The following is a 57,671-nucleotide window of genomic DNA, read 5'->3' as shown; positions in this document are numbered from 1 at the left end:
TATTTTTTATCGTTAATCCAACAACATTAACATCTGGAAGTTCTCACCTGCCCTTATTTAGCGTCATGATTGCATTAATCGGTGCTTTCGTTAGTGCTATTTCATATATTATTGTGAAAAAACTCAGTAGCACGGAAGATAGCTCCGTCATTATCTTTTACTTCCCGCTGATCACCTTACCATTAGCCCTACTTTTGATCGCTGATAACTTCGTTGTCCCTGATTTACCTACCACTATCTGCCTAATATTAGTCGGCATTTTTACACAAGTAGGACAAGTCGGCTTAACAAAAGCGATGCAAACTCAAACAGCAGGAAAAGCAACAGCTTACTCTTATGTTCAAATTGTCTTATCAATCATCCTTGGATTTATAATCTTCAAAGAAGTCCCATCTATTTGGACCTACCTCGGTGGTGTACTGATTATTTCGGGAGCTGTAGTGAATCTGTTTGGCCACAACATGATGAAAAAGATTAAACGCACCACGGTATAAGTATTGAAGAAACATAAAGAGTGATGGATTTTAACAATATCTTAATGATAATCTAATGAAAGAATTTTCATGATGATTTACGGTCAAGGAATGACCGTTTACAACATAATCTATCAATGTAGTACGCAGGAAGCGGTATGATCGAATGTTATAAAAATAGACTTTGGTATCAAGATTTTGCCATGAAAACCAACGGTATTGCGGTTGGTTGTAAAATGACAGTGATAAAATTAGACGATGATCGTTTGTTTATTCACTCCCCTGTTGAACTCGACAATGCATTGAAATCAACCATAGAGCAACTGGGTGAAATTGTCGCCGTTGTCACTCCCAATCAAAGCTATCATCACTATTTATCAGAGTGGTGGCTCGCTTATCCAGATGCCTATTTCTTTGCCGCTCCTGGTTTACAACAAAAACGTGGAGATCTAACGTTTGACGACGTATTACGCCAGTACACTCCCGCTTTATGGCAAGGACAACTATTACAAACCTTAATTAAGGGTAGTGACAACTTTGAAGAAATCGCCTTTTGTGATCCTTTATCAAAAACATTAATTTTGGGTGATTTACTTGCATGGATGGTTGATAAGAAGCACCCACTGAGTATAGGTTATGGGCTTCTAAACGGTTGCTATATTCACCCAGCCATGCCTTTCTATTTACGACTCAGTTTTACCGACCGCGTAAGATTACGCCAATCAATTCAAGAGATCTTAACATGGCCTTTTGACCGTATCATTTTTGCAAAAGGTAAAGTTATTGAGACAAACGGCAAACAGTTATTCTCAACCGCTTTTCACTGGTTATTCCACGCTTAGCAAAATAATGCTTATTTATTCATCTGTCTCACAGTGATTGTGAGACAGATCAATAAATACATTCAACCTAAAGCGCATAGTATTCTGATTATTATCGCCATGCTTATCACTTTTTCAGATAAGTTTGATTCGGAACCATACTATGAATCTAATAAGAATTTATATTCGCGACATTTTAGGCCTTGGTGTTGTCGGTATGTTTATCTTAGCAATGCTTGGGATTATTTTTGCGGCTGTTGGAGCCATTCACTATATGACAGGGGCAACAGATTTAGTTGCTAAAGATCTTCATCTTGCGATGACCCACATTGTTTTTTTAGTCCCAGCATTGTTACTCGGCTATGCTATCAACCGACCAAAATGGATAGCGGAAACAACACAGTTTCGCTTAGTAAAAGCCAAGAAAGAGTCTGCATAAGCTTTAATAGAAAAAGAGCCTGACATCTAATTGTCAACATACACTGATATTGTTTCTTTTTTATCTTTGTGTGTGAGGCTCTTTTGCTAAACGCTAAAACTTCCCCTATTTCAACGTTATTACCAGAACTCTTACAACTTGAAACGTTAATTGAAAGGTTAAGCCAGTACAAATCCCCTGTTCCATTTCACTGTAATGTATTTGCCCACATCCCTTGCAATGATCATTTTCCTCAGCACAATAAAAATAGCTTACCACTCTATGCGATTCATCTTGGTACGCCTGATCCAAATGCACCATTAATGCTATTTGTAGGCGGTGTTCATGGTTTGGAACGGATTGGCACTCAAGTACTGCTGTCATATCTGCATACAATCATCGAACGCATAACATGGGATACCACGCTACATCATCTTTTACAGCAGATTCAAATCGTTTTTATTCCTTTAGTAAACCCTGTAGGGATGGCGAAAAATTACCGTTCAAATGGTAATCATGTTGATTTAATGCGAAATGCACCTTTAAACAGTCAAGAAAATACAGCTTTTTTAATTGGTGGACATCGCTTATCTCCTCGCATCCCTTGTTTTAGAGGAAACAACAGTCAACAAATGGAATTAGAAGCAGAAGCATTAACCCGTTACGTTACCGACTTAACAACATCTCGACCTGTAACACTGTCGTTAGATTGTCACTCCGGCTTTGGTTTAAAAGATAGAATTTGGTTTCCTTATGCCCATAGTGCAAAACGAGCCTTCCCTTATATTGGTGATGTTTACCATCTCCGACATAGATTTATGACGACTTACCCTAATCAAAATTATATTTTTGAGCCTCAGGCTTTGCACTATCTCTGTCATGGGGATTTATGGGATCACATCACCCTACAATGTTTAAGGCAACAACAGGCTATACTACCACTAACATTAGAAATGGGATCTTGGCGTTGGATAAAGAAAAATCCACTTCAAATTCGGCAAGCATTGGGTATTTTTAACCCCATGAAACCTCAACGCATACAACGCGTATTACAAAAACACATTGTGCTGATGGATTTCATGATCAATGCGACTGCAAACTACCCATCATGGTTCAATCACGCAGATAACCCTTACTACAAACAACAAGCATTATCTCGCTGGTATAAAAAACAACAATAAACTACTGTGGCTTTTAAATATGACCAAACAACACACTATTATATTATTGCGAGGATTATTCCGAGACCAATTTCATTGGGGGGACTTTCGGCAAACGCTGAAATCAAACTTTCCCCGCTCAAATATTGTTTGTCTTGATATTGCAGGCAATGGCACTCGTAATAACGAAAAAACACCATCGAGCCTTGAAGGCATTGCTCGAGATCTGCACCAACATTTCCATGCTTTACAGCCAGATCATCAAGCCGATATTATTGCAATTTCTATGGGAGGAATGATTGCTTTAAAGTGGATGACATTATTTCCAAATGATATTCGTAAAGCGATATTGATTAATACCAGTACCCAAAGCCTTTCTCCCTTTCATCAACGTTTACGTTGGCAGCGCTATATCGATATTTTCCAAATTTTATGGTTACCAAACTTAAAACAAGAAGAAAAAATCATTCATTTAACATCAAATAAACAATGGGATAGCGTTGAACTTATTGCTTTATCTCATCGCTGGGCTAACTGGAAAGAACAACATCCCATTTCATGCTCCAACATGTTTAATCAACTCAATGCTAGTCGTGAGTTTATATTACCGAATAAGCTATCTCAGCCAATTAGTTTACTTACAAGCGAGCAAGACAAGCTCGTAAATTACCAGTGCAGTATTGATTTAGCTAACTATTGGAATTTGCCTGTTCATATTCACCCCACAGCAGGTCACGATATACCGCTTGATGACCCACTGTGGGTTTGTGAGCACGCTAAACGTTTCTTATAATCTCACGTATTCTTTCATTATCAGTTTAATTACTTTGAAAATTGCTCACGTAGTAATTCAATCATTGCTCGTGTTTTTTTCGGAATAAAACGACGGGATGGATACACTAACGTCATAACAATATCTATTTCAAAGGTATCTGGAAGTACTGGAATTAAATCGCCGCTGGCAACTTTATCTTCAAATAAGACAACTGGCAGTATAGCGATTCCTCTACCTGATTCAGTTAAGTGATTAATTAAACCAAAATCTTCTGAAACCAAACGAACATTCATTCTTTCTGGCAATAACGTTGAGTTATATCGGCTCGTTAAAATCGGGTGTTGATAAAGCGCTTCCATCGTTGTTGGTAAACGGTATGATTCAAGATATTTAGGAGAACAATACAAACGGTTCGCTGAACTCAGAAACGTTTGTTGAACATAGTTTTCGTTAATCACATCAACAATGTTTGGCAATAGCTGTAAATCGATATTCTCTCTTTTTAAATCGATGCTTTCATACCGATGAATAATATCTAATGTTACATCTGGAAATTGTTCTGTGTATCGATCCAATATTTCAAGAAAAACAGAGGATGAAATAAAGGCTGCAGGAATCGCCATTTTAAGCACACCACTGAATGCTTGTTGCTGGCTTTTCACTAAATTCACCGCTTGGTCAACTTCACTTAATGGCTGGTTGATATATTGATAAAACAACCGTCCATTTTCAGTTAATTCAATTTGTCGTGTTGTTCTTATCAATAACTGACAACCAAGATCTTTTTCAAGTTGTTGTATTCTTCTGCTAATTTTAGAACGTTGTAATGAATGTGCTTTTGCCGCAACACTGATCCCACCATGTCTGACCGTTAACATAAATAAATAAATATCATCTAACGATGCTTTCATAACACATACAACCATTGTCCTAAAAATAGAACGCAAGTGTAATACTTATTAGTCTATTTAATCAAATACACACTCTTTATAATAATGTGATAAAGATCACTATAAAAAGAGACGCTCATGGCAAATGCTGACACAACATTCCGTCACTGGATGAAAGGATTAATCATCCTGTTTTTACTCTTCATGGGGTATATCATTGTTGCAGATAGGCATATTCCACTTACAACAGAAAGCCGTGTTCGTGGCTATGTCGTTCAAATTGCTCCAGAAGTCTCTGGCAATATCACCTCAGTTTCGATCACTAACAATCAGAAAGTAAAAAAAGGTGAGGTGTTATTAACTATAGATCCATCTAAGTATGAGCTTGCCGTTGACCGCGCAAAATTGGCATTACAACAATCTTTGGAACAAGAAAAATCTTTGTTAGCACAAGTTGAGGCAGCAAAAGCGAATGTTGCCACCAGCCAAGCCAATTATGACAACGCAAGAAATGAATATGGTCGTATAAATAAACTGGCGCAGAAGAAATTAGTCTCTGCGTCTATGCGTGATTCAGCATTCGCGAAAGATCGTAGTGCATTATCGACATTACATGCAGCACAACAGCAACTGTTAGCCGTTAAAGCTAAATTAGGAAATACAGTCGGTGAAACAACACCAGTCATGTCCGCGAAAAATGCTCTACAACAGGCAGAACTTGATTTAAAACATACTAAAATTATTGCACCAAGTAACGGCGTCATTACTAATCTACAAGTTGATGTAGGTACAATGGCTACAGCAAACAAACCTATGCTTACATTTATTCCAACAAGTTCTATGTGGGTTTCAGCTGATTATCGTGAAAAGTCTACAGCATTAATTAATAAAGACTCTGTTGCCTATGTCACCTACGATGCATTACCCGGTCAAGTTTTCAATTTCCATATCGCTAATCGAGACTTTGGTGTCGCCGCAGCACAAGAAACACCAAACGGTCAATTAAGTGCTGTTGAGGTTAATAACCGCTGGGTACGTGACGCACAGCGTGTGCGCGTTAATTTAACCAGTGATACGCCGTTACCACATCAATTGTTTATTGGCTCACGTGCTACTGTTGTTATTTATTCAGATAACAGCTTGTTATGGCAAGCCTTAGCGAGTATTCAAATTCACCTAGCGAGTTGGTTGCACTACATCTACTAACCGCAGTGCGATCAATCTTATGGTTGATCGCCCTTTCTTATCGCTTAAAAAAGGAGCTAATAATGAAAACAATGCGGATCTGGTTTGGATGTGTTTTAGGGCTCGCTATTAGTATGATTTTTGGTTGGTCTTATGGTTTTTTCGCTGCTTTACTGCCAATAATGGTATTAATGAAGGCAGAACGCTGGAATTTATCATTGCTTGTGCAACTGATTTTAGGAATTATCTGGGTTACAGTACAAGTGACTTTTATTTCAGGTTTCTTGCAACCCTACCCTGTTTTAATGACTATCGCTGTTGGTATTATGCTAATGGCAAAATGCAAAGCGATGATAAACCCTAAAACCTATTTATTTGGGTTCACTGGTTTGTTAGTTGGTTCAATCGCGCTTAACTTTGCGAGTTATACCGGATTTGATCTTGAAGAATTCAATATCACCTTGTGGATGAGTGGATTAATAACTGCACCTATTTGCGCCCTTGCGTATTTTCTTTTCCCTGAATCTGATAAAGAACAAACAGCACCTAGTATAAATAATGACACGCAGCGCGTTGATCGTATCGGGATGATCCGCCAAGCCGCACTGGGTTGGATAGTTGCAATGGTTGCTTTTCTTTTGTTTCAATTTGGGGATTTACGCGATTCATTATCCGCGCAAGCTTCTATTTTCATTGTGCTCGCGCCAATGACACTAATAGGCTCCATCGCTGTCGCTAAAATACGTATTACAGGGACATTTTTGGGGTGTTTAGCGGGTATGATTATCCAGTTAGGGCTTTATTCATGGGTTAATAACGGCATATTATTTCTGATGGCTTATGCGATAGCTGCAGGCTTTTTCTGTCACTGGATTGCACAAGGTACCATAAAATCAAGTATTGCTTTTTCTGCGATGTCGGCCTTAACCGTACCGCTTACAACATCATTAATACCCGAGCAAAAAGATGCCTTTTTCTCTATTTTATATCGCTTCAGCTCTATTTTCGTTGCAGTGATAGCAACTTCAATCGTAATTTGGATCACCCACCACTTTTTAATTCGGGTAATCAAAGCCCCTAATGAGCAATTTTAAAAACGATAAATAAACCAGCTAGTATCAATACTACGTTGGTTTTTCTCTATCATCTTGCGATTATCACTATGCTAAATCATCTTTAGTCACACTTACGCCTTTAATTTGCGCATAGACTTTATCGCCAATCTTTAACGCTAATTCATCAGCAGCCCATGTAGTAATATTTGCCCATAAATGCGTTTCACCAACACGCAATTTTACTTCGACACGTTCACCTTCAGCATAATGAATTTTGTCAATGCTTGCGGCTAAGATATTACGAATACTGGTTTGAGTGGGTTGTTCACGAGCAATAGATACATCATTTGAAAAAATACGTACCCTCACCCATTCACCTCGCTGCTGCTCTAATCGGCTGACCCATAAGAATGAATCATGACTTAACATTACCTGCGTTAATGCATATTTAGGATGATTATAATTAATCCGTGCACTGAGTAATGAACTTTGCTCTTTAACAGGTAACCAAGGGCGCATTTCAGGTGAACTCCACACTGAATTCACATGACCCGAAATTAATACCTTACCTTGGTTAAGCATCACCATAGAATCGGCAAGGCGTAAGATTTCATCAAGGCTATGGGTTACATAAATAATCGGTGTGTTCACACTCTTAGCTAAACGCTCAAGGTAAGGCATTAGCTCTTGTTTCCGCGGCATATCTAATGATGCTAATGGCTCATCCATCAGCAACATATCAGGTCTAGTTAATAACGCACGTCCAATCGCGACCCGCTGCTTTTCGCCACCGGAGAGTGACGAGGGATAACGGTGTAATAACGCTTCGATACCAAGCAGTTTTACGACATCATTAAAATGCGTTTCATCAGGCACTTTCACACCGTAGTTTAAGTTACCTTTGACGCTGTAATGAGGGAATAAACGCGCATCTTGAAATACATAACCAATTTTGCGTTTATCTGGCGAAAGAAATATCCGCTCTTCACTACTATAAAGGGTTCTATCACCAAGCTTAATAACCCCGTTATCTGGCTTTGTTAAGCCCGAAAGAACATTCACTAACGACGTTTTACCTGCTCCTGAACGACCAAAGATCGCAGTGATCCCTTTCATGGGCACATCGAGATCAACATCTAGCGACAAATCACCCAACTGTTGTTTAAATTTAATTTTTAATCGTTTATTAGTTGTCATTACATCACTTCCAACCGTTTTCTAGCAAGCCGTGTTAGCCACTCAGAAGCAAATAATGAAGACAAGGCAATCACGATCGCGACCACGCATAAACGGGCCGCTTCACTTTCAGCCCCTGGAGTTTCAATAAAGGAATACATTGCCAATGGAATCGTTTGAGTTTGACCAGGAATATTAGAAACAAAGGTAATCGTTGCACCAAATTCACCTAGAGCACGAGCAAAGGCTAAAATTGTGCCTGTTAAAATACCAGGGATCGTTAATGGTAACGTAATGGTTACAAATACACGTAGGGGGGATGCGCCTAGTGTACGAGCAGCTTGTTCGAGCTTTTTATCGACCCCTTCTAAGGCAAGGCGAATAGAACGCACCATTAATGGAAAAGAGACCACGGCAACCGCTAAAGCTGCCCCTCGCCAACTAAAGCTAAAACTAAAGCCAAACCACTCATAAAGCCATTTGCCTATAGCGCCTTGTCTTCCCATTGAAATTAACAATAAATAACCAATCACAACAGGAGGTAAAACAAGGGGTAAATGAATGAAACCATCTAATAATGATTTACCCCAAAAATCTCGACGAGCCAATAACCAAGCACAAGCAATACCCAAAGGAAGGCTAAATAGCACAGCAACACTTGAAATTTTAAGGCTTAATAATAACGCTTGTAATTCATAATCAGTGAGCAAAGCGAACAATCCTGTGTTTCAATCTAAACCCATGCTCTTTTCTGCATGAGATTCGTAATAATAGCGATAGCATAAGTAATCATTGCATCATAGTCAGTAACGATGTGTATAAAACTTCGTAGTTGCTCTATAAATAAACAAAAAAGCACGGAGCGAAGTGCTCAGTGCCTCGTTTTATCTATAACGTCGTTTAACCATAATATGATTGATTTATTATCTAACTTTTTGTCTTAATTAACAAAACCAAAACCATATTGTTTAAAAATAGCTTTGGCTTCGTCATGCTGTAAGTATTCATAAAACGCTTTTGCCGCAGGCGTCGCATTACCTTTGACTAATGCCATTGGATACGTAATTGGCTTATGTGAATCAGCAGGGAAAGTCGCAACGATTTTTACTTTTTTAGAAATCTCTGCATCGGTTTTATATACAATTCCAAGTTTCGCTTCGCCGCGTTCAACTAACACTAATGCCGAGCGTACGTTATTCGCCATTGCCAATAAGGGCTCTGCTTGCTGCCATAATTTTAGATACTCTAACGATTGCTTAGCGTAACGTCCTGCTGGAACATTTGCCGGATTACCCACCGCTAAACGTGTACCGTCTAAGGCTTTAGATAAATCCCAGCTTGCTGTCAGCTTGATATTATTTTGTGGATAATCAGTAGGCGAAACCATCACTAAACTGTTTTTTAGAACATCGACACGGCTATTATCAATGACCGCGCCCTGCTGCTCTACATAATCCATCCACTTTTCGTTAGCTGATAAATAAATATTTGCAGGTGCACCAAGTGCAACTTGCCGCGCTAGCGCTGAAGATGAAGCGAATGAAAGCGTGGTTTTAACCCCAGTCTCCTTTTGATATTTAGCTGCAATGTCATTTAACGCATTGGTTAATGACGAAGCCGCAAATACCGTAATGTTGCTATCAGCAGCAAAAGATGAAAAAGAGAGTGTTGAGAGTAACGCTGCTGTTGCGAAAGCTAATTTACGTGTCATGACGATGCTCCTAATATTTCGATGTATAGTAAACTACATATCGGTTATTTCAAGTATTATCTGTGTCATAGAAATTTAGTGTTTAAACTACAATATATCTGTCTTCAACATCACTTTTTATTGTCATCTGAAAAGTAATTAATTCTCTCACCTTCCAATAGCAAACGATTACATGCCTTTTATTATCGCTGACAAGCATAAAATACCCCGGACATAGCGATTTTGATCACAATTAAAAGTAATAACTGAAATTATTATTTTCAATAAAAAATTACTCAGTATTATCTGCGAAAAATACCTTCCTTCGGTGATACTCGATGTTAAAGAAAACATTACTTGCTGCATCATTAGCAACTTTATCTCTTCCAAGCGCTTCTGCTTTTGCGATCGAAAATGTTGATCTATTAATCAAGAATGGTCAAATACTGACCATGGATCGTGAAAAAACGATTTTTGATAACGGTTTAATTGCAATTAAAGATAATAAAATTGTCGCTGTTACTGATGGCTCAGACATTAATGAGTATAAATCAGTAAAAACAATCGATGCTGATGGCGATATTGTGATGCCAGGTCTTATTAATACCCACACTCATGCATCTATGACTGTTTTCCGTTCATTAGCAGATGATGTACCAGATCGTCTTCACCGTTACATTTTCCCATTAGAAAAAAAGCTGGTATCACGTGAAATGGTACGTATCGGTGCTCAATTAGGTAACGTTGAAATGGTGAAAGGTGGCGTAACAACTTACGCTGACATGTATTACTTTGAAGACGAAGTAGCTAAAACCGTAGATCAAATTGGTATGCGTGCGATTTTAGGTGAAACCATTATTCAATTCCCTGTAGCAAGTGCTAAAACACCGGAAGATGGCATTAAATACGCAGAAAAACTGATTAATGAATATAAAGATCACCCACGTATCACAATGGCATTTGCGCCACATGGCCCATACACCAACTCAACAGAAACTCTGCAAACTATTGCCAAACTTTCGATGAAATACGATGTTCCAGTGATGATGCACTTAGCTGAATCAGATCGTGAGCGCGAGGTTATTGCAAAACGTTCTGGTGGCCTATCTCCTGTAAAATACATGGAGTCTATTGGCGCACTAAACGAGAACTTAGTCGCAGCACACGTTATTGATGCAAACGCAGAAGATATCGCTATCTTGAAAAAGTACGATGTGGGTATTGCACATAATATGAGTGCAAACATTAAATCAGCAAAAGGTGTATCACCAGCATTACAAATGTTTAATGACGGCTTACGTATCGGCTTAGGCACTGATGGTCCAATGTCAGGCAATACGCTAAGTACTATCGATGAGTTTAACCAAGTTGCAAAAGTACATAAGTTAGTTAATAAAGATCGTGCAGCCATGCCACCTAAAAATGTAATTGAAATGGCAACGATCGGTGCTGCTCGTGCACTCCATATGGAAGATAAAGTTGGCTCTTTAGAAGTCGGTAAGTTGGCAGATGTGATCGTTATTGATACCAAAGCGCCAAATATGGTACCTGTCTATAATCCATATTCAGCACTGGTTTACTCTGCTTACGCAACGAACGTAAAGCATACGATTGTTGACGGTAAAGTGATTATGGAAAACAGAAACGTACTGACTGTTAATGAAGATAACATTCGTAAAGAGGCGCTGCAGTTTGCAGATAAAGTACGTCAAACCGTTATTGAAAGCGGTGAAATCGTACAGTAATTAACATCTTTTATCTCATCTTATAGGGCAGTATCAGCTGCCCTATTGCAATTCTTAGTATAAAAGTGGCTAACGCTTAATGTTTTCAAGATAGTATCCATAAAGCTGCTCGACATCACCGCTACACATAACTTGCATCGCTTGTTTCAGTTGCTGCTCTGACCAATTCCACCACTGCATTTCAGTCAACATCTCAATTTGCTTTGCCGTGAATCGCTGTTTCACCACATGATTATTCGCTACAACCACGCTATAAGGCTCAACATCTTTGGTGATCACCGCCCTTGATCCAATTACAGCACCATTACCAATTTTTACTCCAGGCATGATCATCGCTTCAGAGCCAATCCATACATCATTGCCAATCACGGTATCGCCTGCTCGCTTAAAACCACTGGGCACATCTTCACCAAAATCATTACCAAAGGGAAAGGTTGAAATCCAATCGATACGATGTCCTTGATTACCCGCCATCATAAAAGTCGCGCCAGAAGCAATAGAGCAAAATTTACCAATGATCAGCTTATCCACTTCGCCAAACATACCGCTTTGCCAAACCTCTTTGGTTGGCTTATCGCCAAGCAAATAGCGTACTGCTTGATCTTCAAAAGATTTATCGTGGTAATAACCAGAATAATAACTGTAATCACCAACTTCTATGTTGGGGTTAGTAATCGTGTCTTTTAATTTTTGGCTTTCAAGCCATGTTTCAAACTGCATATTAAACGTCCTGTTGATTGATTGCAGTTAGTCTAATTGTTCTTTATTCTTACCAGAAGTGACCATTAAGAGATTAATAATTACCATATGGAAATAAAGTGGCTAAGTTACGTACCCATCTATTTGGCGTTATGTGAAGAAAAAAGCATTGCAAAAGCAGCGCTAAGATTGAATTGCTCAAGCGCGCATATCAGTCGACAGTTGCGCCAACTCGAAGCACTACTCGATACTCAGCTTATACAGCGAACAACTCGCCAATTTAACCTCACCTATGATGGGCTTGAATTTTATAAGCAAGTAAAAGCACTGTTTGCTCATGCAGAAGCCATAAACGAAGGATTAGATGTCACTAATTCGGTTTATGGCAAACTTCGTATCGCAGCGTCTGCTTCTTTTGGCTCGATGCTATTAAGTGAACATCTTGCCGATTTCAATTTAAGTCATCCAAACATTGAATTAGAAGTCGCTTTTACTGAAACCCCATTAGATCTAATAGAGCAAGGTTTTGATGTCGCCATTTATTTCACCGAGACGCCACCAGAAGGCTATGTCGGTCATTATATCCGCCACCTTCAGTGCCAACCCTTCGCTCATGAAAGCTACTTAGCAGATCATCCAGCGATTACTCATCCATTGGATTTGCGCGATCATCACCACATTATTTATAGAAATAGCGAATTCACGCTCGATAAATGGTGCTTTATTAATCAAACAACACAAGAAAAGACAAATATTATCCTTAAACCTGCCATGAGTTTTAGCCTAGTCACCGTAATGACCGAGGCTATGATCAAAGGCTGTGGTATTGCTATGCTTGATGAAATGGCGCTCAGTCACTTAGATAGTGATAAACGAACACATATTATTAATATCTTACCTGATTGGTTTACACCTAATCGTTTGCCTTTATATATCCTTTATCCTAAACGTAAACATCTTGCCCAACGTACAAGTCTATTTGTTAATTTTATTCGTCAAAAATTTGATAAAACAAATGAGAATTAAAAATAGATTGAAAGAAATAAAAAGAAGAATACGGCCTTTAAAATACTAATATTGGCCTGACAACGCTTAATCACTCATATTCTATTCGTAAAAAGCATAGGATATAATTAAGAAGATTTGTATAGTGATTATAAAAAGTGAATACAATAGCTGCTCAATGCTGTTGCTTCGCAATACACCTGAGTGATAAATAACTTTTACCCTACTTATTTATCTTTTCAAAAATATATTCAATTTTCTCACATAATCATTAACTGCAAATAACCAAGCAATCTTGCTGCCCAGTAAATAAATAACAATAGAGGCAATTAATGGTTACTATTAATATTGATGGCAATAGCTATCAAGTCGACAAAGATCAAAACTTATTAGAAGCAGCAAAACAATGCGGTATTGAGATCCCATCACTCTGCGACATAGACTCATTCACAGATGAATGCGCACTTTGTGATGTTGAAATCGCAGGTAAAGGGATTGTGAAAGCATGCAAAGTTAAACCTACTGATGGAATGGTCGTCACTACCTCATCGCAATTACTGTCAAATATTCGAAAGTGCAACTTAGAGCGAATTTTACAACGCGCAAATACCAACTGCAGCGTACCGCCTTGTCAGATTGCCTGTCCTGCAAGCGTTGATATCCAATCCTATTTATACTTTATCGCTCACAATGAACACTTAAAAGCCATTGAAGTGATAAAGAAAACATTGCCTATGCCGCTTTCTATTGGTCGGGTTTGCCCTGCTTTCTGTGAAGCAAAATGCCAGCGTAACTTAGTCGATGAACCACTCGCGATCCGTCAATTGAAACGTTACGCCGCTGACATTGACCTTGAAAAACTAAATAGCTACACCCCAATCAAAAAAGACGATAAAGGTAAACGTATTGCCATTGTGGGTGCAGGACCTGGCGGTTTAAGTTGTGGTTATTTCCTTAGCAATGAAGGTTACAACGTCACTGTGTATGAGGCGATGCCACAAGCCGGTGGATGGCTACGTTACGGTATTCCTGAGTATCGTTTACCTAAAGATATTCTAGATAAAGAAATCGATATTATGTGTCGTAACGGCATGAGTATCGAAACCAATAAAAAGTTAGGTGAAGACTTTACCCTCTCTTCGCTCAGTGAAGAATTTGATGCTGTTTGTTTAGCGATTGGTGCATCACAAGCCAGTGAGATGAAGTATACCGGTAGTGATTTAGCAGGCTGTTATCTTGGTGTTGATTTCTTAAAAGATCAGACACTCGATAAACAATATACTATTGGTAAAAAAGTCGCGGTCATTGGCGGTGGTAACACTGCAATTGACTGCGCCCGCTCTGCATTACGTTTAGGCGCAGATACCACACTTATTTATCGCCGTACGCGTGATGAAATGCCAGCTGAAACCTATGAAATTGAAGAAGCAGAGCACGAAGGTGTTAAATTTCACTTTCTAACCAATCCTGCTGAAAATATTGCAGATGACAATGGTCATGTTTGTCAGATAAAACTTGAAAAAATGGCATTGGGCGAACCTGATGCCTCTGGTCGTTGCTCACCAAAAGCAACCGGCGAATATTTTGTTGAAGACTTTGATACCGTTATCGCTGCTGTCTCGCAAAAAACCGATACCAGCTTTATTGCTAACGAAGATATCGAACTTTCATTTAGTCGCTGGAACACCATCAATGTTGATGAAACAACGATGCACTCTGGGGTTAAAAATATCTTCGGTATTGGTGATTTTCGTCGAGGGCCAGCAACAGCGATTGAAGCGATTGCTGATGGGCGAAAAGCGGCAAAAGGGATTGATGAGTTCTTTGGTGGCACCATGGAAAAACTCTATACCGAGTCATTCCGATCTCGCAATGTTGAAAGAAGTCATCTTATTCAGCCTGAACATATTGAAAAGTTAAAACGTGTTATGGCAAGTATTGCCACTGGAGATAACGCTAAGCAAACCGAACAGATGTTAAATCACGCCCTAGCTAAAGTGTTACGCGCTAAAATGCCAGAGCTAACACTGGCACAGCGTCATTTGAGCTTCAATGAAGTTGAAACGGGGCTATCACAGCAAGCCGCTATTGATGAAGCTAACCGTTGTTTAAGTTGTGGTTGTGATGAAGGCAACGACTGTAAACTTCGTCACTATGCAACAGATTATAAAGTTGATCGTAAATTGTTTATCAACCGTGCCGTACCTTTAGCGAACTAAAAAATCACGGTCAACAATGACGTTTTATATCGTCTTTGTTGACCGATTTTCATTAAGACGCTAGCTGAAAATCACCTAGCAGCGCGTTATAAACATCTTTGTTATGTAACACCCCAACCAATTGATTATTTTCAACCATAAGTAATGGTTTATTATTCAGTCGCTTCAGCTCAATGGCATCTCGCATACTAATATCAGGGCTGACCATCACTATAGTGGTGTCAGTTATATGGCTTGGAATAGCATCTGTAATTTGCCATGAAAGGCAATCAAGATTACCTTCATTCACGATAGACAACGTATCCTCATTTTGGGCGATCCAAAGCTCATCAGTATCACACACTTTATAAGTATTTCCCCGTTGCTCTAACGCGGTTAATGGCGTCATTAATGAGCGTCCTTTCAAGACATTTAACGGATTAGTATGTGCGACAAAATCACGCACATACTCTGTTTTCGGATTGAGCACGATTTCTTCCGGTTTTCCGTGTTGAATCAGCTCTCCTGATTCCATAATCGCGATATTATTACCGATTTTAAGTGCTTCATCTAAATCATGACTGACAAACAAAATCGTTTTATTTAGTTTGCTTTGTAGTGCTAATAATTCATCTTGTAACTGCGCACGGATTAACGGATCAAGTGCTGAAAAAGGCTCATCCATCAGTAAAATATCGGTATCCATAACAAATGCACGTGCAAGACCCACCCGTTGCTGCATCCCGCCCGATAACTCTGATGGGTATTTATCTTCCCATTCAGCCAGCCCCACCATTTCTAACTGCTCTCTAGCGCGCTGATGGCGTTCTTTCTTTGGGACATTTTGCATTTCAAGTCCAAAAGCAACGTTATCTAACACGGTTAGCCATGGCATTAAGGCAAATTTTTGAAATACCATCGAGACGCGATGAGTACGAAGATGCTGTAACTGGGCTTTTGAGCAGTTCGCTAAATCTACGGTTTGTTCACCATCTTTAATCAATAGTTCGCCACGACTTATATCATTCAATCCATTAACTGCGCGTAATAGACTTGATTTCCCCGAACCAGACAACCCCATTAGTACACAAATCTCGCCTTCTTTGATTTGCAGGCTAACGTTATTTACTCCAACCACTTGGTTTGTTTCATCAATAATTTGTTGACGGCTTTTTCCTTGATCTAATAACGCTAAGGCTTGTTGCTGTTTATCGCCAAACACCACATCCAGATTGTTAATCGTTATTGCATTCATGATCACAGCTCCTTCTGTGCTGGGGTTTTACATAATCGGTCTAAAATGATCGCGACCAATACAATCGCAAGTCCCGCTTCGAATCCTTGTGAAATATTCACGGTATTTAGCGCACGTACAACAGGCTTTCCTAATCCATCCGCGCCGACTAACGCGGCGATAACCACCATGGATAAAGACAACATAATACATTGGGTGATACCCGCCATAATACTTGGCATCGCCGCCGGTAACTCGACTTTTAACAGTAACTTCATCCGACTTGCACCAAACGCTTTACCTGCTTCAATTAAATCTTCAGGCACTTTCGTGATACCTAAATACGTGAGTCGTATTGGCGCTGCAATAGCAAAAATAATGGTAGAGATAAGCCCGGGCACAATACCTAGTCCAAACAAAACCAGCGTTGGAATTAAATAGACAAACGTCGGCACCGTTTGCATTAAATCTAAAATAGGACGCATCAAGGTATACAACCACGGACGATGCGCAGACATGATCCCGATTGGGACACCAATAAGCACTGAAATACTTGTGGCAGCAAAGACCAACACAAAGGTTTCTAGCATTTCCTGCCAGTAGCCTAAATTTAAAATAACTAATAATGCTGCAACAACGAAAACCACTAATGAAATTTTACGGTGTAAATACCATGCTAACGCCGCGGTGATTAAAATAGGCAGTGCTGGCGGCATCCACTTAAATACATCAACTAAAAATAGAATTACGGTTTCTAAGAAAAATGAAATGGCGTCAAATAACCCTGCTGCATTGATAGTTAACCAATCAACACCTGCTTCCATCCATTGACCCAAAGGGATTTTATTATCCGTAATGAAATTCACACTTTTGCCTTTTATTTGATAAGACGATGCTTACCACCTTATTTTTATGAAGTTTTACAATAACTAATAGCAAAGAAGTATCTGCGCTAATAAATAAGAAGCGATTATTAACGCAGTATTTTAAGAAAGGATTAAGATTGCTTTAAGTAATCCAACACCGCAGTGGTGGCCACTTTACCTTCGCGAGTTTTGACGTCTTTTAGCCATGCTTCCACTTGCTGTGGATTTTCACTCAGCCATTGACGTGCTGCTTTTTCAGGTTGAACCTTTTGATTAAGGATCGCTTCCATTAAGCTATTTTCCATTTCTAAGCTAAATGATAGATTTTTCAGAAGTTGTCCAACGTTTGGACACTCGGTTAAATAGTTACTGCGAACATTGGTGTAGACATTGGCACCACCATAGTTAGGTCCAAAAAAGTCATCACCACCAGCAAGGTATTCCATTTCAACGTTGCTATTCATTGGGTGTGGTGCCCAACCTAAATAAACAATCCACTGATCACGGCGTACAGAGCGAGAAACTTGCGAAACCATCCCAGCTTCACTTGATTCCACTAAACTAAAGTCTTTTAAACCAAACGCATTCGTATCAATCATTGATTGAATCAAACGGTTACCATCATTACCAGGTTCAATACCGTAAATACGGCCTTTAAATTTATCCGCATGTTTTGCCAAATCTGCAAAGCTCTTAACACCTGCGTCATAAACATATTTAGGTACAGCTAACGTATATTTTGCACCTTCTAAATTCGCTTTTACTGTTTCAACCGTTTTGGCTTCACGATATTTCGCAATATCGCCTTCCATGGTCGGCATCCAATTACCTAAAAAGACATCAATATCACCATTCGCCATTGATGAGTACGTCACGGGCACTGACAATAAATCAGTTTTAGTGTTGTAACCCATTCCTTTTAAAAGCTCAGAAGTTACCGCTGTGGTTGCCGTAATATCCGTCCAGCCTACATCAGCAAAACGTACCGTATCACATTGGTTAGCATAGCTATTAAAAGCGACTGAGCTTAACGCTAAGGCAAGAAGTGTTTTTTTAGTAACAGACATAATTATTCCTTTGTCTTTTTATTTATCATTATTAAGTACGTATCTCCCACGTACTTATTGTGAATTGTTTCGTTGGGTCGTTTCCCAATTAGGGGCAATCCATACAGGTACATTGCCTGCAGGAAGCGGGGTTCTCTGTAAAATAAAATCAGCGGCTCGCTCAGCAACCATGATTGTTGGCGCATTAAGGTTACCGTTCGGAATCGTCGGGAATATGGAAGAATCAACAACACGTAAGTTTTCAATACCGCGAACACGACACTGTGAATCTAAAACCGCCATCACATCGTTATCATCGCCCATTTTACAGGTACAAGATGGATGATAAGCGCTCTCTACATTTTCTTTTACCCACTGATCAATAGCCTGATCAGATGTGACATCTGCTCCCGGTTGAATTTCATCACCACGGTATTGATCCAATGCTGATTGCGCCATAATTTCACGGGTTAAACGAATACAATCGCGCCAATCCTGCTTATCTTGCTCGGTAGAGATGTAATTAAATTCAATTTTAGGTTTCGCGTGTGGATCATTAGAAATAACTTCTACCGACCCTCTGCTTTGTGGCTTATTAGGCCCCACATGCACTTGGAAGCCATGACCATCAAATGCAGCACGGCCATCGTAACGCATCGCTGCAGGTAGGAAGTGATATTGAATATTTGGCCACTTTAACCCTTTACGTGAGCGAATAAAGGCACAAGATTCAAAGTGGTTAGTCGCACCTAAACCTGTACGAGTTAGTAGCCATTGCGCGCCAATTTTACCTTTGCTGACTAAATCTAATTTACTGTTTAAGGTAATGGCTTCATTACAGTGGTATTGGAAGTAAACTTCTAAGTGATCTTGTAAATTAGCCCCCACCCCTGGAAGATCGTGCACAAGGTTAATCTTCGCGTTCTCTAATACTGCAGCAGGTCCAATGCCAGACAATTGTAATAACTGGACTGAACCAATGGATCCAGCACTAGATATCACTTCTTTTGTTGCAAATACTTGAGATAGCTTACCTGACTGTTCAAATTCAACGCCTACCGCTTTTTTGCCATCGAGTAAAACTTTGCGTGCCACAATGCCTTTTTTCAACGTCAGGTTTGAGCGTTTTAATGCTCGACGTAAATAAGCGTTAGATGTCGATGCACGCACACCTTTATCAACTGTCATATGCATGGCACCAAACCCTTCTTGTTGGTAACCATTGTAATCATCCGTTTCGGGATAACCGGCTTCTTTACCTGCATCAATAAAGGCTTGGTAAAGTGGATTGAGTGCCATGTCATTACCATTACAAGTCCCAACTGGACCTTTGCTACCGCGGTAAGCGTTACCACCTTTTATCCATGTTTCAGCACGACGAAAATACGGTAAACAAGCTTGGTAATTCCAGCCTGTTGCGCCTTCTTGTTCCCATTCGTCATAATCACATGCGTGCCCACGTACATACACCATGCCGTTGATAGATGAACTACCGCCTAATACTTTGCCTCGTGGACAATGTAATTTACGCCCGTCTAAGCCTTGTTCTGCTTGAGTTTCAAACTGCCATGCATATTTGTCACTGTTCATTGGGTAAGACAATGCCGTTGGCATTTGAATAAAAATACTGCGATCACTACCGCCAGCTTCTAGCAATAACACATCATATTCACCGCTTTCACTTAAACGGTCAGCTAATACACACCCTGCCGAACCCGCGCCAACAATAATGTAGTCATAGTGTTGGGGGTTATTTTGCTGCTTATTTTGATCCATCAAAATCGACTCCATCCGTTAAGCATAAGGACTTTGGTAATCGCCCAATTCAATAAGTACACTTTTGGTTTGGGTATAATGTTGTAAAGTTTCTATTCCGTTTTCGCGTCCAATCCCTGATTGCTTATAACCACCCACAGGCATTTGCGCAGGAGAATCCCCCCATGTATTAACCCAACAGATCCCTGCTTGTAATTGATGGATAACACGGTGGGCTTTCGCTAAGTTTTGGGTAAACACACCCGCAGCTAAACCATAGTGAGTATTATTGGCGCGAGCGATAACATCGGTTTCATCGCTAAACTTAATTACCGACATCACAGGCCCAAAAATTTCATTTTGAACATGAGACATCGATTCATCACAATCAATAAAAACGGTAGGTTGAACGAAATTACCTTGTGCTAACCCATTATCAGTACATTGGTATCCGCCAGTCAGCAAGGTGGCACCACTTTGTTTAGCGGCATCAATGGCTGATAACACTTTTGATAAATGTGATGTTGAAATCAATGCGCCAATTTGAGTCTCCATATTCATAGGATCACCAACGATTAATAACTCAGTTCGACGCTTAAGTTGCTCTATAAAGGTGTCATAAATAGCCTCATGAACATAAACACGTGTGCCATGTGTACATACTTCACCTTGGGTATAGAAGTTAGCCACCATTGCCGCAGAAACAGCATGATCGACATTAGTGTCATCAAAAATGATCATTGGCGATTTGCCACCTAATTCCATCGTGACCGACTTTAAGGTTTGAGCACTATCAGCCATTACCGCTTTACCTGTGCCGGTTTCACCTGTAAATGACACTTTAGCGATCTCAGGGTGTGCCGTTAGCATCTGCCCTACTCGGTAATCACCTTGTACAACGTTAAATACGCCATCAGGTAGACCTGCTTCAGTAAAAATCTCAGCAAGTTTTAGAACCGAAAGCGGTGTTTCTTCTGATGGCTTGAAAATCATGGCATTACCGGCTGCAAGCGCTGGCGCTGATTTCCACATCGCAATTTGGATCGGATAATTCCACGCACCAATACCTGCACAAATGCCCAATGGTTCTCGACGCGTATAAAAGAACTGATTTTCACTTAAAGGTTGCTGCTCACCTTGAAGCCCAGGTGCTAACCCGGCAAAGTACTCAATAACATCCGCACCCGTTTCTATATCAACCGCTATCGCTTCTTGTAACGGTTTACCAGTATCTGTGACTTCCAATACCGCTAATTCATCATTGCGTTCTCGCAGTAACGCAACAGCACGTAATAAAATACGGCTACGTTCAGTTGGCGTCATAGCCGACCATGTAGCAAAGCCTTTTTTAGCAGCACTAATGGCTAACTCAAGATCCGCTTGAGAAGCTTGTCCAATGGTTGCTATCGGTTGACCATTAGCTGGATTAAACGTTGTAAATTGAATATCAGAAGATGCAGCAACATAGTTACCATCGATATATAGTGATTTCATATCCATTTGAAACTCTTAGAATTTATAATTTTGAATAAAAAGACAATTGCTTTTCTAAATAATCATTAATGATCATGCGTGCATTACTCGCATCAATACCTCTAGGGTTTAATGTCCCGCGCAACCAAATACCATCAATTAATGAAGCGATACCATGGGCAACTAATTCAGCTTGAGAAGATGGTAATAACCCTTTAAGTTCAATCTTTAAATGCGATAGCAAACGTTTTTCATTAACTTGCTGTAGGCGACCCAACTGTGCGTCATGCATAGCGTAAGACCAAAATGCTAACCATGTTTTCGCTACTTTATTTTCAGCTTGATAACCATCAAAATTGCTCATGATAATGGCATTAATTCGAGCTTGATGATCATTGCGGGGGATTTGGCTTAATGATGTTGTAACACTCATTGACAAACGACGTAAAATTTCACGCATGGTCTCTTCTAATAAACCATGCTTACCACCAAAATAGTGATTGATAATACCCGTTGACACCCCAGCCTCTTTACTGATCAAAGAGATACTTGCTGCATGTAAGCCAACTCGTTCAATCACTGCCATCGTGGCATTTACAAGCTGTGGTTTACGAATATCAGGCATTCCAACCTTTGGCATAATGCTCCCATTTATTTTTATTGAACGATCAATTAAGTATAAATGTGACATATTTTTTACATTAAATCAAAATAAAACCAAAATCACAGTTTAAAAAACCATCAAAACAAAGAAAATCGCTAGATTATCAACACAATATCGAATGTAACAAAATATTAACAGTGAGTGTATAAATTAAAAAGTGATACATACTAGTCGAATAACCGAGACATATTACGAGCAATTATTAAACGTTAAGAAATGATATGTAACGAGAGAAATGAAATATTAGTAAGGTGAGCTCTATAGCATAAACTCAATTTGTTTTTTTTATTTAGTTATTTTGGTTTATAGTATTCAAGCTAATAACTAGAAGTTCATAGACAATGAGTATAAAAAATAGAATTAATAATGTTTACCGTTACTTTGAGCCTAATTTAATCATTATAGGCTATCTTGGTAGCATTGGTTTTCCACTATACTTCTTTGTTTGGCATTATCTTTTTCCTCAACCTTATGAGAACTTTTTACTCAGGTTATTTTGTGGCAGTTTGTTTATCCCATTCATTTTAAAAGATCATCTTCCTTATTGGTTTTTACGTTATAAGGCGATTCATTTCATTGCTACAATCACCATAGGACTGCCTTTCTTTTTCAGCTTTATGCTGATTATGAATGATTGGTCTATCCCTTGGGTCATGTCTTTCATGGCTGCACTATTTTTATCAATATTATTGATTTACGATGCTTATATTATCAGCGTAATCTCCATTATTGGTATATCATTAGGCGCATTATTTTCTTATGGCTTCCATCCGATAAACAGTGATAATTTTCATTGGGGCTATATTGCAGTTATTAGTTTTTCATATGTGACAGGTATTGCTTCACATTATAGAAATCACATTCATTACGAAGATCAATTACTTTTTGCTCGTAGCTTTAGTGCCGGTATTGCCCATGAGATGAGAAACCCTTTTAGTTCTCTTTACTCTTCCATGGAACTCATGCTTGATATTCTTCGCCAAAAAAATGATAACCAAAAAGATAATGCTAATGAGCTAAAATCTATCATTAGAAGTAATATGACTGTTATTAATAATAGTAATGAAACAATTAACTTACTATTAAGCTCTATTAATGAACACGCTATTTCAAAAAATACATTTCAAGAATATTCTATTGTTAATATTATTAAAAGCTCTGTAGAAAGCTATGGCTATCAATCTTCACAAGATAGAAGTTTAGTTTCAGTTAATTTCAATAAAGACACAAATTATTTTGGTAGTGATATTTTATTTCGTTATGTCATTTTCAATCTTATGAAAAATGCATTTTATTACAAAGAAAAGAATAATTTCAGTATTGATATTAATATCGATATTAATAAAAACAATAATATTATAAAAATAAGAGACACAGGTATTGGTATTCCAAAGAATAATCTTGATGCTATTTTTGATGATTTCTTTACACATGGTAAAAAAAATAGCTCAGGTTTAGGTTTGCCTTTTTGTAAAAAAGTGATCACAGCATTTGGTGGGGTAATCAGCTGTCAATCCAAGTTAGGTGAATGGACTGAGTTCACTATACTTTTACCTAAAATCGATTCAAAATCAGTCAATAAGCTAAAGTATGAGTTAATGTCTAAAAAACGCCTATTATACATAGGTGATAACAACAGTGATGTTTTTGAACTTCAGAAAAACTCCTTTTCTCATGGCTACAATTTTAACACGACTAGCCCATTTAAATTAATTGACATGTCTCTTGATCAAGTAGATATGATTATTGTTAATCTGGATAGTTACACTGAACATGATTATTACTTCTCTAAGTTACAAGATAAACTCGCATTATTAACAACGAAAGTCTTGTATTTATACCGTGAACCTAAAGCAATAAATTTAATATTAAATGAAAAAATTAACTACAAACTAATCAATGCTAGTAAAATTGAGAATGATTTCACTGATCATATCTGTCGATTCTTTTTTATTCACTTTAATAATCCAAAAAGTACACCACGATCTACAACAGAGACAAAAAGTATTCTACTTGTAGACGATAATATGTCATTACGCATGTATACAGGAATACTCCTGCAACGCAGTGGCTTTCATGTTATTCATGCCGAGAATGGTATTAATGCACTAAAAAGTCTTGAGCTAAGTCAAGTAGATCTTATTATGATAGATTTAGAAATGCCTTTAATGGGAGGCTTAGAAGCAACAAAACAAATTCGTTCAAATAAAAGATATGAATCACATAAAAATACCCCCATTATTTGTTTCTCAGCCTCACTTGATGAAAAACAACAGCAAGAGCTTAGCAAAGTCGGTATGAATGGATTTATTTTCAAACCTGCAACTAAAGAGCAAATATTTTCCAGTATTGAGCGCTTTATTAACTAGAATACACTTACCCACTATCGTTTACGTAAACGTAAAGCAATAATGGGTAAGAATTTATTCTATTACTTTAACGATAGCTCCTCTCGCATCTCTCGACACACAGTAAGTAACGTCGATATTTGTTCGTCACTCACATCACTATTTAAAGAAAAGCGGATCACATTTTTATTTTTAGGGGTCGCTGGTGAGCAGAACACAGAACCAAATACATCTCGAGATTCTAAATAATCACGGATCACTTCTGTATCTTCATCATTACCACTTTCAAGTGCAATAATTTGTGACTGGCTCTTAATCTTATAACCAAGATTAACTAAACCACTACGTAATTTCTCAGACTGAATAAACAGCTGGTTACGCTTATCGTCTGCATCTTTAATGACATCCAATGTCGCTTTTAAGATTTCTAGCTCATGATTTAACAGTGCTGAACTGAAAATGGCAGGATATGCCGTAAATGGGAACGATTTCGCTACATCTTTACTGCATAAAATCGCTCCTGCTCGGTAAGCGAAGGCTTTTGCTAAACTCGCCGTTAAGAAATCAACTTGATCGGTTAAGCCTAATTCAGCGACTAATCCTGAACCATTTTTACCGTGTGTGCCCAGCGAGTGAGATTCATCTACCAATAAGGCGCAACCATAACGATTAGCTATTTCAACTAAATCATGCAATGGTGCAACTGTACCGATTGTACTGTACACCGAATCAACCATGATTAACCCAGGACCTTCACGTTTAATTTGCTTTTCAAGATGACGCATATTGTTATGCAGAAATGTTTGAATATTTCCCTCTGCACGTTTTGCTCCATCCCATAACGACATATGAGCAAAGAAATCGATATAGATCGGTGTACCTTTAGGGATCAGAGTTTGAATTAATCCGACATTTGCCGCCCAGCCCGACTGGGACAGCACACATTTTTCAAAACCTGTTAACGCAGCTAATTGTTCTTCAAATGTATCGCCACTTTCAGCTTGATGCTGGAAGACCGCAGACATCACTACTTCATGTTTATGATCTGTGATGGCTTTTAAGTGCTTCTGACGAATATATTCATGCCCTGTGATGGCGAGATAATCATTACTTTGTAATGTAATTGAAGTATCGGAGGGAATTTTACCTAATACTAAGTGCTTTTTATTTTTTCGGGAGTAAATATCTGCCTCTAGATGAGCATCAATTTTTTTTTATAAAGTTTGGAAGTGATTTTACGTTAATATTTTTCATTTTTATTACTCTTACTTTTGTTAATAGGAGTAACAATATTAACAATAATACTTTCCTCATTCTAAATATTAATATTATTAATCATTTTTTTCATAAAAAATTAACATTAATCTCACTAACTAATTTGTTTAAATTTACAAATAGTCATATTTAAATAACTGCATTTTATCTGTAAAATATCACTTCTTTATTTATAAATTAGTTAATAATATGATATACAACGCTGCTATTTTCGACATGGATGGTTTATTACTCGATACAGAGCGTGTCTGTATGGATATATTTAAACAAACCTGTCAGGACTTTAACCTTCCCTACCTTGAACAGACCTACTTAAATATCATTGGACGCAATGAGGCTGGCGTTGAAGATCTATTACGAGTCAGTTATGGCGAAACCATGGACTACCCTGTATTTCGCAAGCAATGGAAACAGGCTTACTTAAACATTGTTGAAAATGAAGCTATTCCTGTAAAAGATGGTGTTATTGATCTACTTAATTGGTTACAAACACAGAATATACCTATGGTTGTAGCAACCTCCACCAATCGGCAATTAGCATTAAAAAAATTAGCCATGGCTGGTTTAAGTGGCTATTTTTCAGCGGTGACAGCTGGTGATGAAGTGACAAATGGCAAACCTGATCCTGAGATTTACTTACTCGCAGCAAAGCGTTTAAACGTTAACCCTAGTATGTGTATTGCTTTTGAAGATTCAAATAATGGTGTTAAAGCTGCAGTTTCAGCTGGTATTCAAACTTTTCAGATAATTGATTTAGTGCAGCCCAGTGAAGAGGTAAAAGCATTAGGTCATGGAATATATACATCAATGAATGAAGTACTTACAAAGCTTAAACAGTAACTCATCACAGATAAAGATAAGGGCTATCACCATCCAACTGCGATGCCCTTTTCTTATATTGACTATACCTATAATTCAGCACCCAATTTTTCGCGACAATGTGGCTCAGAAAAGTCTAATACAGGCCCTTTAGGAATGATACGCGTAGGGTTAATGGTTTCATGGCTGCCATAGTAATGGGCTTTGATATAATCAATATTCACCGTGTCCGCAATACCGGGAACTTGGTATAAATCGCGTAAATATCCCCAAATGTTTGGGTAGTCGACCAAGCGTTTAAGATTACATTTAAAGTGTCCTACGTATACTGCATCAAATCGTACTAACGTGGTAAATAAACGCCAGTCAGCTTCTGTTATTTTATCGCCAAGTAAGTATCGATTTTCCGTTAAACGCGCTTCAATCGTATCTAACGCATTAAACAGTGTTACAACGGCTTCGTCATAGGCTTCTTGAGTTGTAGCAAAGCCAGCACGGTATACACCATTATTTATATTTACATAGACAAAATCATTTAAGGCATCAATTTCTGTTTGTAGTGCTTCTGGGTAAAAATCATTGCTATTTGCGCCAACATCATCAAAAGCACTATTGAACATACGAATAATTTCGGCTGATTCATTTGTTACTATGGTTTGATTTTGTTTATCCCACAGCACAGGTACCGTAACTCGCCCTGTATAATGAGGATCTGCATGGGTATAAATTTGATGCATAAACTCAGCATTAATGATGGGATCGACAACTACATCATCACCTAATGCAAAATTCCACCCGTCCTCGCCCATGAAAGCATTAACTACAGACATTGAAATCAAGGGCTCTAACCCTTTTAATTTACGATAAATAATCGCTCGATGCGCCCAAGGGCAAGCAAGGGAAACGTATAAGTGATAACGATGAGGTTCAGCTTTAAAGCCCGCTTCTCCAGAAGGCCCCGCTTGGCCATCTTTCGTTACCCAATGACGAAAGCTTGAAGCTTTTCGTTCAAACTTGCCTCCCGTCGATTTAGTGTCGTACCAATCAGTGTGCCATTTCCCATCCACTAATAATCCCATACTTCCCTCTCATCAATGTTCTTTCTTATTAATCAACCTAATACATAGACGCCTATTTTCAAACTTTAACGATTCACTTAGCGTGATTGATCAACCTGATTGGCGTGCTGCTCTATTTGTTTACAAAACATTGAGCTATATAACAATAATAAATAGTTAAAATAATTACTTACGTCTTTATCGCACCTTGAAGTTACATCGCAGGGTATTGTTGTAATAATTTGCTCACATCGCGCATTTAAAAATACATACAAAGGCAGATTATGTTTAAAAAATTAAAAGCCTCATTAGGTATTGGCTCTGCAAAAGTAGACACTATTTTGCATAATCCTTCACTTTATCAGGGAGATATATTACAAGGAAATGTGCATATTAAAGGTGGAGGTATAGAACAAGTCATTGATGCTATTTCATTAAAGCTTTGTACTGAAATGAAAGTAGAACTAGAAAATGGCCACAGCTATCAAACCTTTGTGTTAGGAACGATAAAAGTTAATCAACCTTTTACGATTCATGCCAGTGAGGAGAAGTCGCTGCCTTTTGAATTTAAACTGCATGATGAAACACCTATCACCCAACTTAACACTCAAAATAACCAATCGAAAGTATGGTTAGAAACAACGTTAGATATTGATTTCGCTATCGATCCTTCTGATCGTGATTTTATCGAGGTAAAACCTCTCCCAGCTATCGCTAGTGTCATTGCGAGCATTGAGAATGCAGGCTTTAATTTAATCAAAGCTGATGTGGAAAAAGGTTTTCTACAAGGCGGACACTTTGCTTCACAATCGGGCTGTTATCAAGAAATCGAATTTCGAAATAGCGGATTTTTTAACAGCAAAGAAATTGAATTATCTTTTATTTTAGATGGCGCTGTCATTCACTGTCTTGCTGAAATTGATCGTTCTATGTCTACCCGAGGCGATCAATACACCTCATTCAGTATAAGTAGAAATGCATCCCCCTCCGATATTAGTTATCAATTAGATACGCTGTTAAGAATGTAGTTTAAGTATGATGTAGGAAAGTACAAGCTGCCTTGTTATCAAAGGGGATGTTTAAGAAGTTGAGGTTATCTTTAACGTCAGCGACTCATTAAAATATTTAATTTATCGTTATCCCCTTTAATTCCTAAGCGAGTTTATAACCTGCTGCTTGATATATTACGTGGTTAACATGAAAGTGATGTATCTAGTTGGCAAGTAATGCGACGAAGTACACGACTATAACTATCAATTATCGCAGGAGGTTTAGCTTATGAATTGATATAGATAATATAGTGTTAAAATTGATATTCTTAACGGCATGATAGCGCTGTATTCATGATAAATACTTCAATGTGAAAGGTATATTTGCAGTCATTGAAATTGTACGATTTCATTCGGCCCTGTATAACGGTTATTTCAGATAACGTCAAAACCGTACCTAAACCAAACGTTAAGAATATAAGTTAACAACATCATTATTTATATAAATCATTAGAGGTGTTACATGGGTATAAGTACTATTTTGATCATAGCTTTGGCTGTCATTATTATTTGGTCAATTAAAACATACAATAAATTACAGTCTGGTAAACAATCAATAATTGAACAAGCGTCAAATATGCAAGTATCCTTACAAAAACGCAGAGATCTTGCGTCCAGAGTTTTAGATATCGCTCAAGGTTTTGGTGATCACGAAAAATTAACTCATTTAAAAATATCATCGAACCAAGATGCTAGCACAGAGAGCTTAGCCGCTCTCTCTCAAAGTTTTCCTGAATTAAAAGCAAATGAAACCTATATACAGTTAATGAAACAACTCGAAGAGTTAGAAAATAATATTTCAGATAAACGAGAATCTTATAATGGAATAGTTAAAGTATATAACAGCTATCGTTCTAGCTTTCCTACAATGCTTGTTGCAAATAAACTAAGTTTTGAACCAGCACCATATTATGATGCTGCAAATGAAGATTCATTAAGTCAACTGGCAACATTTACTCGTGATGATGCAGCAGCTGTTAAAAACCTCATTAATGCATCGTCAAAATCTATTAAGAAATCAGCAAATAGTTTAAAAGATACTGCATCAAATAAAATTGAAGGCGCAATAAACTCTGAAATAGTAAAATCAGCGGTTGCCCAAGGCGATATTGCTATGGGAAAAGCCGTTGAAGTCGTCAAATCAAAAGCTGGAGAGATTAACTCTCCAACTGAAAACCGTAATGAGAAAACAAAAGTTTCAGAAGATAAATAATCAAATCCATTTCTTCTATATTGTAGAGTTGGTCGCATGACTAACTCTACAATCTTCGTTGACGACGCCAATAACAGCATTGTCTATTTAGCATTAGCTCTTATTATAATTAGTGCATTACGCTACTTTTTAGAAAGCTGAGCTACCCGCTGATTCCATTTTGATTTTTTATCTTCCGTCGCATTAATTATTGGGCCAATATAGGTCTTAGATACTTTTTCAAAGCCACTAAAACCTAAAATAGTGCGCTTCATTTGCTTGTAAATAGGATCGCCATAAATCCAACGATAATAAAATGGTGGCGAGTCCATTGTAACTATCAGCTCGGCCGTTCTCCCTTTTAATAATCGCTGTGGTGTTAAGTTTTTAGCTTCAAATTTAAACGCAAAATTGGGAAGAAATGTTCGATCAATTAACCCTTTTAATTTTGCAGGCATTCCTCCCCACCACAGAGGAAAAATAAATACCACGTGATCTGCCCATAGAAGTGATGATTGGAAATGCTGTAGATCTGGCTCTAGCGGTTGTACTGCTTCATAACCACTCACTAAATTGATATCAAAATCCATCATACTTAAATTTAACAGCCTGACATCATTCTTCTCGCTAGCTATGATATAGCTCTGCGCTAGTTCATGACAATAACTCTTAGCCTTTGGGTTTCCATTAATAACTAATACTTTCTTGCACATAGATGCCTCTCCCTTTTTGAGCTCAGCTTACACCTTGCCCTATAGGGAAGAGTCAATTAGTTTCTAAACACTTTTTAATATTGTCTTGATACGTATGGATCATCGATTGCTGCTGGTGCAATAGGTTAATTTGTTCTTCAATTGCTTTACTTTTCTGATCAAGAAATGTGCTTACAACATCCCAACTTAGTACTGTTTTATCTCCTAGCAGCCGCTTAAATTCAGCAAGACTAACCCCGATAGATTGTGCATCTTTAATCAAAATAACGGTTCTAACATGGTTATCATCATAAATACGATAGCTCCCTTTTCTTACTACTGTTCCCAACAAGCCTAACAATTCATATAAGCGTATAGCTTTGGCAGATGCTCCTGTTAATTTAGACACTTCACCGATATACATCACTGATCTCCTTATTAATTGTCTTCCTTGTCTATCTATATATACCCTATTTAACAGGGCCTTTCTCAAACAGCATTAAGTTATCGGTTATGTTATTCCATGGTGCTTTAGATGGCATAAAAATGAAAAAATGAATAGCTAGGCTCTCGGCTAAAGAGCCTAAACAAAGTTGATAGCTAAATTAATGAAATTTGTATAGTTATTTTTCCACCTAAACAAACAACTTAGTATTGAAAGTTATAGATGAAGTATCACATTAGTCTGCTAAATATAAATTTCAATAAAATATCATCTTGATACGTTATTATTTTGGATCAAGACCAAGTGCTTTGAGTACTTTAATAAAGTTATCACGACGACCTTGTATTTCATGCACTTCACCCGTTTCACAATGATCGGCGGGACATCCCCTATTTACAATGCCAGATACAGCATCAATGAAGTTATTTCCAACAAGGCCATCATCGACATATTTTTTCAACTCATCGTAATAATTCCAACTTTCATATGGACCGCCTGGATTGCTATAGGCTTGAACGGATGTCATCCAGAAAAATAAACCCGCTATCCATTTCAATTCAGGATATTCTTCAGTTGTACATATTAATTGAGGGTTAGAGCAAAGGTCTAATTTTGCATATATTGGATCACCTGGAGGCGCCATAACGACAGTATCGCCTTCGATAGTAGTGCCAAATGTACTTGGGTCAACATGGCTTCTACCTAAAAAGTGATTCAAGGTACCAAAATTTCTGCGACCTGTTGTTTGGATGACGCCTCTTCCCCACCAAGCGCACCCCTCAACAGATGTATCAGAACTGCCATCCCATACGAATTTACCATCTTTCTGGCCTACATATACATTGCATGAATCACGCTCCCATGCTTGTTTGGTATGATCGATTTCAACTGGTGGTGAGTCACACCAAGAATTTGACAAATCCCATCGACCAACAGAGCCATTTACTAATAAGCCTGCAGCCTCGAGAACAGAATCAGGTGCGGCAAATATAGGACTAGGTGCGCCATACCACTTAGCGTGAGTCGTTGCTGTAACTTCTATTTTAGGTGTTCGTGGACAAGAATAAGGATGATCAAGATTCGTATTTTTATCAACACCGTAGTCAGCATATTTTTGTCCTAACTGACCACATGATGCACTCATGGGATAATCAACAGGAGCACCGTATTTTATTTGAGCCCAATTATTTTCATCACAAGCATCATATTGTATGGTTTCTTGCATAGATTGTGCTAAAAATGCAGCAATTGCGACTTTGGCATATTGAATATTTTTCTCATCTATTGCATCAATATCAGTCAGCCAAAATTTAGTACCAGAGACACCAATGTTATGCATTGTATGAAGAGCAGTTAAAAAGTCATCCCATTTGTATACATTTGAAGGCTCCCAACCGTTATTCGGCGTCTCGTAAAGAAGAACTTGATTGTTCATTTTCGTTGTAACGCTTATTAATTCGTCATTTAACGAAGTAATATTTGTTAATGTGCTATCCGAAATTGACATACCACCTCCCGAATTGTAGAGAGGCAATTTATTTTGTAAGTAAGATTCTATTTTATTCTGCAAAGCCATATCTACAGTATCAAACTGAATCGAAAATATATTATGGTATGCTGCGTGTCGAAGCTTTCTATCTGCTGAAGTCAAACCTAAAAAGTAATTACCAGCTTGGTTACTTGGTATCGAAGCTAGCATAGCAGGGACATTCAGAGTATCTGTGACTTGTTTAATAAATCGAAGAGCATTATCCCACTGGTCGTTATCTAATGCTGGAGTCATTGATGATTTACTAAATACAACAAAATGAGCAGAGTACTCACCACTATAAAGTTCGTAATCTGTAAGCAAATTAACTACCGGTAATGAAGCCATGTTCCAAACTGAACGATAACCACCAGAGTGTTGATCATAGGCAAAATCACCAATTATCACCTGCCACCCAATATTTGCATCAGGAAGTAATTGACTAATTAGTAAATTATGTGCTTTAAGTAAACCTTTGACATCATCTGATAATGAATTTAGTAATGAGCTATCTAAAGGAATATTATTTACTGCAATAGCGTTAGTCAGAGCTAAATTTACAGGAATATTATCTAATGTTGAAAGTTCGTCCTGATAATTCATATCAAACATATCACTGGAAAGCAAAATAGTAATATTGCTTTCTTCATTAAGTAATAATTGTTCAGCCAAAGATTTAAAATGATCGGTTAAGTGATTACTATCTGTAAGTTGGTTTAAAACTGGTAATTCGAATCTAACAGTACTTGGTATATTTTCTGAAAGATTTAAATTTGGTGCCGATATAGAAAGATAATTTGGCCAATGTCGCATGTTAAGATCAATAGGATCTTTGGGGTTTGGCATTTTTAGAGAAGTTTGTGACGAGGGCTCTACGCCGTCACATCGTAAATGTAATGTCCATGATTCATCACTACCTGGTATTGTGTTTGTCCACCATGATGCTTTGTAAGCAATATCATCATAAACTACGATATCTCCACCATCAGCATGATCATTTGCAGGCCAGTTCGGGTAAATATTGAAAGATTGACACAGTGCATTTGTAGGAGTGTTCAAATCATTATCATCACTTACGTCTCCATTGTCTATACTATCTGAATCATCAACGCCATCACCTACACCTGCAGTGTCTGTACCATCTGAATCATCAACGCCATCACCTACACCTGCAGTGTCTGTACCATCTGAATCATCAACGCCATCACCTACATCTGCAGTGTCTGTACCATCTGAATCACCAACGGCATCACCATCACCTACAGTCTCTGTATCTTTTGAGTCATCATTAACAATAGGGCTATCGCCATCCTCCAAAATAACTACATCAGGATATTTGTCCTTAACACACTTTTCGTACCCACCTATATCAAACGTTGTGTAAGCTGTTTGATAGTTAACTAATTTACATTTATATGGGCTTGACCAATCTTGCTCCCAATAAATAGGAACAGAGCCGGAACCACCGGTAACATCAGAGAATTGAGCCATATTTTTACAACCAAGCACCTCATCGGCTGGAGTTGTCACTGATAAGTAATTAGCAAATTCGTTATAATAATTTATACGATTTTGAGCTCTCGCATCTTCGTTACCAGAGCCGCATTCAAGCCCACCATTTATTATGTGAATGGTCATACCGAAACCGTTATTTAAACCTGCATCGATATCAGCTTGATTAGGTGTCCAAGAGCCATCAATGACACTCAACATTGATGGTTTAGGTGGCTGTGGATACACATAAAAAAAGATAGCGGAAGCGATATTAAGCCATGTATCAGCAACCATCTCTGGATTATTAAGCAATATAGACACATCACCGTACATCGCGTTAGAGAAAGGTCCGTAGTTATAGTTGTAACTTAATTGTTTAGCCCCACGACCAAAATAGGACTTGTAGTCACCGTTTTCAAACTTACCACACGGCCACACTCGACTGGCAAAATCGCTAGAAACATCACAATTGCCGTTGTATCCATCTCGTGAGGTTTCAGTCCATCCCATCTCTCGAACGTAGTGCAAGCCTTGTTTCCATGTATCACCATCATATTCAGAGTTTTTACCGGTTTCCTGCACAAAATGAGCAAACATAGTTGCGAGTGACTTACGACAAATAGCGTCGCTATCACGTCCATCGGTGTAGGTATCACACAATGCAGGGAACTTAGCGACAGCCTTTAAGAAGTTAGTATAAGAGTATTCAGGCGCAGCGTGAGAAAACAATTCATCCCAATTACTTTGATTAAACATGCTTTCAACACGCTTGACGTTATCAGGGTTAGTTGTATTTAGTGGGGAGACTGCCTCAACAATAGTATTATCCCGTGTTCTGAGTAGGCTTTTAGCAGCATTAATACTTTCTTTGTATGCACTTTCTGCATTCGTTTGATGTTGATTGAGCTCTGAACGATAAATAATGTGAGAATCAGGAACCACATTTTGATCTAGATCTGGTGCTGGAGTTGTATCTGTTCCAGTTCCAATGTCTACGATTATACCATCCACTACACGAACAGTTTGCCCTGGCGAAGGAAGGCTAACGGCTGCATTGAGGATAGTAGCAATGCTACTACCTGAACCACTACCAGATGAGAAATTATTGAGTCCACTATAAAGCTCTGCACACAAATTCTCTTCGTCATCTTTAAATGGAATACCGCAGGCGGAGTAGGTTATCGCACGCTCAGATGGCACATCACCATTAAGGCCAAATCCATCTTGCATTGCGGTAACAATGCGACCATCATCTTGCTCAATAGTCCAAACGAAAGCGCCCGCTAACCCCAAAACATCAGCCAACTTCGCTTTCATATAGGCGGTTCGTGGCGTGTCTATCGAAATGTAATCGCCAGTGACTTTATTGAAATATACATCAGCGTGAGCTTCAAAATCGCTATAAAGTGCAAAATCGCCACGCCCCTGTAGATCTTCACCAACTACATTGCGCCAAAGATCGTAGCCTTCCACTACTCCACTTTCAAACGTACCTGACGATGGTGATGTAGAGGTTTTCGTCCCGCCAAGCGCACCTTGCTGATTGATGGTTAAATCAAGAGATTTAAAACCTCGACCGTAATTGGCAATCCCCATCAATAAACGATCACGCTTAAAACCGGCTTGCTCAAATAACTTGATAGCGGCATTGACACTCCACCGTGTATCATCGTCATTAGGTATTCCCCCTGTTAGTGAAGAGGACGGCATCACACTCGTTTGATGACCAATTTTATCATCCCATGCGCCGAAGTAGTCGTAATTCATCATATAAATGTAATCAAGACAGCCTTGGTCATAAATGGTTTTATAATATGCGCCGATATGATCAATATATGTTTTCGTTGCCCCTACCGCACTAGATACTTCAATGTCATCACCAAGGCCTGCCTTCACAGCACAGACCAAGTCCTTAAAATATTGACCATCATTTGATGTGAATTTACCCGAAGCACCACCATGACCAGGAAATTCCCAGTCGATATCAAAACCAGTAAAGCCATATTTATCTTGTAATTCTTTTAATGAATTAACGAAGGTTGCAATATGTACCGGATTGGCTGCCATGCGATGGAATGGCTCTGACATAGTCCAGCCACCAATACTGGCTGAGATGCTAATGTTAGGGACTCGTTTTTTAATGTAATCGAGCTGTTCAATAATCCCCTTACTAAAACCATCAACATAAGGGTTACCCTTTTGGCGAGAACTGACGCTTAAACCAAAGTCTGCCCATGGATCTAAAAAGACCACCTCAAAATCTTTTTTACCTTCCGCGGCACACTGCGCTCGAATTTTTCCAGAAAGCGAACCTTGATCACCACAAATAGCTAAAAATGCAAAAACCAGTTTGTTATAGGGAAAGGTATCATCTTTTAGTAAGCGTTCAACGTCAAAACCACGACCATATACACTCCAATCAGATAGATAACCTGCAACGACTTTACCTTTAAAATCACTCGGTGAAGTAAACGTCATATTCTTTGGAGTTTTACTTTGAGTCACACCACTGCCTTTCACCAACGCAGCAGGAATATCTGTGGGTGTATTGTCGACCACAATAGACTCGTTACCTGAATCGACAGTCTCATTATCATCAATGATAACTGCAGGGGTTATACCAACACTATTAATATTAGAAAGATCTTCTACACTGGTTGCATTTTCGTTAGCTATCAACTGACAAGGGTAATTAGTGCTATCAAGCGTTAAAGTACAGCTATCACTCGATATTGCGCCATAAGTGCCCTTACCTTGAACACTGGCACCAATTGAATTTTCAATATTAGGAGTCAAAACGCCATTCCAGCTTTTGTTGTTAACATTGATAAACGATTGTCCACCCACCGTTTGTAATCCCCCTCCGTGTGACCACATGCTAATATCATTCACATCAGCTGGCTTTAAAAACGTCAAAGTCCAAGAAGAGGTCGCCACTGGCGATATGAATTTGATCACACCATTAAACCCCGTTGACCAAGGTGAGCCAGATTTTTCTAAGGTAATGTCGATAACTGTATTTTGGTCATCGACAATTGGTTCTCGGCCAAGATTTGCCCCACTCTCGTTAACGTCATCGGTGATATCACCATCTTCAACAACTTCTTCACTATCGACACTAATCACAAAAGAACTGCCACCAACGTAAGTTGATAATGTGTCATCGTATTTGATGATGCAGCTATCATTTTCATAGCGGCAGCGGGTTAAGTCATTTACCTCCGATGCAATGCCTTTACCATTAAAACCAATGACTCGGTGTTCATCTTTTTGCAAAGGCTGGGCGTAATGAGGGATCGTAAACGTGTATTTGGTTTTATTATTATCTATTTTTTTCTCTTGAAGCTCAGCGCCCCAAGCACCGCTCATGCTCAGCTTTTCTGAAATCATCGTTATGGATTTATTTGCCACATCTAAAGGGGTGTCGGTAAGGTTTATCAATTTGATCTTACCGCTGTATCCAGCCCATGAATCACCTGGCTGGCCCCAAGAAGCATCATATGAAAAGAGTACCACCACAGGGCCGGCTTCTTTAATACTTGCTGTAAAGTCAAAATCGGCGGTTGGGCTAGTTTTCAATTCATCAAGAGCAAAGCCCGCCTGTGTTAGTTTATCTATTAATGTCTCATTAATAGTAAATTCAGTTTCAACCCCTAGCTCGATCACTTTCTCTTTGACTTTATCACTTGCAAAATCAACAGCACAATTTGAATCATTACAATCAAACGTGACTGCTTCAATTAGTTCATCATGACCACTTGATTCTACAAAGAAATCACCAAACAACAGAGAGTCAATATCAAGCGAAGAGCCTAACGCCTCTGCAACAGGATTGAGTATGGCTACAACACTACTGGCAACTTGATCGTACTCTCGCCTCATAGAAGCTAAATCTAATGCTGTTTCACTTTTAAGCAGGCTTTTTGCGATGAGATTGGTGAAAGGCGTTATCTTTACTGATTTATCAAAGTCTTGCCCAAAAATAATTGACTCGATAACAACAGTATCAGGTGATTCTAAATCTTTAACTTGTGCAAGGAACACTCTTGAACTCGTATCCGTCGACATTGGGATTGAAACTTCAAACTTACTCGACTCATCTAGCGTTATTGTTTCTAATAATTTCGGTTGAGAGCTATTAGTTGGATCGAGTTCAAACAAATCCAAAGAATGTCCTTTTAAACCAGCACCAACTGCCGCAGTACCAGAGACGGTTGCTTTACCTGATTGAGTTGCATCTGTTCCTGTATCAATAACTGAGGCGCTATTGTCATCAATTCCTGTGTCTATAACTGACACGCTATTGTTATCAGTTACTGTATCTGTAACGCTATTGTCATTATTACAAGCAGTTATAAAAAATACCAATATGAATATATTAAGAGAAATATACTGTTTCATGAGCCACTCACGTCATATTTCAGAATAAAGAAATAATATTCTTATTGATAGTATACTCACACTATTAGATGAAATGTGAAAATCTCGGAAATATAAACACATATTCGCAACATTTTTACTAAGATCTTTTGTTTTTAACAGCTCTATGAAAGTAGTGATATCACTATTTTAGCCAATTACAACTACATCAATATAATGGCGGATTAATATCTAATAAGTCTGACAACCATATTGGTAAACCTCTAAAATAAGACCAGTATTTATTGACTACTACACTTATTTTTGGCTGAATTTTTGATTATATTTCTTGGTATAAAAAATAAAATATAGAAAATAATTACATCGTCTAAAATAATAAGTTCATGGTGTTAGAATGCTAATACACTACTTCATTGCTTCGATCACGTATAACTATGTATTTATGTTCATTTAGAATTAGTTACATGTCTAACACTACAATCTTCGTTTACTCCCCCTAGAATATAATTTTCTATTTACTATTGAAGCTTAATACACATAAATATCTCTCCCTTTTTAAGCTCAGTTTACACCTTGCCCTGTAGGGAAGAGTCAATTAGTTTCTAAACACTTATTAATATTGTCTTGGTATGTTTTGATCATCGATTGCTGCTGGTGCAATAGGTTAATTTGTTCTTCAATTGCTCTACTTTTCTGATCAAGAAATGTGCTTACAACATCCCAACTTAGCACTGTTTTATCTCCTAGCAGCCTCTTAAATTCAGCAAGACTAACCCCGATAGATTGTGCATCTTTAATCAAAATAACGGTTCTAACATGGTTATCATCATAAATCCGATAACTCCCCTTTCTTACTACTGTTCCCAACAAACCTAACGATTCATATAAGCGTATGGCTTTGGCTGATGCCCCTGTTAATTTAGACACTTCACCGATATACATCAGTTACCTCCTTGTTAATTGTCTTCCTTGTCTATCTATACGCTATTTAACAGGGCCTTTCTCAAACTGTATTAAGTTATCGGTTATGTCATTCCATGGTGCTTTAGATGCCGTGAAAACATGAAAACTCGGCTTATGCGTTGGAATATCATCTAAAATCCCTAAACGAATATTATGCTTGCCTGTTTTTAGTTTCTTTGAAAACAAACTTGAACCACAGATTCGACAAAAAGCGAGTTCCGTTTCTTCACTTTTTTGAAATATCGACACCGCATCTTCACCTGTTTTAAAGCGAAATTTCTCTGAGCTTAATCCTCCCACCGATGAGTAATCTGACCCCGTAAATTTACGACATTCAGAACAATGACAATTCCCCATATACTCAAAATCATCAGGCACTTCTATCTGCACCTTGCCACATAAACAGGAACCATTTAGTTTTTTCATTTCATCTTTCTCTCTAAAATCAAAGACAAAACCCTAGTATTTAAATAAGCCAATTACAATAATGAATCTCATATTCTTAAAAATAAAAAAGCCGACGTATTTAACGTCGGCTTAATATTTACTCTACTGTTCAAAAACTACTTGATAGAGCGTGCTAACTGAGTCGTTAACTCATCCACACCTTTAGACAGTGCTTCCACTTGCGCTGAATAACCATCTTTTGCTAAAGGTACACGGAATGAAAATGGATGTACGGTTTGTAAATCGCCATTACCATTAATCAATAACCATTCACCTGCCACTTCAGCAACACCGCTATAAACACCATTAAACTGGTTAATACGCACTTGTAAGCGTGGTATACCTGCAGTAGACAATGTTGGTGTTAGCTGTGTTGCCCAAAACTTAGTTTGTTTTTGGCGTAAATCAAATGTGATTCGACGCGTTAACTGCGTACTCAGTGATTCACCCCAAAGGTTTTGCTGCGCTTCAACAATTTCAGTGGGGCTGGTTTGATACACTAAACCAGTACCAGCAAGATGTGCCGCAACTTCAACAGGGCGCACAATTAACAATGATTTATTACTAATGTTATGTGCCGTATTCGCACTGGTTGGCATCGGTAACATATATGTTTTTAATGCCGGTTCTGTTGAGCTACATCCTGTTCCAGCAAGCGCTACCGCTGCAATTAATAACCACTTTTTCATTATTTACGGCCTCCAACTGGAATAGGATCTTTCGCTTTCTCATCACCAAACACTAATGAATTTGGCTTCTCATTTAATTGACGAAGTACGGGTTGTAGTTCCGTCATCACTTGCTCAAATTGTACAAGTGCACCTTGTAAATTTTGGTACGCTGCTGCATTTGGGCTAAAGCCATTTAAGGTGTTTTGGATCTCTTTCAAACTCGCTTTAATATCAGACGGTAATGTCTGAGTATCTTTTTGCTTAAGAATACGATCAAGATCTTGTGTAACACGCGCTGCTGAATTCATTGTTTTCTCAGATGCCTTTAAAGTCGCAGTCATTGAATTCAATGTATCTTCTACAGGAAGTTTATTAAATTTATTGAGTAAATTAGTTAACTGCTTCTGCACTTCAGCAAGATCGCCCGCTTTAGTTGGAAAGACTTCGTAACCATCATATTTAGCCAGTTTTTCAGGTTTCTCGCCTTTGTACACATCAGTGCCAATATATAGCGCACCTGTTAATAAATTACCGGTTTTCAATGTTGCACGAAGTCCGTTCTTAAACTCTTTTTCAAGATTTACACGCAGATTATCCAATGTACCTTCATCTGAATGGTTATATACTCGACCTAAATCGATACGTACCAGTACAGGGATTTGTTCGCTTGTAAAACCTTCTTCACTGTTTGGTAAACGCAATGGCACTTTCTGTACCGTACCAATTTGAATACCACGGTATTCAATCGGTGCTCCCGCTTTCAAACCACGAATGGATTCTTTAAATAACATGACAAAGTTTAAGTACTTATCGTACATTTTCTCGTGATAATCTTGCTCACTATCGAATAAACGGTAATGTTTTAATTGTTTATTCTGAGCCATACCTTGATCATCAGATGGTGTTTGGAATGTGACACCACCAGTAATTAACGATTCCAATGATCCAATCTTGACGTTAAAACCTTCAGCACTCATTTGTACATTCATACCAGATTGCATAATGAACTTACTGGTTGTGCGTACTAGTCGATTATAAGGTTCAAAGATAAACAATTGGTAATTAGCTAGTTTACTATTGATATCAAAGCTCGTTTTCTCAACGCGACCAACAGTAAAGCCATCATATAATACTGGGTCACCAACACTCAATTTACCGGCTTCATGACTTGTCAGTACAACACGTAATCCTTTCGCATCCGCAGGTGCAACAGGGGGGACTTCTAGCGCTTTAAAATGATATTTATCATCTTTACCTTGGCCTGGTTGCATTTCAATATACGCACCAGAAAGAAGCGTATCTAAACCAGACACTCCTTCTTTGCCAATTCGTGGCTTAACAACCCAGAACTTAGTATCGTTTTTCAACATACGCTCTGTATCATTATCCATCTGTGCGGTCACTGTTATATAGCTATAGTCTTTACTTAGCTGAACTTTGGTGACAACACCGACTTTCACATTTAGAGATTTAATCGCGGTTTTACCCACTTCAATACCAGAGGCATTAGGAAGGCGAATCGTTATTTCAGGCCCTTTACTATTAAGATATTGAACAAACATCCAAATACCAATAGCCAAAGCCACAACAGGAATGATCCAAATTGCAGATACTTGCTTCAGGTTTTGTACTTTAGCCTCATTTGGCTGGTTATCACTCATTTTCTGTTTCTCGTTAATACTGGCTAGTGACTACTGATTAGATTCAGTAGTGTTTAACTCTGAACCATAATTAATTTTATTTTTTTCACCCCAAAACACCCGAGGATCGAAACTCATTGCCGATAACATGGTAAATACCACTACTGTTGCAAAGCAGATTGCAGCAGGTCCTGGTGAAATAGCCATCAAGTTTTTCAACTGCACAAGTGCAACTAATATCGCGACAACAAAAATATCAACCATAGACCATCGACCGATAAATTCTGTCATACGATAGATTTTCAAACGTTTTACAGACTCTCGTGTTGAGTCATTCGGCTTTTTACCTGCACAGTAATAAAGCCACGCTAAGGCAAACATTTTTGCCATAGGAATGAAGATACTGGCAATAAAAATCACCACCGCGATTGGCCAAGACCCCATTTTCCATAACATCACCACACCACCCATGATAGTGGAACCTTCGGTTTGTCCTAGGCTTACGGTATACATCATAGGATACAAATTTGCTGGAATATAAAAAATAATCGAAGCGATTAAATAAGCCCATGAATACTGTAATGAATGTGATGGATTAAAACCATGAAGCTTGCTTTCACAACGAATACATTTGGCATGATGGCTATTAGGCAGAGGATTTATTTGGTTACAAACATGGCATCCCACATGATTATTTGATAAATGTGTGTCGCCATCATGTACCCCCTCTATGTGTTTCATGACAAAAAACTGATCCCACAACCATGTTCGATCAACTAATGAAACACATTTTACAACCAAAACGCTGTAAATACAGAATGCCCAGAATGAGTATCCCATTCCAATATGCGCTAACGCTGAAATTTTGACCAAACTGACTAATACGCCAATGAGAAATACATCTACCATTAGCCAAGGCTGAATTTTAAATAATATTCGGCACAACAGCTTTATAGTTTCAGGGTTACCGCGTACATACCCAATTCGTTTAACATGCGCTGCACGGTAATAGAGATACATGACTAATATGATGTAGACCGCAGGAAAAACCAATACGGTTAACATCAACAGTAATGCAAGGAAGCTATTCTCAAAATGCTGTAATGTTTCTGCGGCATTCAGCAGCATGATTTGTTGCCCCATTCCATTCACGCTAAATGAAAGAAAAGGGAAAGAAAGGCTGAGTACCAACATAATCAAACATGCAAGACCGTACGCTAAAGGGCGATGAAATGGCATGATGATTCTTTTCGCTAAGGTATGTCCACAGCGAGGACAGTCCGCCTTTTGTCCATCTTTGATATCTGGGATATCGACTACCAATCCGCATTCTTCGCAAGCGATCATCAATTCTGATGGAGTTTGTTGCTGTGGCGTTTGTGTTGTCATTGTTAATTTCTTTCTATCGCTATTCTTACTGCAATCGTACCAGACTGTTGAATACATTTAATAAATGTTAAAACAGCGAGACACAGTAAAAGTAGTGTTGCTTAGACAAAACCTAAACATACTAAATATAAACAGGCGCGTATTGTCTTCCTTCATTGCATTTAGAGCAAGAAACTTTAAGTTAGAAAAACAAATAAAGCCTTATTTTTAATGCAAATTCCGATTTAAAACATCGTATTATAACAAGAAAACAAATGATATACGCACGATTTATGCGGATTTAACTCAAATACAATTTTTCAGTGTTCTTTGCACAGATAACATCATTTAAATGAATCCCCTTAATGTCGTGAGTCCACCATGTTACTGTTACTTTTCCCCACTCTAAAACAAGCGTCGGATGATGAAATTCTTCTTCTGCTAATTGCGACACTTTATTGCTAAATTCCCACGCTTGTTTGTAATTACTGAATTTAAATGTACGAGTTATACGATTTACACCGTTAGGATTAATAATTTGCCATTCTGGTAATGTCGCCATGTATTCAGCTAAAATATCATCACTTAATTTTGGTGAGCCTGAATGGCATGCTTCACATTTCAATTTATCTAAACTCGTCATTAATCGTTTCCTTTTAGCTAAAGGTGGCAGCGCGTAATCCTTTTCGCTGTGCTTCTGCTACCAACCCGAAAATATCTTGGTTAGTCACTTGGTAAAGTTGCTCCATACTTTGCAATACAAAATATTTAGGCTGTAGTATGTCAATTCTATATGGCGTTCTCATTACCTCTATAGGATCAAAAGCAACACGTTGCGGTATGGTACTGACCGTCGCGTAATGTGTTTCTTGTGGCGATGATAAAATACCACCACCATAAACTTGGTATTTACCATTTTGATTTAGTAAACCAAATTCAACCGTAAACCAGTATAGTCTAGCTAAATAAACTCTTTCCTCATGCGTCGCTTTTACACCGAGTTTTCCATAAAAATGCGTAAATTGTGCAAAATATGGGTTGGTTAGCATTGCGCAATGTCCAAATACTTCATGAAAAAAATCAGGCTCTTGCAAATAATCTATATCAGCCTTAGTACGAATAAAGGTGGCAACAGGAAATTGCTTGCGTGCGAGTAAAGAAAAGAAATGATCAAAACTAATTAAGGCAGGTACAGCAACGCATTGCCAACCTGTGGTATCGAGTAATACTCGATTTATTTCTTTTAGTTGAGGGATATGATCGTGAGGTAAATCTAATTCAGCTAAACCCGCTATATACTCATCGCATGCCTTGCCTTGCACACAATGAAGTTGGCGAGTTATAAGATGATGCCAAATAGCATTTTCTTCTTCATTCCAAGTAATAACCCCATTACGATCTACAGGCTTTGAGACATAACAATGCTTTGTCGGATTACTACTCTGTTTCTTTTGCATAATAGCCTCCGTTTATAGACTAACCACCAACCGACACTATTATTTTTATTATTAACTCTATAAATATTAGAAGTGATCCTTATTATCAGCCATTTTTATCACTAAAAAACAGGCTTTAATGCCTAATTTGACTAACACTTAATCTGATTAATGATGCAAAAAATGTAAACAAGAATGAACATCTTTCATTCTGCATCTAATCAATAATATTGCGATTTCTGCACTTTCAACCACAGTTAAGTGATAGCAAGAGTAAATAATGAGGCAAGGAATGCATAAATGGTTTCAGTTTCCAATTATTGAAGGGCTATCAAGCAAACAAGCACATTGTGACTTACCCAATGACAGTTTCGAACGCGAATGCGGTCGAGAAGGTTTTTTTGGCCCAGCAACGCACATGTACCATAAACATCCGCCAACAAGTTGGGTCTCATGGTGTGGTGAACATAAACCAAGAGCATTTGATGCCTTAGCTTTGCCCCAAATCGGGGATACACCTTGGGATGCACCACTACTGCTATCCAATAGCGATATTAAACTGCGTGTTTGGCAAACCAATAAAAGTATGGATCATCTGGTGCGAAATGGTGATGGTGACGAATTATTGTTTGTTCATCAAGGTAGTGGAGATTTGTATTGCGATTATGGTCATCTGCCTTTTAATGAAGGGGATTACCTTGTGCTTCCTCGCTCTACAACATGGCGAATTGAAACGCCCAACACGGTTACTTTGTTGATGATTGAAGCAACCAATAACAGTTTTAAAAGTGTTGATCATGGGATTGTCGGTGAACATGCCCTCTTTGATCCCGCAATACTTGAATACCCTAAAATCAATGCTGCATTTAAAGCACAACAAACAGAAGATAATTGGCAGGTATTGTTAAAAGCGCGTAACCAAATTAATACAATTTGCTACCCGTTTAATCCCTTAGATAGCATCGGCTGGAAAGGAAATCTAACGGTACTAAAACTTAATTGGCGTGACATTCGCCCACTCATGAGCCATCGGTATCACCTTCCACCATCAGCACACTCTACCTTTGTAAGTGATAATTTTATTGTGTGTACCTTTGTACCTCGTCCTGTTGAAAGCGATCCTAACGCTTTAAAAGTGCCCTTTTTTCACAGTAATAATGATTATGATGAAGTGATTTTTTATCACCATGGCGATTTTTTCAGTCGAGACAATATTAAACCCGGCATGATCACGTTTCATCCTTGCGGATTTCCACATGGTCCACACCCTAACGCTTTAATAAAAAGCCAACAAGCACCTAAAACATTTATCGATGAAGTAGCAGTAATGATAGATACTCGAAACCCTCTCGATATTGCACCCAATGTTAGTGAGGTTGAATTACATAATTATGTGGCGTCATGGCAACGTCATCAACATCCTGAATAACAATAAAAGTAAGGATAACAACAATGAAACTTGCTTCATTACAACAAAGTAGAGATGGAAAGCTCATTGTCGTTTCTCGCGATCTTAAATGGGCGGTATCAGCTCAACATATTGCCCCTACCATGCAATATGCACTGGACCATTGGGCTGATGTTGAACCCATTCTTAATGATCTTTATCACGCACTAAATAGAAAAATGCTTGAGCATCGTTTTGTTTTTCAGCCAATGCATTGTGCATCTCCCCTTCCTCGCGCTTTTCAATGGGCAGATGGTAGTGCCTACGTTAATCATGTTGAGTTGGTGCGCAAAGCAAGAGGTGCAGAGATGCCAAAAAGCTTTTGGCAAGACCCTTTAATATATCAAGGTATGTCAGATCAGTTTTTAAACCCTACACAGCCCATCGAAGTTGAAGATCTTAATTGGGGCGTTGATTTTGAAGCTGAAATAGCCGTTATTACAGATGATGTCCCTATGGCGACAAGCGTAAAAAATGCTGAGAAACACATTAAACTGTTAATGCTTGTTAACGATGTGTCGCTAAGAAATTTAATCCCAACAGAACTGGCTAAAGGCTTTGGTTTTTTTCAATCTAAACCTTCATCGGCTTTTTCTCCTGTCGCGGTGACACCTGATGAGTTAGGCGAGTCATGGAAAGAGAACAAGGTCAATAATCGACTTTATGTTCACTTAAATCAGCAGCTCTTTGGTAACCCCAACGCAGGTGTTGATATGACATTTAACTTTGCCCAATTAATTCATCATGCAGCCAAAAGTCGTCCATTAACCGCTGGCACTATCATAGGTTCAGGAACAGTTTCTAACGTAGATAGGTTATCTGGCTCTTGTTGTATTGCTGAAAAACGAATGCTGGAAATGATAGAACAAGGCGAGCCTCAAACTCCCTTCATGCAATACGGTGATAGCGTAAAAATAGAAATGTTTGATGCTGATAAACATTCTATTTTTGGGGCTATTGAACAAGCCGTTATTCCCTTTATTAAGCATTAACTTCAAGTACCTTAATTACTCAAAGAGAGCTGAATATGGCATTTACCCTATATGATTACTTTCGCTCATCAGCCTCATATCGAGTAAGAATTGCCTTAAACATTAAGCAGCTAGATTATACCTGTGTGCCGATCTCGCTGCTTGATAATCAGCAAAACAGTCGCCACTACAAAAACATGAATGCGACGGGTTTATTACCTACACTTGAGCATAACCAATGTTACATATATCAATCTCTCGCTATTATCGAATATCTTGAGCAATGTTATCCAACACCAAGTTTACTGCCTTGTAACACCATAGAAAGTGCGCAATGCCGAGCCTTTGCGTTATCCATCGCTTGTGATATCCATCCGTTAAATAACTTACGTGTACTCAACTATTTAGAACGCAAATTAACCGTTACAGTAGAACAAAAACAACAATGGTATCACCACTGGATAGATCAAGGTTTTACAGCATTAGAACAGCAGCTTGCCAGTAACAATAACCCTGAAAAGTTCTGTTTTGGACTTGCCCCAACCTTAGCCGATATATTTTTGATCCCTCAAGTGTATAACGCCCGACGTTTTAATATTGATTTATCAAATTTTCCAACCATTAACGCTATAGAAAAACACTGTAACCAGCTTGAGCCTTTCATCAAAGCAGCACCTCATCTTTAATTCTTCAACAAAAATAGCGCATTTTAAGAAGGACGGAGAACATACTAATGACTGATGATTATAAGCAATGTCTCTGGAAGCCAAGTCGAAAACGCATTCAAAATAGTTTGCTGTATCAATTTATGGTGCAGATCAGCGAACAACACAAACGTCTATTTCATGATTATACCCAATTGCATCGCTGGTCTATAAAACATAGTGACCAATTCTGGCAACAGCTATGGCAATTTTGCAATGTAATTGGCAACCAAGGTGAAAACATTGTCTATTGTCCAACACACAGCCCTATTCCCAATAAAGATCAACGCTGGTTTCCTGATGCCACGCTCAATTTCGCCGAAAATTTACTTGCTTACAGCACGAAGCTAAGCCAACAAGATGCAATTGTTTTTTATAACGAACACAGTTTTAAAGATACAGATAAGCAACATGCCCAGCAGCGACTATCTTGGCAACAACTCCACCAGCAAGTAGCAATAGTCGCACAGTATTTACAACAACAAGGGGTACAAAAAGGCGATGTGGTTGCCGCTTACATGCCTAATATTCCGCAAACAGTTATTGCTATGCTAGCGACCACCTCTTTAGGTGCTGTATGGACATCCACGTCTCCTGATTTCGGGACTGAAAGTGTTGTTGAACGCTTTAGTCAGACCCGACCTAAAGTTATTTTTACTACCGATGGCTATATTTATAACAACAAAACAATAACCAGTTTAACCACATTGGCAGAGGCTTTATCTTCCCTTCCTAGTGTCAAAAAATTAATTGTTTATCCTTATATAAACCAAAATCCCATCGATAAACTACTGTTACAAAGTCCTTCCTTACCTTCTCATATCACCGTGAGTACATGGCAAGAAATGGAAGATGTTATTCATTACCCTGATTTAGCGTATACTCCTACGCCCTTTGATCATCCGCTGTATATATTGTATTCATCAGGTACCACGGGGAAACCCAAGTGTATTATTCACTCTGTCGGTGGAACCCTATTAAATCACCTGAAAGAGCACCAATTACACTGCAATATTAAACCTTCCGATCCCATTTTTTATTTTACGACTTGCGGTTGGATGATGTGGAACTGGTTAGTCAGTGGCTTGGCATCAGGCGCAACACTCGTATTATATGATGGATCGCCTTTATCCCCAGATCCTTATCAATTGTGGAAAATGGCAGACAAAGAAAACCTTCGCTTATTTGGCACTTCCGCCAAATACTTAGAGACCATAGAAAAAATGCAGATCATACCGAACAAGTACGTGACATTGTCACAACTTGCTATCATTTGCTCTACAGGTTCAGTACTCGCACCTGAGCAGTTTGATTATGTCTATAAGCACATCAAACAAGATATTCAGCTTTCATCAATTGCAGGCGGAACCGATATTTGTGGTTGCTTTGCCATTGGCAATCCAATCGGTACTGTGTGGCGTGGGGAGTGCCAAGTCAAAGCCTTAGCAATGGACGTTAATGTATTTAATCAAGCAGGAGAAGCTATCTTTGATACATGCGGTGAACTTGTCTGTTGCAACAGTTTTCCCAATCAACCCATTGCATTTAGTCAAGATCCAAAAGGGGAAAAATATTTCCATGCTTATTGGAATACCTACCCCAACACTTGGCATCATGGCGATTATGTCAGTGTGTCTCATCACGGTGGGCTCACCTTTTATGGGCGCTCTGATTCAATCTTAAATCCCGGTGGTATTCGCATTGGCACTGCTGAAATTTATCGTCAAGTCAATCCGTTTCATGAAGTCGTCGATTCTGTTGTTGTTGGACAGCAGTACCAAAACGATGTTCGAATTGTTCTCTTTGTTCAGCTACAACCAGATGTAACGCTCGATAATATCTTAATCAATCGTATCAACACGCAACTTCGCAATCAGTGCTCTCCCCATCATGTTCCCGCAAAAATATTACAAGTTTCTGCAATACCCAGAACTAAATCAGGGAAAATAGCAGAAAAAGCGGTGAGAGATGCCATCCACCAACGAAATGTTGTAAACACAAGTGCTATCGCCAACCCAGAAAGTTTAGAGCAGTATAAAAATAGATCAGACTTAGCGTGATAATACGTACAAGGGAATAGGTAAGTTTATCTTCTATTCTTCTAACACAGCATTGATTGCTTCTTTAATTTCATCACTAGAAAAGCCTTTGCTTGATAGATAACCATAAGCTTTGCTCTTTTCTTTAAAGTCGGTGAGATCGTAACGTTTCTTGGCTAGAGCTAATTGGCAGTTGTAGTAGAAATCTATTTCGCCTGATTCAGTTAGTTCATCTAGTACATTATCGAGCTCTGAGATATCAACATGCTTCATTTTTAGCTCTTGCGCGATTAATGAGCGCCCTTTTAACTTCTTGGCAAGTTTGATCACTTCAGCTTCAAGATTGGCGTTCTTGCCTTTGATTTGTGCTTTGGTCAATAAGGTATCTGATGCGCTATGCTCTGAAATACCACGAGAAATGTCCTCCATACTAAAACCACGTTTTAATAAGTCATTGACGACTTTCTCTGCCGATGTGGTTGAGAAGTCTTTAAAACGTGCCAATCGAGTATTGATCATCGATTGCTCACAAATCGCCATTCGCTGCATTGTTTCCGTGATGACTTGCTCTATGGTGAGTTCATCGATGCCTTTGGTTTTAAGCTTTTGCTGGATGTATTTGCGCCCATATTGGCTATTAAAGGCTAATTCGCAGAAATGTAATGAAAATGCATGGTCGCTTTTTAGGTAACCATAGCTTTTCATTTGTTCAAGTACAGTTTCAACCCACGCTTTATTCTCTGTTTTTGCTTCAAGTTTTTTGCGCAGTTCATATTCGGAATGATCACGTAGGTTTAAATGATAAATCGCGCTATTAATGACGTTTTGGATAGTAGAAGCAGGATAAGGTTTTTTCATACGGTATCGGGAGTGGCTAGAAGTTATCGTAATAATAACAGTTTATAATGCTTAAACGAAAAAGAGGCACTCATTGAGCACCTCTTTGTTTTTTTATTGCTAAGTTTCTATTTCATACTATTGGCTAGTATTGAAACTTTGCGTTTTGATTAACAGTGTAGATCAAAACGGTCAGCGTTCATTACTTTAACCCAAGCATTGACGAAGTCGTTGACGAACTTCTCTTCAGAGTCAGCACATGCGTAAACTTCTGCAAGTGCACGTAGTTGTGAGTTAGAACCAAATACTAGGTCGACACGTGATGCCATCCACTTTTGCTCGCCAGTCTTACGATCTGTACCTACAAACACATCTTGGTCTACAGAGGTTGGTTTCCATTGTGTAGACATATCTAGTAGGTTAACGAAGAAGTCGTTAGTTAATGCTTCTTTACGCTCAGTGAACACACCGTATTCGCTGTTGTCGTAGTTCGCACCTAGTACACGCATACCAGCTACAAGCACTGACATTTCAGGTGCTGTTAGCGTTAGTAGTTGTGCGCGGTCTAGTAATAGCTCTTCTGCTGCGACTGTGAACTTCGCTTTTTCGAAGTTACGGAAACCATCAGCAATTGGCTCAAGAACAGCAAATGATTCTACATCGGTCTCTTCTTGTGATGCATCCATACGACCAGCAGTAAATGGTACTGTGATGTCACGGCCTGCATTCTTCGCAGCCATTTCCACACCTACACCACCAGCAAGTACGATTAAGTCAGCAAGAGATACTGTTTTCTCGAAGTTTGCTTGAATGCCTTCAAGTACGTTTAGCACTTTCGCTAGTTGCTCAGGTTGGTTAACTTCCCAATCTTTCTGAGGTGCTAGACGAATACGTGCACCGTTTGCACCACCACGCTTGTCTGAACCACGGAATGTAGAAGCAGATGCCCAAGCTGTTGATACTAGCTCGCTGATTGATAGACCAGATGCAGCGATTTCTTGTTTAAGTTTTGCAATGTCAGCATCGTTTACTAGCTCGTGATCAACCGCTGGGATTGGATCTTGCCATGTGAACACTTGTGCTGGTACTTCAGGGCCAAGGTAACGAGATACTGGACCTAAATCACGGTGAGTTAGCTTAAACCATGCGCGAGCAAATGCGTCTGCGAACTCTTGTGGTTTTTCAAAGAAGCGACGCGAGATTTTCTCGTATGCTGGGTCGAAACGTAATGCTAAGTCAGTAGTTAGCATAGTTGCTTTGTGCTTCTTCTCTGGGTCAAATGCGTCTGGGTGTACTTCGCCACCTTTTGATACCCATTGGTAAGCGCCTGCTGGGCTCTTCTCAAGCTCCCACTCGTTGTAGAATAGGCTGCTGAAGAAACCGTTGCTCCACTCTGTTGGTGTTGTAGTCCAAATAACTTCTAGACCACTAGAGATAGTGTCTGCACCTTTACCGCTACCGTAGTTTGATGTCCAACCGAAACCTTGCTCTTCAATTGATGCACCTTCTGGTTCAACACCTACGTGTGCTGCATCTGCTGCACCGTGTGTTTTACCGAATGTGTGACCACCAGCGATAAGCGCTACTGTTTCTTCGTCGTTCATTGCCATACGCGCAAATGTTTCACGAATGTCGTGTGCTGCTAGTAGTGGATCTGGGTTACCGTCTGGACCTTCTGGGTTAACATAGATAAGACCCATTTGTACTGCTGCTAGTGGGTTTTCAAGATCACGTTGCTCGCTGTCTTTTTCGTAACGTGTGTCATCAGCAAGCCATGTTTTTTCTTTACCCCAGTAAACGTCTAGCTCTGGTGCCCAAATGTCTTCACGACCACCAGCAAAACCAAATGTTTTAAAGCCCATTGATTCTAGTGCAACGTTACCTGTTAGAATAATAAGGTCAGCCCAAGAGATCTTGTTGCCATATTTTTGCTTGATAGGCCAAATTAGGCGACGTGCTTTCTCAAGGTTTACGTTATCAGGCCAGCTGTTTAGTGGTGCAAAACGTTGGTTACCTGTGCTCGCGCCGCCACGACCATCAGCAGTACGGTATGTACCTGCACTGTGCCATGCCATACGAATGAAGAAAGGGCCGTAGTGACCGAAGTCTGCTGGCCACCAGTCTTGAGAATCTGTCATTAGTTCACGTAGATCTTGCTTCACAGCTTCAAGATCTAGCTTTTTGAATTCAGCGGCATAATCGAAATCTTCGCCCATTGGGTTTGATTTACGATCGTGCTGGTGAAGAATGTCTAGTTTAAGTTGGTTAGGCCACCAATCACTTGGAGACGTACCATTACCAGGGTTAATTGACGGATTAACCGCGTGCGTGTTGTGGAATGGACATTTAGACATTGAGTGTTCACCTTTTTATTTTAATTAGTATTATTGCCATTAATTCTTAGCTCCATTCAATATAGCTCTTAGGTATTGAGAAGCAATTAAAAAGATTCGTTAAATTTGAAATTTTAAAATTTGATATAATTCTTTTTAGCGATTTAAAATAAAAAATCAACAGGAATTCTTCATCTTTAACTAAAACATTAAACTGCACCAAAACAAAACTTTCGATTTGATATAAATCAAAAAAAATTTATTTACAAAATACAATCTCGTTTAATGGCGTAAATTTAAATCAATTGAATGCGTACAGCTAATACTATAAATCTATTGATTCAATAGATGGTGGTTATCAAAAGATAATGAACACAACAGAACTATTCTCCTAAGGAATCTTGGTGCGGTATTGAACATCTAGTCCTGGAAGTTATAATAAAAAAAAGTGATAGCCAGAAAGGATATCACTCTTATGTTTTTATCTTGAGGCTACTTTTTTATTGTTTCTATAATCGGTAACAATAACGATATTTTTAAACCTCCCTCAACTGAACGACCCGCTTCTACTTGTCCTCCAGTGACTAGCATCGCTTCCTTTACAATGGCGAGCCCCAAACCATAACCCCCAGATTGTTTATCTCGTGCACCCTCTATGCGCGTGAACGGATCAAAGATATGTTTTAAATGTTGCTCAGGGATCCCATCACCATCATCTGAAACCGATACAACAACATAAGACTGATCCGCGTTATTTCTTATACTGGTATGAATGATAATATTGGCTTCACTTCCAGCATATTTAATCGCATTACCTATTAAATTTTTAATTGCTCGTACTAATAATCGCGTATCGGTCTGAACCATTGGCAGTGCTCTATCAATATCTTTAATGATCGATTGGCCATGCGCTTTTAGCTGTAAACATTGTTCAACCGTTGAATCACAAAAAGTTTGGACGTCGACAGGAATAAGCTTGATATTCGCTTTTGCATTTTCAAATTGACTAAATTCAAGGATTTCTGTGACGAGTTCATTCATCTCTTCTGATTCTTGCTCTAACCGATCCACTAAATGCAAATGTTCAGATGAGGTACGCTTTCGGATTAAATGCAATGATAAATTATGTCTAGCCAAAGGCGTTCGAAGTTCATGAGAAACATCACGAATTAAACGCCGTTGTTTCTCTGTTAGCAATTGTATTTGATTTGCCATGTTATCGAAATCTGTCGCTAATTCATTAAACTCTTTTACTTTCTCTCCCATAACATGAGCGACACGCACTGAAAAGTCACCATTAGCTAAAGAACGACTCGCGTGTCTTAAAGTATCTAATGGTCGCTGCAAATAGCGTGCGATAATTAATGAAAACATTAAGGTGATCAGAATCGCAATCACTACCTGTATTAAACCAAAATACAAAGAAAAATTTTTGGCCGGGTGTAATTCATGAGGTAACTGAACCACCAATTTATTACCATTTTTTAGAGGTATCGTAAAAATGGGTTGATTAACACGAGAATCTAAAATTGAATTCAATGGTCGAGCATATTTAAGTTTAAACTTAAAATGAGGATGCATTATTCGGGTACTTATCTCTTTGTTATCACTGTAAAGTACAAAAGCATAATATTTTTGTTTACTCTCCCACTCAGCAAGTCGCTGCGGATCACCGTTTTCAGCTAAAGGTTCAACTTCTGCTGCCATCTTCAAAATGTCTTGCTGAACCTGTTGCGGGACATGTAACAATGTTTTGACTAAAGCGACCTCTGCTAAATTCTGAAGCCCTAATATGACCAGTAAGCCTACGGTAAAATAAGAAAAAAGTCGGAAAACTAAGCTTTGCTTATGCAAAGGAAGTCGATGCTTTCCTTGTATCACTTTAGAAACATTCACTTGTTTATACTCCTAAACACTTGCTTCTCTTTTTATCTATAGTAACTAGCAATTCAGCCTATCCTAGTCACAAAAAACACGTCACAGATAGACGATACTGTATTTTTACATGACAATAGTTATGGCGTTTATTTCTTAGCATTTTACTCATTTAACATTATGCTTCTTAACTCTATTCATCACAGCAAAAGGAAGTTCTATGATGAAGACCATTATTTGTTTACTGACATTATTATTAGTCGGCTGTTCATCAGGTTTACAAGTCTCTGTTCCTGATTCTGTTTATGAGAATAATCAAGCCACAGGTTATCTTGTTGGTACTCTGGGTGCTAATACCGAATGGCCGAAAACAGGTAAAAACCTGCTCACAACGATTAACATTCGCCCTCTAAATAGCAATAAATTGAGTATTGGAGAGGGTAATATTATTACGATCACCAATAACAATGAAGATGGACATTTTGAGGATTCAACAATTAGCGGTCATTTGTTTAATATTGAGTTACCTGTAGGACAATACGAAATTTTCAGTATTCAACTTGAAGGGTCAGATGGTAATAAAACGCTGATATCCAAAAACATAGGTAAAATGGATGTTACATTTTCAATTACTGCCAACCAAGCCAGCTATATTGGACAGTTTCTTGCCGTTAGCCGTATAGCGAAAAGTGAACTTTGGAATCTTGAGTATCCAAGTGGCTATGGCTATTTACAGCATAGTTATGATCAACAACGTGATGAAACATTATTTTCTCAGCAGTACCCTAAGCTGCAAGCGACCCCTTTTAATCTTGAATTACTCACTTTTAGCGATAATCGTGTATTAAAGAATTAATGATGGCTCTATTATCTAAGCCGAAAAATAAGACGATCGAGTATCGTCTTATTTTTTATATTTGAAGAAAACGAATTACTCCGAAACACATGAAGAGTAACTATACCCTCTCCCACGCACTGTTTTAATGTGCTGTTTAGACATTCCTGCTAACACCATTTTACGACGTATATTACTGATATGCATATCAAGGTTACGATCAAACGGGCTAAGCTCTTTCTTCAAAACATCTTTTTGTAATGTGGCTTTTGAGACGACAATATCGTTATTCTTAATTAAGTATTTAAGTAAATCGAGCTCTGTACCAGTTAACGGTAAGCGAGAAAGCTGACTTTCTAATTCCACCGATGTTGAGGGCAAACAATGGCGCTGGCGCTCTAGTCCCACTCTTCGTAAGATTGCCGATATACGTACTAGCAATTCATCAACTTTAAATGGTTTAACCAAGAACTGATCAGCGCCAGCTTGCAAACCATCAAGCATCGTTGCTTCATCTCCTAGTGCTGTAAGCATAAGGATTGGCGTTGCAAAACGCTGACAAATACGGCGAGCAACCTGCATACCGTCAAGAGTAGGTAACATTACATCCAGCAATATCAGATCTACACCTGTTGATTGAAGGTATGTTAACGCAGATTCACCACAATGAACGCAACTAACTTCATGACCTTCATCTTCGAGAACTTCAGTTAATAACACACATAATTGTACGTCATCATCAACCACTAATATCTTAGACACAATACAACACCTAAACACAATGAATGTGCATATTAATCACCTGCTAAACAGATAACAATAGCTATAACATCTATCCTATTAAGAAAAATTAAGAACTTACCGCTACAAACAAAAAAACGATGCTCTATCTCTAGAGCATCGCTTTTAATACGCTTATCTGATTATTCTTGGCAAATTAAGCTTGCAACTTTTGCTTCTCTTTGTGGCACATACCATGAATCTAACCCCGCCTGAACTAACTGTGTAGCTTGTTCTGGTGTCATTGTACCATTTAACACAGCAACACTGGTTTGGTCGATTTGAGCCTCAAAACTCTGTTTACCTCGAGATAAAATCTGCGCTGCACTTCGAATAGTAGAATCACACTCATTACGCCATCCCATCATTTCTTTCGCTATCGGGTTTTCAACTTCAAAGAAATGGTTAGATAATGAGAAGAAACCAGGAATAGAGTTAGTCAATAACTCAGCATACTCCGCCGTTGTCATCCATTCTAGTAACGCTTTTGCCGCTGGATTATTCTGTGCTTTAGTATTTAACCCTATACCAATATCAGTATGATCGCTGAAATAACATTCATCACCGCGATTTTCTACTGGAGGTGGAAATACGCCAAAATCTAGCTGGCCTGTAAAGGTGCTGATATCCCAAGAGCCAGCAGGATAAATAGCCGCCTTCCCTGTTTTGAACAATTCAATGGAATCGGCATATTTACGTGTCTGATAACCATTGCCT

Annotated in this window: 46 protein-coding genes and 1 pseudogene (2 of these 47 cut by a window edge); 19 read left to right on the top strand and 28 right to left on the bottom strand. The window is 38.6% G+C overall.

Annotation, left to right across the window (positions count from 1 at the left end):
• The 5 genes from C9J42_RS08715 to C9J42_RS08695 all read left to right on the top strand — a co-directional run.
• Nucleotides 1-494, top strand: partial view of a DMT family transporter gene (locus tag C9J42_RS08715; RefSeq protein ID WP_107208519.1) — the 3' portion only. It extends 412 nt beyond the left edge of the window; only the last 494 of its 906 coding nucleotides appear in the window; its start codon lies off the left edge, out of view; its stop codon occupies nucleotides 492-494.
• Between the two features lie 137 nt (nucleotides 495-631).
• The gene (locus tag C9J42_RS08710) at nucleotides 632-1,315 is read left to right on the top strand and encodes a DUF4336 domain-containing protein (RefSeq protein ID WP_107208518.1); all 684 of its coding nucleotides are present in this window, start codon (nucleotides 632-634) and stop codon (nucleotides 1,313-1,315) included.
• A gap of 142 nt (nucleotides 1,316-1,457) precedes the next feature.
• The gene (locus tag C9J42_RS08705) at nucleotides 1,458-1,733 is read left to right on the top strand and encodes a hypothetical protein (RefSeq protein ID WP_107301903.1); all 276 of its coding nucleotides are present in this window, start codon (nucleotides 1,458-1,460) and stop codon (nucleotides 1,731-1,733) included.
• Nucleotides 1,734-1,816: 83 nt separating this feature from the next.
• Nucleotides 1,817-2,893 carry a DUF2817 domain-containing protein gene (locus tag C9J42_RS08700; RefSeq protein WP_107301902.1) on the top strand — a complete coding sequence of 359 codons (1,077 nt, stop codon included), beginning with the start codon at nucleotides 1,817-1,819 and terminating at the stop codon, nucleotides 2,891-2,893.
• Between the two features lie 19 nt (nucleotides 2,894-2,912).
• On the top strand, nucleotides 2,913-3,665 hold the full coding sequence (locus C9J42_RS08695; RefSeq protein ID WP_107247155.1) for an alpha/beta fold hydrolase: 753 nt from the start codon (nucleotides 2,913-2,915) through the stop codon (nucleotides 3,663-3,665).
• A gap of 29 nt (nucleotides 3,666-3,694) precedes the next feature.
• On the opposite strand, the gene C9J42_RS08690 is transcribed toward C9J42_RS08695, so the two are convergent.
• Nucleotides 3,695-4,558: a LysR family transcriptional regulator gene (locus C9J42_RS08690; protein ID WP_107208514.1), complete on the bottom strand. Its 864-nt coding sequence runs from the start codon at nucleotides 4,556-4,558 to the stop codon at nucleotides 3,695-3,697.
• A 117-nt stretch (nucleotides 4,559-4,675) separates the two neighbouring features.
• Between C9J42_RS08690 and C9J42_RS08685 the strand changes: the two genes are divergently transcribed.
• Both C9J42_RS08685 and C9J42_RS08680 read left to right on the top strand, forming a co-directional pair.
• Entirely contained in the window at nucleotides 4,676-5,743 is a 1,068-nt protein-coding gene (locus tag C9J42_RS08685) for an HlyD family secretion protein (RefSeq protein ID WP_107247154.1), read from the top strand.
• A gap of 62 nt (nucleotides 5,744-5,805) precedes the next feature.
• The gene (locus C9J42_RS08680) at nucleotides 5,806-6,816 is read left to right on the top strand and encodes a DUF2955 domain-containing protein (protein ID WP_107247153.1); all 1,011 of its coding nucleotides are present in this window, start codon (nucleotides 5,806-5,808) and stop codon (nucleotides 6,814-6,816) included.
• Between the two features lie 66 nt (nucleotides 6,817-6,882).
• Here the strand turns inward: C9J42_RS08680 and modC are convergent, their stop codons facing one another.
• The 3 genes from modC to modA all read right to left on the bottom strand — a co-directional run bounded on the left by modC (nucleotide 6,883) and on the right by modA (nucleotide 9,664).
• A complete protein-coding gene (modC, locus tag C9J42_RS08675; RefSeq protein ID WP_107208511.1) occupies nucleotides 6,883-7,974 on the bottom strand; it encodes a molybdenum ABC transporter ATP-binding protein ModC in 1,092 nt (363 codons plus the stop codon).
• The gene (gene modB, locus C9J42_RS08670; protein WP_107208510.1) at nucleotides 7,974-8,663 is read right to left on the bottom strand and encodes a molybdate ABC transporter permease subunit; all 690 of its coding nucleotides are present in this window, start codon (nucleotides 8,661-8,663) and stop codon (nucleotides 7,974-7,976) included. Before modB ends, modC begins: the two co-directional genes overlap by 1 nt.
• Nucleotides 8,664-8,893: 230 nt before the next feature.
• Complete coding sequence (gene modA, locus C9J42_RS08665; RefSeq protein WP_107247152.1) at nucleotides 8,894-9,664, bottom strand: molybdate ABC transporter substrate-binding protein; 771 nt, start codon at nucleotides 9,662-9,664, stop codon at nucleotides 8,894-8,896.
• Between the two features lie 317 nt (nucleotides 9,665-9,981).
• Here modA and C9J42_RS08660 point away from each other — a divergent pair, with 317 nt between their 5' ends.
• Nucleotides 9,982-11,388: an amidohydrolase gene (locus C9J42_RS08660; RefSeq protein WP_107247151.1), complete on the top strand. Its 1,407-nt coding sequence runs from the start codon at nucleotides 9,982-9,984 to the stop codon at nucleotides 11,386-11,388.
• Between the two features lie 69 nt (nucleotides 11,389-11,457).
• Here the strand turns inward: C9J42_RS08660 and C9J42_RS08655 are convergent, their stop codons facing one another.
• Nucleotides 11,458-12,108, bottom strand: a complete 651-nt coding sequence (locus C9J42_RS08655) for a CatB-related O-acetyltransferase (RefSeq protein ID WP_107208507.1) — start codon at nucleotides 12,106-12,108, stop codon at nucleotides 11,458-11,460.
• Between the two features lie 87 nt (nucleotides 12,109-12,195).
• Between C9J42_RS08655 and C9J42_RS08650 the strand changes: the two genes are divergently transcribed.
• On the top strand, nucleotides 12,196-13,113 hold the full coding sequence (locus C9J42_RS08650; protein ID WP_107247150.1) for a LysR family transcriptional regulator: 918 nt from the start codon (nucleotides 12,196-12,198) through the stop codon (nucleotides 13,111-13,113).
• Nucleotides 13,114-13,424: 311 nt separating this feature from the next.
• Entirely contained in the window at nucleotides 13,425-15,311 is a 1,887-nt protein-coding gene (locus tag C9J42_RS08645; protein ID WP_107301901.1) for an FAD-dependent oxidoreductase, read from the top strand.
• A gap of 52 nt (nucleotides 15,312-15,363) precedes the next feature.
• On the opposite strand, the gene choV is transcribed toward C9J42_RS08645, so the two are convergent.
• The 6 genes from choV to betI all read right to left on the bottom strand — a co-directional run bounded on the left by choV (nucleotide 15,364) and on the right by betI (nucleotide 22,304).
• Complete coding sequence (gene choV, locus C9J42_RS08640) at nucleotides 15,364-16,545, bottom strand: choline ABC transporter ATP-binding protein (RefSeq protein ID WP_107261591.1); 1,182 nt, start codon at nucleotides 16,543-16,545, stop codon at nucleotides 15,364-15,366.
• Between the two features lie 2 nt (nucleotides 16,546-16,547).
• Complete coding sequence (gene choW, locus C9J42_RS08635; protein ID WP_006645056.1) at nucleotides 16,548-17,390, bottom strand: choline ABC transporter permease subunit; 843 nt, start codon at nucleotides 17,388-17,390, stop codon at nucleotides 16,548-16,550.
• A gap of 131 nt (nucleotides 17,391-17,521) precedes the next feature.
• A complete protein-coding gene (locus C9J42_RS08630) occupies nucleotides 17,522-18,457 on the bottom strand; it encodes a choline ABC transporter substrate-binding protein (protein ID WP_107174935.1) in 936 nt (311 codons plus the stop codon).
• A gap of 54 nt (nucleotides 18,458-18,511) precedes the next feature.
• Nucleotides 18,512-20,212 carry a choline dehydrogenase gene (gene betA / locus C9J42_RS08625; RefSeq protein ID WP_107208503.1) on the bottom strand — a complete coding sequence of 567 codons (1,701 nt, stop codon included), beginning with the start codon at nucleotides 20,210-20,212 and terminating at the stop codon, nucleotides 18,512-18,514.
• An 18-nt stretch (nucleotides 20,213-20,230) separates the two neighbouring features.
• Entirely contained in the window at nucleotides 20,231-21,691 is a 1,461-nt protein-coding gene (betB, locus tag C9J42_RS08620; RefSeq protein WP_107208502.1) for a betaine-aldehyde dehydrogenase, read from the bottom strand.
• A gap of 16 nt (nucleotides 21,692-21,707) precedes the next feature.
• Nucleotides 21,708-22,304 (bottom strand): transcriptional regulator BetI, encoded by a 597-nt coding sequence (gene betI, locus C9J42_RS08615; RefSeq protein WP_107208501.1) that lies wholly within the window; start codon nucleotides 22,302-22,304, stop codon nucleotides 21,708-21,710.
• A 365-nt stretch (nucleotides 22,305-22,669) separates the two neighbouring features.
• Between betI and C9J42_RS08610 the strand changes: the two genes are divergently transcribed.
• Nucleotides 22,670-24,697 carry a hybrid sensor histidine kinase/response regulator gene (locus C9J42_RS08610; protein ID WP_107208500.1) on the top strand — a complete coding sequence of 676 codons (2,028 nt, stop codon included), beginning with the start codon at nucleotides 22,670-22,672 and terminating at the stop codon, nucleotides 24,695-24,697.
• 62 nt (nucleotides 24,698-24,759) lie between these two features.
• On the opposite strand, the pseudogene cqsA reads toward C9J42_RS08610, so the two are convergent.
• Nucleotides 24,760-25,930, bottom strand: a pseudogene (gene cqsA, locus C9J42_RS08605) (alpha-hydroxyketone-type quorum-sensing autoinducer synthase).
• A 210-nt stretch (nucleotides 25,931-26,140) separates the two neighbouring features.
• On the opposite strand from cqsA, the gene C9J42_RS08600 reads away from it, so the two are divergent.
• The gene (locus C9J42_RS08600) at nucleotides 26,141-26,791 is read left to right on the top strand and encodes an HAD family phosphatase (RefSeq protein WP_107301900.1); all 651 of its coding nucleotides are present in this window, start codon (nucleotides 26,141-26,143) and stop codon (nucleotides 26,789-26,791) included.
• Between the two features lie 68 nt (nucleotides 26,792-26,859).
• On the opposite strand, the gene C9J42_RS08595 is transcribed toward C9J42_RS08600, so the two are convergent.
• Nucleotides 26,860-27,849 (bottom strand): glutathione S-transferase family protein, encoded by a 990-nt coding sequence (locus C9J42_RS08595; RefSeq protein ID WP_107208497.1) that lies wholly within the window; start codon nucleotides 27,847-27,849, stop codon nucleotides 26,860-26,862.
• A gap of 263 nt (nucleotides 27,850-28,112) precedes the next feature.
• On the opposite strand from C9J42_RS08595, the gene C9J42_RS08590 reads away from it, so the two are divergent.
• Complete coding sequence (locus C9J42_RS08590) at nucleotides 28,113-28,856, top strand: sporulation protein (protein ID WP_107301899.1); 744 nt, start codon at nucleotides 28,113-28,115, stop codon at nucleotides 28,854-28,856.
• 484 nt (nucleotides 28,857-29,340) lie between these two features.
• Nucleotides 29,341-30,090, top strand: coding sequence for a LemA family protein (locus C9J42_RS08585; protein WP_107208495.1), 750 nt, complete (start codon nucleotides 29,341-29,343; stop codon nucleotides 30,088-30,090).
• Between the two features lie 122 nt (nucleotides 30,091-30,212).
• Here C9J42_RS08585 and C9J42_RS08580 read toward each other — a convergent pair whose 3' ends face one another.
• The 10 genes from C9J42_RS08580 to phhA all read right to left on the bottom strand — a co-directional run bounded on the left by C9J42_RS08580 (nucleotide 30,213) and on the right by phhA (nucleotide 45,154).
• Nucleotides 30,213-30,782, bottom strand: a complete 570-nt coding sequence (locus tag C9J42_RS08580; RefSeq protein ID WP_107301898.1) for an NAD(P)H-dependent oxidoreductase — start codon at nucleotides 30,780-30,782, stop codon at nucleotides 30,213-30,215.
• Between the two features lie 52 nt (nucleotides 30,783-30,834).
• Nucleotides 30,835-31,185, bottom strand: coding sequence for a MerR family transcriptional regulator (locus tag C9J42_RS08575; protein ID WP_107262223.1), 351 nt, complete (start codon nucleotides 31,183-31,185; stop codon nucleotides 30,835-30,837).
• A 304-nt stretch (nucleotides 31,186-31,489) separates the two neighbouring features.
• On the bottom strand, nucleotides 31,490-38,527 hold the full coding sequence (locus C9J42_RS21615; RefSeq protein ID WP_199189322.1) for a glycosyl hydrolase family 18 protein: 7,038 nt from the start codon (nucleotides 38,525-38,527) through the stop codon (nucleotides 31,490-31,492).
• Nucleotides 38,528-39,199: 672 nt separating this feature from the next.
• Nucleotides 39,200-39,550: a MerR family transcriptional regulator gene (locus tag C9J42_RS08560; protein ID WP_107287899.1), complete on the bottom strand. Its 351-nt coding sequence runs from the start codon at nucleotides 39,548-39,550 to the stop codon at nucleotides 39,200-39,202.
• Nucleotides 39,551-39,592: 42 nt separating this feature from the next.
• The gene (locus C9J42_RS08555; RefSeq protein ID WP_107261409.1) at nucleotides 39,593-39,997 is read right to left on the bottom strand and encodes a GFA family protein; all 405 of its coding nucleotides are present in this window, start codon (nucleotides 39,995-39,997) and stop codon (nucleotides 39,593-39,595) included.
• A 137-nt stretch (nucleotides 39,998-40,134) separates the two neighbouring features.
• Nucleotides 40,135-40,707: a membrane integrity-associated transporter subunit PqiC gene (locus C9J42_RS08550; protein WP_107206969.1), complete on the bottom strand. Its 573-nt coding sequence runs from the start codon at nucleotides 40,705-40,707 to the stop codon at nucleotides 40,135-40,137.
• A complete protein-coding gene (gene pqiB, locus C9J42_RS08545; protein WP_107247937.1) occupies nucleotides 40,707-42,350 on the bottom strand; it encodes an intermembrane transport protein PqiB in 1,644 nt (547 codons plus the stop codon). The genes C9J42_RS08550 and pqiB overlap by 1 nt, the downstream gene beginning before the upstream one ends.
• Nucleotides 42,351-42,380: 30 nt before the next feature.
• Nucleotides 42,381-43,718, bottom strand: a complete 1,338-nt coding sequence (locus C9J42_RS08540) for a paraquat-inducible protein A (protein WP_107206967.1) — start codon at nucleotides 43,716-43,718, stop codon at nucleotides 42,381-42,383.
• Nucleotides 43,719-43,998: 280 nt separating this feature from the next.
• On the bottom strand, nucleotides 43,999-44,340 hold the full coding sequence (locus tag C9J42_RS08535) for a 4a-hydroxytetrahydrobiopterin dehydratase (protein ID WP_107206966.1): 342 nt from the start codon (nucleotides 44,338-44,340) through the stop codon (nucleotides 43,999-44,001).
• A 13-nt stretch (nucleotides 44,341-44,353) separates the two neighbouring features.
• Complete coding sequence (gene phhA, locus C9J42_RS08530) at nucleotides 44,354-45,154, bottom strand: phenylalanine 4-monooxygenase (protein WP_107206965.1); 801 nt, start codon at nucleotides 45,152-45,154, stop codon at nucleotides 44,354-44,356.
• Nucleotides 45,155-45,425: 271 nt separating this feature from the next.
• On the opposite strand from phhA, the gene C9J42_RS08525 reads away from it, so the two are divergent.
• Genes C9J42_RS08525 through C9J42_RS08510 form a run of 4 tightly spaced genes read left to right on the top strand, consistent with a single transcriptional unit; the run spans nucleotide 45,426 to nucleotide 50,315 of the window.
• The gene (locus C9J42_RS08525) at nucleotides 45,426-46,562 is read left to right on the top strand and encodes a homogentisate 1,2-dioxygenase (protein WP_107287900.1); all 1,137 of its coding nucleotides are present in this window, start codon (nucleotides 45,426-45,428) and stop codon (nucleotides 46,560-46,562) included.
• Between the two features lie 23 nt (nucleotides 46,563-46,585).
• Entirely contained in the window at nucleotides 46,586-47,572 is a 987-nt protein-coding gene (locus C9J42_RS08520; RefSeq protein ID WP_107247935.1) for a fumarylacetoacetate hydrolase family protein, read from the top strand.
• A gap of 35 nt (nucleotides 47,573-47,607) precedes the next feature.
• Nucleotides 47,608-48,237, top strand: coding sequence for a maleylacetoacetate isomerase (gene maiA, locus C9J42_RS08515; protein WP_107247934.1), 630 nt, complete (start codon nucleotides 47,608-47,610; stop codon nucleotides 48,235-48,237).
• A 47-nt stretch (nucleotides 48,238-48,284) separates the two neighbouring features.
• Entirely contained in the window at nucleotides 48,285-50,315 is a 2,031-nt protein-coding gene (locus tag C9J42_RS08510; protein ID WP_107287901.1) for an acetoacetate--CoA ligase, read from the top strand.
• A 33-nt stretch (nucleotides 50,316-50,348) separates the two neighbouring features.
• Here the strand turns inward: C9J42_RS08510 and C9J42_RS08505 are convergent, their stop codons facing one another.
• From C9J42_RS08505 to C9J42_RS08495, 3 genes are all read right to left on the bottom strand, one after another.
• Nucleotides 50,349-51,152, bottom strand: a complete 804-nt coding sequence (locus tag C9J42_RS08505; RefSeq protein WP_107287902.1) for a RecX family transcriptional regulator — start codon at nucleotides 51,150-51,152, stop codon at nucleotides 50,349-50,351.
• Nucleotides 51,153-51,301: 149 nt separating this feature from the next.
• The gene (gene katG / locus C9J42_RS08500) at nucleotides 51,302-53,485 is read right to left on the bottom strand and encodes a catalase/peroxidase HPI (protein WP_107301897.1); all 2,184 of its coding nucleotides are present in this window, start codon (nucleotides 53,483-53,485) and stop codon (nucleotides 51,302-51,304) included.
• Between the two features lie 471 nt (nucleotides 53,486-53,956).
• On the bottom strand, nucleotides 53,957-55,360 hold the full coding sequence (locus C9J42_RS08495; protein WP_107206958.1) for a sensor histidine kinase: 1,404 nt from the start codon (nucleotides 55,358-55,360) through the stop codon (nucleotides 53,957-53,959).
• A gap of 199 nt (nucleotides 55,361-55,559) precedes the next feature.
• Between C9J42_RS08495 and C9J42_RS08490 the strand changes: the two genes are divergently transcribed.
• Nucleotides 55,560-56,195, top strand: a complete 636-nt coding sequence (locus C9J42_RS08490) for a hypothetical protein (protein ID WP_233219383.1) — start codon at nucleotides 55,560-55,562, stop codon at nucleotides 56,193-56,195.
• A gap of 75 nt (nucleotides 56,196-56,270) precedes the next feature.
• On the opposite strand, the gene C9J42_RS08485 is transcribed toward C9J42_RS08490, so the two are convergent.
• Together C9J42_RS08485 and C9J42_RS08480 are read right to left on the bottom strand one after the other, a co-directional pair.
• Complete coding sequence (locus C9J42_RS08485; RefSeq protein WP_107206957.1) at nucleotides 56,271-56,936, bottom strand: response regulator transcription factor; 666 nt, start codon at nucleotides 56,934-56,936, stop codon at nucleotides 56,271-56,273.
• A 161-nt stretch (nucleotides 56,937-57,097) separates the two neighbouring features.
• A protein-coding gene (locus C9J42_RS08480; RefSeq protein WP_107206956.1) for an ABC transporter substrate-binding protein crosses the window boundary here: on the bottom strand, nucleotides 57,098-57,671 show its end. The gene runs 773 nt beyond the window's last position; only the last 574 of its 1,347 coding nucleotides appear in the window; the start codon falls outside the window, past its right edge; the stop codon is at nucleotides 57,098-57,100.

The organism is Photobacterium sp. GB-56, from assembly GCF_003026105.1.
In the GTDB taxonomy this organism is placed as follows: Bacteria; Pseudomonadota; Gammaproteobacteria; order Enterobacterales; family Vibrionaceae; genus Photobacterium.
This window is presented reverse-complemented; position numbering and strand designations above follow the sequence as displayed.

Coding starts and splice junctions, on each gene's coding strand:
- C9J42_RS08710 (WP_107208518.1), top strand. CDS start 632: ATGATCGAATGTTATAAAAATAGACTTTGGTATCAAGATTTTGCCATG.
- C9J42_RS08705 (WP_107301903.1), top strand. CDS start 1,458: ATGAATCTAATAAGAATTTATATTCGCGACATTTTAGGCCTTGGTGTT.
- C9J42_RS08695 (WP_107247155.1), top strand. CDS start 2,913: ATGACCAAACAACACACTATTATATTATTGCGAGGATTATTCCGAGAC.
- C9J42_RS08690 (WP_107208514.1), bottom strand. CDS start 4,558: ATGAAAGCATCGTTAGATGATATTTATTTATTTATGTTAACGGTCAGA.
- C9J42_RS08685 (WP_107247154.1), top strand. CDS start 4,676: ATGGCAAATGCTGACACAACATTCCGTCACTGGATGAAAGGATTAATC.
- C9J42_RS08680 (WP_107247153.1), top strand. CDS start 5,806: ATGAAAACAATGCGGATCTGGTTTGGATGTGTTTTAGGGCTCGCTATT.
- modC (WP_107208511.1), bottom strand. CDS start 7,974: ATGACAACTAATAAACGATTAAAAATTAAATTTAAACAACAGTTGGGT.
- modA (WP_107247152.1), bottom strand. CDS start 9,664: ATGACACGTAAATTAGCTTTCGCAACAGCAGCGTTACTCTCAACACTC.
- C9J42_RS08660 (WP_107247151.1), top strand. CDS start 9,982: ATGTTAAAGAAAACATTACTTGCTGCATCATTAGCAACTTTATCTCTT.
- C9J42_RS08655 (WP_107208507.1), bottom strand. CDS start 12,108: ATGCAGTTTGAAACATGGCTTGAAAGCCAAAAATTAAAAGACACGATT.
- C9J42_RS08650 (WP_107247150.1), top strand. CDS start 12,196: ATGGAAATAAAGTGGCTAAGTTACGTACCCATCTATTTGGCGTTATGT.
- C9J42_RS08645 (WP_107301901.1), top strand. CDS start 13,425: ATGGTTACTATTAATATTGATGGCAATAGCTATCAAGTCGACAAAGAT.
- choV (WP_107261591.1), bottom strand. CDS start 16,545: ATGAATGCAATAACGATTAACAATCTGGATGTGGTGTTTGGCGATAAA.
- C9J42_RS08630 (WP_107174935.1), bottom strand. CDS start 18,457: ATGTCTGTTACTAAAAAAACACTTCTTGCCTTAGCGTTAAGCTCAGTC.
- betA (WP_107208503.1), bottom strand. CDS start 20,212: ATGGATCAAAATAAGCAGCAAAATAACCCCCAACACTATGACTACATT.
- betB (WP_107208502.1), bottom strand. CDS start 21,691: ATGGATATGAAATCACTATATATCGATGGTAACTATGTTGCTGCATCT.
- betI (WP_107208501.1), bottom strand. CDS start 22,304: ATGCCAAAGGTTGGAATGCCTGATATTCGTAAACCACAGCTTGTAAAT.
- C9J42_RS08610 (WP_107208500.1), top strand. CDS start 22,670: ATGAGTATAAAAAATAGAATTAATAATGTTTACCGTTACTTTGAGCCT.
- C9J42_RS08600 (WP_107301900.1), top strand. CDS start 26,141: ATGATATACAACGCTGCTATTTTCGACATGGATGGTTTATTACTCGAT.
- C9J42_RS08595 (WP_107208497.1), bottom strand. CDS start 27,849: ATGGGATTATTAGTGGATGGGAAATGGCACACTGATTGGTACGACACT.
- C9J42_RS08590 (WP_107301899.1), top strand. CDS start 28,113: ATGTTTAAAAAATTAAAAGCCTCATTAGGTATTGGCTCTGCAAAAGTA.
- C9J42_RS08585 (WP_107208495.1), top strand. CDS start 29,341: ATGGGTATAAGTACTATTTTGATCATAGCTTTGGCTGTCATTATTATT.
- C9J42_RS08580 (WP_107301898.1), bottom strand. CDS start 30,782: ATGTGCAAGAAAGTATTAGTTATTAATGGAAACCCAAAGGCTAAGAGT.
- C9J42_RS08575 (WP_107262223.1), bottom strand. CDS start 31,185: ATGTATATCGGTGAAGTGTCTAAATTAACAGGAGCATCTGCCAAAGCT.
- C9J42_RS08560 (WP_107287899.1), bottom strand. CDS start 39,550: ATGTATATCGGTGAAGTGTCTAAATTAACAGGGGCATCAGCCAAAGCC.
- C9J42_RS08555 (WP_107261409.1), bottom strand. CDS start 39,997: ATGAAAAAACTAAATGGTTCCTGTTTATGTGGCAAGGTGCAGATAGAA.
- C9J42_RS08550 (WP_107206969.1), bottom strand. CDS start 40,707: ATGAAAAAGTGGTTATTAATTGCAGCGGTAGCGCTTGCTGGAACAGGA.
- pqiB (WP_107247937.1), bottom strand. CDS start 42,350: ATGAGTGATAACCAGCCAAATGAGGCTAAAGTACAAAACCTGAAGCAA.
- C9J42_RS08540 (WP_107206967.1), bottom strand. CDS start 43,718: ATGACAACACAAACGCCACAGCAACAAACTCCATCAGAATTGATGATC.
- C9J42_RS08535 (WP_107206966.1), bottom strand. CDS start 44,340: ATGACGAGTTTAGATAAATTGAAATGTGAAGCATGCCATTCAGGCTCA.
- phhA (WP_107206965.1), bottom strand. CDS start 45,154: ATGCAAAAGAAACAGAGTAGTAATCCGACAAAGCATTGTTATGTCTCA.
- C9J42_RS08525 (WP_107287900.1), top strand. CDS start 45,426: ATGCATAAATGGTTTCAGTTTCCAATTATTGAAGGGCTATCAAGCAAA.
- C9J42_RS08520 (WP_107247935.1), top strand. CDS start 46,586: ATGAAACTTGCTTCATTACAACAAAGTAGAGATGGAAAGCTCATTGTC.
- maiA (WP_107247934.1), top strand. CDS start 47,608: ATGGCATTTACCCTATATGATTACTTTCGCTCATCAGCCTCATATCGA.
- C9J42_RS08510 (WP_107287901.1), top strand. CDS start 48,285: ATGACTGATGATTATAAGCAATGTCTCTGGAAGCCAAGTCGAAAACGC.
- C9J42_RS08505 (WP_107287902.1), bottom strand. CDS start 51,152: ATGAAAAAACCTTATCCTGCTTCTACTATCCAAAACGTCATTAATAGC.
- katG (WP_107301897.1), bottom strand. CDS start 53,485: ATGTCTAAATGTCCATTCCACAACACGCACGCGGTTAATCCGTCAATT.
- C9J42_RS08490 (WP_233219383.1), top strand. CDS start 55,560: ATGATGAAGACCATTATTTGTTTACTGACATTATTATTAGTCGGCTGT.